The 41,791-nt window shown below is 71.9% G+C and carries 41 protein-coding genes; 31 read left to right on the top strand and 10 right to left on the bottom strand.

The genetic code is table 11. From position 1 onward, the window contains the following. Positions 1–134 precede the first annotated feature (134 nt). Positions 135–869 carry an adenosylcobinamide amidohydrolase gene (locus ACFW2Y_RS15135; protein WP_384878212.1) on the top strand — a complete coding sequence of 245 codons (735 nt, stop codon included), beginning with the start codon at positions 135–137 and terminating at the stop codon, positions 867–869. On the opposite strand, the gene ACFW2Y_RS15130 is transcribed toward ACFW2Y_RS15135, so the two are convergent. Further along, entirely contained in the window at positions 841–1,488 is a 648-nt protein-coding gene (locus ACFW2Y_RS15130) for an alpha/beta fold hydrolase (RefSeq protein ID WP_384878222.1), read from the bottom strand. The genes ACFW2Y_RS15135 and ACFW2Y_RS15130 overlap by 29 nt on opposite strands. Positions 1,489–1,946: 458 nt before the next feature. Here ACFW2Y_RS15130 and ACFW2Y_RS15125 point away from each other — a divergent pair, with 458 nt between their 5' ends. From ACFW2Y_RS15125 to ACFW2Y_RS15105, 5 genes are all read left to right on the top strand, one after another. Then, positions 1,947–4,169 carry an alpha-N-acetylglucosaminidase gene (locus ACFW2Y_RS15125; protein ID WP_384878209.1) on the top strand — a complete coding sequence of 741 codons (2,223 nt, stop codon included), beginning with the start codon at positions 1,947–1,949 and terminating at the stop codon, positions 4,167–4,169. A gap of 44 nt (positions 4,170–4,213) precedes the next feature. Next, the gene (locus ACFW2Y_RS15120) at positions 4,214–6,277 is read left to right on the top strand and encodes a DUF4139 domain-containing protein (protein ID WP_384878207.1); all 2,064 of its coding nucleotides are present in this window, start codon (positions 4,214–4,216) and stop codon (positions 6,275–6,277) included. An 8-nt stretch (positions 6,278–6,285) separates the two neighbouring features. Then, complete coding sequence (locus ACFW2Y_RS15115) at positions 6,286–7,848, top strand: mucoidy inhibitor MuiA family protein (protein WP_384878204.1); 1,563 nt, start codon at positions 6,286–6,288, stop codon at positions 7,846–7,848. A 391-nt stretch (positions 7,849–8,239) separates the two neighbouring features. Next, positions 8,240–9,412, top strand: a complete 1,173-nt coding sequence (locus tag ACFW2Y_RS15110; protein WP_384878220.1) for a nitric oxide synthase oxygenase — start codon at positions 8,240–8,242, stop codon at positions 9,410–9,412. A 249-nt stretch (positions 9,413–9,661) separates the two neighbouring features. Further along, positions 9,662–9,958, top strand: a complete 297-nt coding sequence (locus ACFW2Y_RS15105; protein WP_384878201.1) for a hypothetical protein — start codon at positions 9,662–9,664, stop codon at positions 9,956–9,958. A 51-nt stretch (positions 9,959–10,009) separates the two neighbouring features. On the opposite strand, the gene ACFW2Y_RS15100 is transcribed toward ACFW2Y_RS15105, so the two are convergent. After that, entirely contained in the window at positions 10,010–10,357 is a 348-nt protein-coding gene (locus ACFW2Y_RS15100) for a DUF190 domain-containing protein (protein ID WP_384878198.1), read from the bottom strand. A 367-nt stretch (positions 10,358–10,724) separates the two neighbouring features. On the opposite strand from ACFW2Y_RS15100, the gene ACFW2Y_RS15095 reads away from it, so the two are divergent. From ACFW2Y_RS15095 to trpS, 7 genes are all read left to right on the top strand, one after another. Then, complete coding sequence (locus tag ACFW2Y_RS15095) at positions 10,725–12,428, top strand: sensor histidine kinase (RefSeq protein ID WP_384878217.1); 1,704 nt, start codon at positions 10,725–10,727, stop codon at positions 12,426–12,428. Beyond that, positions 12,425–12,826, top strand: coding sequence for a roadblock/LC7 domain-containing protein (locus tag ACFW2Y_RS15090; RefSeq protein WP_384878195.1), 402 nt, complete (start codon positions 12,425–12,427; stop codon positions 12,824–12,826). Before ACFW2Y_RS15095 ends, ACFW2Y_RS15090 begins: the two co-directional genes overlap by 4 nt. After that, complete coding sequence (locus ACFW2Y_RS15085; RefSeq protein ID WP_030690507.1) at positions 12,823–13,176, top strand: DUF742 domain-containing protein; 354 nt, start codon at positions 12,823–12,825, stop codon at positions 13,174–13,176. Before ACFW2Y_RS15090 ends, ACFW2Y_RS15085 begins: the two co-directional genes overlap by 4 nt. Then, the gene (locus ACFW2Y_RS15080; RefSeq protein ID WP_384878192.1) at positions 13,157–13,786 is read left to right on the top strand and encodes an ATP/GTP-binding protein; all 630 of its coding nucleotides are present in this window, start codon (positions 13,157–13,159) and stop codon (positions 13,784–13,786) included. The genes ACFW2Y_RS15085 and ACFW2Y_RS15080 overlap by 20 nt, the downstream gene beginning before the upstream one ends. Beyond that, positions 13,783–15,012 (top strand): cytochrome P450, encoded by a 1,230-nt coding sequence (locus ACFW2Y_RS15075; protein WP_384878189.1) that lies wholly within the window; start codon positions 13,783–13,785, stop codon positions 15,010–15,012. The genes ACFW2Y_RS15080 and ACFW2Y_RS15075 overlap by 4 nt, the downstream gene beginning before the upstream one ends. After that, on the top strand, positions 15,009–16,253 hold the full coding sequence (locus ACFW2Y_RS15070) for a cytochrome P450 (protein ID WP_384878187.1): 1,245 nt from the start codon (positions 15,009–15,011) through the stop codon (positions 16,251–16,253). The genes ACFW2Y_RS15075 and ACFW2Y_RS15070 overlap by 4 nt, the downstream gene beginning before the upstream one ends. A 334-nt stretch (positions 16,254–16,587) precedes the next feature. Then, positions 16,588–17,673 (top strand): tryptophan--tRNA ligase, encoded by a 1,086-nt coding sequence (trpS, locus tag ACFW2Y_RS15065; RefSeq protein WP_384878215.1) that lies wholly within the window; start codon positions 16,588–16,590, stop codon positions 17,671–17,673. A 128-nt stretch (positions 17,674–17,801) separates the two neighbouring features. Here trpS and ACFW2Y_RS15060 read toward each other — a convergent pair whose 3' ends face one another. Beyond that, positions 17,802–18,251 (bottom strand): SRPBCC family protein, encoded by a 450-nt coding sequence (locus ACFW2Y_RS15060; protein WP_384878184.1) that lies wholly within the window; start codon positions 18,249–18,251, stop codon positions 17,802–17,804. 192 nt (positions 18,252–18,443) lie between these two features. On the opposite strand from ACFW2Y_RS15060, the gene ACFW2Y_RS15055 reads away from it, so the two are divergent. The 5 genes from ACFW2Y_RS15055 to ACFW2Y_RS15035 all read left to right on the top strand — a co-directional run bounded on the left by ACFW2Y_RS15055 (position 18,444) and on the right by ACFW2Y_RS15035 (position 23,164). After that, positions 18,444–19,211, top strand: coding sequence for a hypothetical protein (locus tag ACFW2Y_RS15055; RefSeq protein ID WP_384878181.1), 768 nt, complete (start codon positions 18,444–18,446; stop codon positions 19,209–19,211). Between the two features lie 163 nt (positions 19,212–19,374). Next, entirely contained in the window at positions 19,375–20,463 is a 1,089-nt protein-coding gene (locus ACFW2Y_RS15050) for a substrate-binding domain-containing protein (RefSeq protein ID WP_384878179.1), read from the top strand. 119 nt (positions 20,464–20,582) lie between these two features. After that, positions 20,583–21,362, top strand: coding sequence for an ATP-binding cassette domain-containing protein (locus ACFW2Y_RS15045; RefSeq protein WP_384878177.1), 780 nt, complete (start codon positions 20,583–20,585; stop codon positions 21,360–21,362). Then, complete coding sequence (locus ACFW2Y_RS15040; RefSeq protein WP_384878174.1) at positions 21,359–22,633, top strand: sugar ABC transporter permease; 1,275 nt, start codon at positions 21,359–21,361, stop codon at positions 22,631–22,633. Before ACFW2Y_RS15045 ends, ACFW2Y_RS15040 begins: the two co-directional genes overlap by 4 nt. Before the next feature lie 27 nt (positions 22,634–22,660). Continuing rightward, the gene (locus ACFW2Y_RS15035; protein ID WP_384878172.1) at positions 22,661–23,164 is read left to right on the top strand and encodes a DUF6328 family protein; all 504 of its coding nucleotides are present in this window, start codon (positions 22,661–22,663) and stop codon (positions 23,162–23,164) included. Between the two features lie 37 nt (positions 23,165–23,201). On the opposite strand, the gene ACFW2Y_RS15030 is transcribed toward ACFW2Y_RS15035, so the two are convergent. Continuing rightward, a complete protein-coding gene (locus ACFW2Y_RS15030; protein ID WP_384878169.1) occupies positions 23,202–24,209 on the bottom strand; it encodes an aminoglycoside phosphotransferase family protein in 1,008 nt (335 codons plus the stop codon). Between the two features lie 116 nt (positions 24,210–24,325). Further along, positions 24,326–24,700 carry a VOC family protein gene (locus tag ACFW2Y_RS15025; protein WP_384878166.1) on the bottom strand — a complete coding sequence of 125 codons (375 nt, stop codon included), beginning with the start codon at positions 24,698–24,700 and terminating at the stop codon, positions 24,326–24,328. 595 nt (positions 24,701–25,295) lie between these two features. On the opposite strand from ACFW2Y_RS15025, the gene ACFW2Y_RS15020 reads away from it, so the two are divergent. Further along, on the top strand, positions 25,296–25,925 hold the full coding sequence (locus tag ACFW2Y_RS15020; protein WP_384878164.1) for a YoaK family protein: 630 nt from the start codon (positions 25,296–25,298) through the stop codon (positions 25,923–25,925). A gap of 57 nt (positions 25,926–25,982) precedes the next feature. Here the strand turns inward: ACFW2Y_RS15020 and ACFW2Y_RS15015 are convergent, their stop codons facing one another. Continuing rightward, the gene (locus ACFW2Y_RS15015) at positions 25,983–27,272 is read right to left on the bottom strand and encodes an MFS transporter (protein WP_384878161.1); all 1,290 of its coding nucleotides are present in this window, start codon (positions 27,270–27,272) and stop codon (positions 25,983–25,985) included. Positions 27,273–27,420: 148 nt separating this feature from the next. Here ACFW2Y_RS15015 and ACFW2Y_RS15010 point away from each other — a divergent pair, with 148 nt between their 5' ends. Genes ACFW2Y_RS15010 through ACFW2Y_RS14985 form a run of 6 tightly spaced genes read left to right on the top strand, consistent with a single transcriptional unit; the run spans position 27,421 to position 33,232 of the window. Continuing rightward, positions 27,421–28,440: an ABC transporter substrate-binding protein gene (locus tag ACFW2Y_RS15010; protein WP_384878158.1), complete on the top strand. Its 1,020-nt coding sequence runs from the start codon at positions 27,421–27,423 to the stop codon at positions 28,438–28,440. After that, positions 28,430–29,578, top strand: coding sequence for a FecCD family ABC transporter permease (locus ACFW2Y_RS15005; RefSeq protein WP_384878155.1), 1,149 nt, complete (start codon positions 28,430–28,432; stop codon positions 29,576–29,578). Before ACFW2Y_RS15010 ends, ACFW2Y_RS15005 begins: the two co-directional genes overlap by 11 nt. Then, positions 29,575–30,378, top strand: a complete 804-nt coding sequence (locus ACFW2Y_RS15000) for an ABC transporter ATP-binding protein (RefSeq protein ID WP_384878152.1) — start codon at positions 29,575–29,577, stop codon at positions 30,376–30,378. The genes ACFW2Y_RS15005 and ACFW2Y_RS15000 overlap by 4 nt, the downstream gene beginning before the upstream one ends. A 13-nt stretch (positions 30,379–30,391) precedes the next feature. After that, positions 30,392–31,243 carry a Rossmann-like domain-containing protein gene (locus ACFW2Y_RS14995; RefSeq protein WP_384878150.1) on the top strand — a complete coding sequence of 284 codons (852 nt, stop codon included), beginning with the start codon at positions 30,392–30,394 and terminating at the stop codon, positions 31,241–31,243. After that, positions 31,240–32,274, top strand: coding sequence for a GHMP kinase (locus tag ACFW2Y_RS14990; RefSeq protein WP_384878147.1), 1,035 nt, complete (start codon positions 31,240–31,242; stop codon positions 32,272–32,274). Before ACFW2Y_RS14995 ends, ACFW2Y_RS14990 begins: the two co-directional genes overlap by 4 nt. Then, positions 32,195–33,232 (top strand): pyridoxal-phosphate dependent enzyme, encoded by a 1,038-nt coding sequence (locus ACFW2Y_RS14985; protein ID WP_384878145.1) that lies wholly within the window; start codon positions 32,195–32,197, stop codon positions 33,230–33,232. The genes ACFW2Y_RS14990 and ACFW2Y_RS14985 overlap by 80 nt, the downstream gene beginning before the upstream one ends. Before the next feature lie 288 nt (positions 33,233–33,520). Here the strand turns inward: ACFW2Y_RS14985 and ACFW2Y_RS14980 are convergent, their stop codons facing one another. Genes ACFW2Y_RS14980 through ACFW2Y_RS14970 form a run of 3 tightly spaced genes read right to left on the bottom strand, consistent with a single transcriptional unit; the run spans position 33,521 to position 35,410 of the window. Further along, on the bottom strand, positions 33,521–33,943 hold the full coding sequence (locus ACFW2Y_RS14980) for an SAM-dependent methyltransferase (RefSeq protein WP_384878142.1): 423 nt from the start codon (positions 33,941–33,943) through the stop codon (positions 33,521–33,523). Further along, positions 33,940–34,089: a hypothetical protein gene (locus ACFW2Y_RS14975; RefSeq protein WP_384878140.1), complete on the bottom strand. Its 150-nt coding sequence runs from the start codon at positions 34,087–34,089 to the stop codon at positions 33,940–33,942. Before ACFW2Y_RS14975 ends, ACFW2Y_RS14980 begins: the two co-directional genes overlap by 4 nt. A gap of 4 nt (positions 34,090–34,093) precedes the next feature. After that, entirely contained in the window at positions 34,094–35,410 is a 1,317-nt protein-coding gene (locus ACFW2Y_RS14970; RefSeq protein WP_384878136.1) for a radical SAM protein, read from the bottom strand. A gap of 553 nt (positions 35,411–35,963) precedes the next feature. Between ACFW2Y_RS14970 and ACFW2Y_RS14965 the strand changes: the two genes are divergently transcribed. Then, a complete protein-coding gene (locus ACFW2Y_RS14965) occupies positions 35,964–37,148 on the top strand; it encodes a VanZ family protein (protein WP_384878134.1) in 1,185 nt (394 codons plus the stop codon). A 64-nt stretch (positions 37,149–37,212) separates the two neighbouring features. Here the strand turns inward: ACFW2Y_RS14965 and ACFW2Y_RS14960 are convergent, their stop codons facing one another. Then, complete coding sequence (locus ACFW2Y_RS14960) at positions 37,213–37,713, bottom strand: SRPBCC family protein (protein ID WP_384878131.1); 501 nt, start codon at positions 37,711–37,713, stop codon at positions 37,213–37,215. A gap of 233 nt (positions 37,714–37,946) precedes the next feature. On the opposite strand from ACFW2Y_RS14960, the gene ACFW2Y_RS14955 reads away from it, so the two are divergent. From ACFW2Y_RS14955 to ACFW2Y_RS14935, 5 genes are all read left to right on the top strand, one after another. Continuing rightward, positions 37,947–38,195 (top strand): hypothetical protein, encoded by a 249-nt coding sequence (locus tag ACFW2Y_RS14955; RefSeq protein ID WP_384878128.1) that lies wholly within the window; start codon positions 37,947–37,949, stop codon positions 38,193–38,195. After that, entirely contained in the window at positions 38,174–38,632 is a 459-nt protein-coding gene (locus ACFW2Y_RS14950) for a CDP-alcohol phosphatidyltransferase family protein (RefSeq protein ID WP_384878126.1), read from the top strand. Before ACFW2Y_RS14955 ends, ACFW2Y_RS14950 begins: the two co-directional genes overlap by 22 nt. Positions 38,633–38,921: 289 nt before the next feature. After that, positions 38,922–39,581 (top strand): beta-glucanase, encoded by a 660-nt coding sequence (locus tag ACFW2Y_RS14945; protein WP_384878123.1) that lies wholly within the window; start codon positions 38,922–38,924, stop codon positions 39,579–39,581. Between the two features lie 184 nt (positions 39,582–39,765). Continuing rightward, positions 39,766–40,497, top strand: coding sequence for a hypothetical protein (locus ACFW2Y_RS14940; protein WP_384878121.1), 732 nt, complete (start codon positions 39,766–39,768; stop codon positions 40,495–40,497). Between the two features lie 173 nt (positions 40,498–40,670). Then, positions 40,671–41,723, top strand: coding sequence for an iron-siderophore ABC transporter substrate-binding protein (locus ACFW2Y_RS14935; RefSeq protein ID WP_384878117.1), 1,053 nt, complete (start codon positions 40,671–40,673; stop codon positions 41,721–41,723). The last annotated feature ends 68 nt before the right edge of the window (positions 41,724–41,791 follow it).

Genomic DNA, 41,791 nt, shown 5'->3' with positions numbered 1-41,791 from the left:
CGCCACCGATGGGTGCGGACGGCGGGGTGACGCGGGCGGAGTGCCCCGTCCGAGCGGAAGGGGCCGGAACGGCGGGACGGGGAGCCCGCACCCGGGCCCGTTCGGCACCCGCGGGCACCACGTTAGGGTGGGGGGTGCTTCCTCGAAACCTCCTCACCGGTCCGTCGCTCGCCGACGCCTCCCTCCTCTCCCACGTGGAGCAGGGCAGGAACTGGCCGCTGCTCGTGTGGGCCCCGGGGCCGGGCGTGCGGATGGTGTCGAGTGCGGTCCTCGGCGGGGGGATCGGTGAGCGGCAGTGGGTGGTGAACGCCCAGGTCCCGCCCGGCTACTCCCGGCTCGATCCCGTCACCCATCTGCGCGAACTGGCCTCCGGGGCGGGACTGGACGGCGCGGGCGTGGGGCTCATGACCGCGGCGTCGGTCGCCGACCGGTGCCACGCCGCGGACGGCGGCGCACGGGCCGTGGTCACCGCCGGGATCGGGGTGCGGGGCTGGGCGGCCGTGCCGGAGGGGCCCGTGGTGGCACCGCGGCCCGGCACGATCAACATCGTCGTGTCCTTGCCGGTCCCGCTCACGGATGCCGCACTCGTGAACGCGGTCGCCACCGCCACCGAGGCGAAGGTGCAGGCGCTGGTGGAGTTGGGCGCCGATGCGTCCGGCACCCCCACGGACGCCGTCTGCGTGGCGGCGCCCTCCCCCGCCTCGGCGCCCGCCGGAAGCTCCGCCGAGTCCTTTGCCGGGCCGCGGTCGTACTGGGGCGGGCGGTTGGCCCGCGCGGTGCACGCCGCGACCCGGGCTGCCTGTGCGGGACCGCTCGGCTCCCCCTGGGTTCCCTCCGTTCTCAACCGTGGGCGAGCAGCGAGGCGGTGAGTTCGGCGGCGCGGCGGTGCCAGAGGTCCGCGCCCCTGAGCATGGCGTGGCCCCCGGTCGGCATGGGGATGCCCGCCGCGTCGGCACCCGCCGCCCGCGCCCGACGGACGAACTCCCAGGACTGACGGGCCGACGTCACGCGGTCGCGCTCGTCGTGGAGCAGGTAGAGGCGCCGACCGCCGAGATGCTCCACGGGCTCGTCGGCGGGACACCAGGGGGCGAGCGCCACGACCCCGCGCACGGCGGGATCGCCCGCGACCCGGAGTGCGGCCCGGCCTCCCATGGAGTGGCCGAGGAGGACGACCGGCACCGGCCCGGTTCGTTCCCGGAGCAGCGCGAGGGCCGCCTCGGCGTCCCTGGCCGCGTCGGCGCGCGCGCCGTTCCAGCCGCGATGGCGGTAGCGCACCTCCGCGACCAGCACTCCCCTGCCCCGCACGGCACGGGTCACGGCGGTCGCGAACGGACGTATGCGCAGGGCGGGGAGGTTGAGGGCGGGCGGCGGCTCGGGGCCCTCGGCTCGACCGCCGTGGAGCAGCAGCACGGCCGCAGTGGGCTCGACGGGCGTGCTGCGGACGAGGAGGGCGGTCGGGTCGGCACGCCGGGTGCGGCACCGGGTCATCACGCGGCCGTCCCGACGGTCGGCCGGTGCACCGGCCGGGGGTGGTAGCCGTTCGTGCGGGCCGCGCGACCGGGCCGCTGGGCCATGGAACCTCCAGGATTCTGGGTGGGACGACCGTGAGGCCCGCAGTCTGCCAGGCCGCGCGGGCAGAGGGGTACACGAGGCTTCGGCGCCGCCGCCCCTCCGGGCGTGTCGGCGGCTGCCGAGCCGACGACGAAGGCCGTGCACGGTTCCGGCGGCGCACGGTCCGACGGAGGCGCGGCCCATCGGAGTGAGCTCACCCACCCGCACGGACGAGTCCTGACCTCCTCCGGCTCCGCGGACTCGACCGGGGCCCCGGAGTGCCGAAGAGTGGTCTCCGGTCCCTTCGATGGGGTACGACCGGATCACGGGCCCCGAGCCCGTCGTGACCAGTGGGACCGACCCCGACCGCACGTCCCGTTCGAGCAGGGAGCCCCATGGCACACCGCCGCCTGTTCCGCCGCTGCCGCGACGCCCTCGCCGTCGCGGTGCTCGCCCTCGTGGCCGTCGCCGCCCTGCCCGGTGCACCGGCTCCGTCGGACGCCTCCGCCGCCGGACCCGCCTTCGACCCGGCGCCCGCGCGGGCGGGGCTGGAGCGCCTGCTGCCCGCGCGGGCGGCGCAGTTCACCCTGGTCCCCGTCGAGAAACCGGACTCCGGGGACCACTTCTCCGTCTCCGGCACGGCGGGGGCGATCGAGGTGCGGGGCACCTCGCCGGCCACGCTGCTCGCCGGGGTGGGCTGGTACCTGGAGCGGGTCGCCGGCGTCGGCATCGGCTGGCCCGGCGGGAGCGTCGACCGGCTGCCCGCCCTGCTCCCTGCGGTGTCCGGAACCCTCACGAAGTCGGCGACCGTGCCCCACCGCTACGCCCTGAACGACACCGACGGGGGGTACTCCGGCGCCTACCGGGACTTCGCCTCGTACCGGCACGACATCGACCTGATGGCCCTGCACGGGGTGAACGAGGTGTTCGTGCAGACGGGGGCCGAATATCCGTACTACCGGGCCCTCCAGGAGTTCGGCTACGACGCGGCGGAACTGCGGGCGTGGATCCCCGGCCCCGCGCACCAGTCCTGGTGGCTGCTGCAGAACATGTCGGGTTTCGGGGGGCCGGTGTCCGAGCAGCTGATCGAGGCCCGGGCAGCCCTGGGGGGCCGCGTCGCGGAACACCTGCGTTCCCTGGGGATGACCCCGGTGCTCCCGGGGTTCTTCGGCACGGTGCCACCGGGCTTCGCCGCCCGGAACCCGGGGGCGGTCACCGTCCCCCAGGGCACCTGGGTGGGGTTCGCCCGTCCTGACTGGCTGGATCCCGACGGACCGGTCTTCGGCGCGCTGGCCGCCGCCTACTACCGTCACCAGCAGGACCGGTTCGGGGACAGCGACATGTTCAAGATGGACCTGCTGCACGAAGGCGGCACCGCCGGTTCCGTCGACGTCGCACGGGCCTCGGGCGCGGTCCAGCGGGCTCTGGACGCCGCCCGTCCCGGGGCCACTTGGGTGTTGCTCGGTTGGCAGCAAAACCCTTCCGCAGCGCTGTTGAGCGGTGTGGACCGGCGGCGGCTGCTGATCGTCGACGGCCTGTCCGACCGGTACGAGGACCTCGACCGGGAAACGCAGTGGGGCGGTACGCCCTACGCGTTCGGCGCGATCGCCAACTTCGGCGGCCACACCACGCTGGGGGCGAACACCGCCGTGTGGGTGGACCGTTTCCAGACGTGGTTGAGCAAGCCCGACAGTGCGTTGCGCGGCATCGCCTACCTCCCGGAGGGCACCGGCGGCAATCCGGTGGCCTTCGACCTGTTCACCGAACTCGCCTGGCAGCCCGGACCGATCGACCACCGGGCCTGGTTCGCCGCGTACGCGGCCCGGCGCTACGGCGGTGGCGACCCGCACGCGACCGCCGCCTGGGAGCAGCTGCGCCTCGGCCCGTACAGCGGAGCGTCCGGCCTGTGGAGCGAACCGCAGGACAGCCTCTTCACCGCGCGCCCCGGCCTGACGGCGGCCACGGCCGCGCACTGGAGCCCCACCACCATGCGCTACGAGGCCGGAACCGTGGAGCGCGCGTTGTCGGAGCTGCTCCAGGTGGCTCCTGGGCTGCGGGCTTCGGACGCCTACCGGTACGACCTGGTGGACGTGGCGCGGCAGGCGCTCAGCAACCGCGCCCGGGTCCTGTTGCCGCGCATCAAGGGCGCTTACGAGGCCGGGGACCTGACGGGTTTCCGCACCTTGGTGCACGAATGGAACGCGGACGAGGAACTGCTCGGCCGGCTCGTGGCCGTTGATCGCCGCTTCCTGATCGGTCCGTGGCTCGCCGACGCCCGCGCGTGGGGGGCCGACCCCGCCGAGCGCGACCGGCTCGAATACGACGCCCGCTCGATCCTCACCACGTGGGGCGACCGGGTGCAGAGCGAGAACGCCGGACTGCGGGACTACGCCAACCGCGAGTGGGACGGCTTGCTCCGGGACGTCTACGCGCCGCGCTGGGCCACGTACTTCGCGGGCCTGGAGAAAGCCCTCGTGCGGGGCACCGCACCTGCCCCCGTCGACTGGTTCGCCCTGGACGACGCCTGGGCCCGCGGTCACCGGTCCTATCCGACCGCACCGGTCGGGGACCCCGTCGCGCTGGCGGGCGAAGTCAGTGCAGCCCTGGCGTTGTCGTAGTCGGCGCGTAGGCTTCGATCCACCGGAACGGAGCGGGGGCGGACATGACTGCTGGAGCTGGACCGGGGTGGGGGTCGACCCTCGACTCGGTGGTGGTGTACGCGCAGGGCGCACTGTGCCGGCGCGTGGCCCGGGGGATCGTCCCGCAGGACGGCCGGGTGCGGGTGGTGGGCCTGCCCCGCTCGCTGGACCCCGACTCGCTGCGGGCCCGGGTCTCGGGCGGTTCGGCAGCTCGTGTCACCGAAGCGCGCGTGGAGGTCGAGGCGGAGCCGCGGACCGCGGAGGTGACCGGAGCGTCACGGCAGGAGCACGAACGGCTGCTCGATGCCCATCGGGCCGCACGGGCCCGCCGCGACCGTCAGCAGGGCCTGATCGAAGAGGTCACGGGGCTGCGTCCGGTTCCACCGGCCCGCAGACGGGAGGACCCGCACCGCCGCACGCCGACCGATGCATGGCTGGGGTTGGCCGATTTCGTCGAGGAGCGGCTGACGCGACTCCACGCCCGTCTCGTCGTGCTCGACGAGGAGCTCCGGCTGGCGGAGCACGCGGTGGACCTCTTCGCGGACCGCCTCGCCCGCGCTTCCACCGATGTGCCGTCGACCTCCGTGGAGACGTCGGTCCGCGCCGCCCTGACCCTCGCCGACGCCGGCGACGACGAGGTGGAAGTGGAGCTGGAGTACGGCGTGCCCGGTGCCGTCTGGGTGCCCGCGTACCGCCTGGCCCACCGGCAGGGCGAGGAGAGCGGTCGGCTCGTGCTGCGCGCCTCGGTGGCCCAGCGCACCGGGGAGGACTGGACCGGGGTGCGCATCGCCCTGGCCACCGCCGATCTGCGGCGCCGCACCGACCTGCCCGCGCTCCGCTCGCTCCGGATCGGCCGCCGCCAGCCCCCACCCGCTGCGTCCGGCTGGCGCGAGCCCCCGACGGGGCTCGCCCCCTTGTTCGCGGGGTACCAAGCGGCCGGACCGGCACCGGAAGACTTCGGGGCAGGTGGCGCGGTCGGGGGTGGTGTTTCCCTGCCCGTGGCGGCCCCCGGTCCGCAACCGGCACCGGGGCCGCCGGCTCCGCCACCGGGCGCCGGCGGGGCATTCACCGGCCTCCCCCGGTCCGGCGGCGCGTACGGCTCCGCACCGCAGGGCTTCGAGGGCGGGGCACCGGGTCCCGCGCGGTCTGCCGCCCCTCGTCCGGCCGGCCGCACGCGCGGTGGCGGCGGGGCACCACCCCTCCCCGCTGCTCCCGCCGCACCCGCACCTCCCCCACCGCCACCACCGGGTCCGCCGCGACCGAGCGACTCCGAGCTGGACTACGCCGGACTCGTCCTGTCCGGTCCCGAGGAGTCGGGCGACCGGCGGGGCCGGTTGTTCCCCGGTTCCTCCTTCGACGCGGTCGCCACCGAGTACCGCCGTCGTGCGGAGGCGGTGGCCGCCCTGCCGCTGCCCGAGCACGCCGTGCGCCCCGGTGAGTCGGCCGGTTCGTTCGCTCACCGCTTCGATGCAGCCGCCCGCACCGACGTGCCCTCGGACGGCACCTGGCACACCGTCACCGTCGGTGAGATCCCGGTCGATCTGCGCGCCGAACACCTCTGTGTGCCTTCGGTGGAGCCAACCGTGTACGCGACCCTGGCCGTGTCGAACGCCACCGGTCAGGCGCTGCTCGCCGGACCGGTGGAGGTCAGCGTCGACGGGGAGTTCCTGCTCACCGCCGCACTACCCACGCTCGCGCCCGGAGCCGTTCGCCGACTGGGGCTCGGGCCGGTCGAGGGCATCCGCGTGACCCGCCGCACCCATCTGAACGAGTCGACGGCGGGCCTGCGCAACAACGTCACCGTGCTCGACCACCGGGTCCGCGTCGAGCTGGCCAACCGCCTCGCGGCGCCGGCCTCGGTCGAGGTGCACGAACGGGTGCCGGTCTCCTCGGAGCCGGACGTCCGCGTCGAGGAGCGCGGGGACTGGGAGACCCCTGAGGACGACGCCGCACCGGAGCATCACGTCCCGGGCACCCGCGTCTGGCGGGTGGAGCTGCCCGCCGGCGGCACCGCCGTGCTCGAAGGCGGCTACGAGATCCGCATTCCGGCCAGCAAGACCCTGGTCGACGGCAACCGCAGGAGCTGACGCGCGCCATGCCCACGGAACCCCGACCGATCGCCCTCCCCGTCACCGCCGTCACCTGTCTGGAGGACCGCGCGCTGGTCGAGCGCACCGCCGTGCTCGACCTGGAGCCCGGAGTACGACGCTTGCGCCTGGGGCCCGTCAGTGCGCTCGCCGTCGACCGGACCCTCCATGCCGAACTGGTCTCCGACCACCCGGCCACCGTGCTCGACGTGCGGATGGTCCGCACCTGGACTCCGCGCGCTCCCGGGCCGCCCGGCGCCGAGGACTCGCCCCTCCGACGCCGCGCGCACGACCTGGAGGAGGAGCGGTGCGCCGTGGAACAGCGCCGTGACCGGCTGCGGGCCCGTCTCGACCTGCTCGGCCTGCTCGCCGCCGACCTGCTGCGGGAAATCGGTGAGGGCGCTGGCGCCGGCGAGTCCGAGGGTCCCCGCTGGCACCGGGAGTTGGACCGGGTGGACGCCGAGCGCGACGCCCGCGCCGAAGAACTGCGCCTCGCGGACGCCCGATCGGCCGCCCTGACCGCCGAACTCGACGAGGTACGGCGGGCCACGGAACTCGCCGAGGAGGAGCCGGCCGAGCTGCTCGGCCACATCGAGCTGACCGTGGAGGCGACGGCAGCCGGCCCGGCCCGGCTGCAGCTGTCCCACCTCACGCCGTGCGCCCTCTGGCGACCCGCCTACCGGGCCGTGCTCAACGGGGACGCCGTGGCCCTGGAGACCGAAGCCGTCGTCTGGCAGCGGACCGGAGAGGACTGGTCGGACGTGCGGTTGACGCTGTCGACCGCACGGTCGGCACTCGCCTCCGATCCGCCCCGGCTGGTCGAGGACCGGCTGAGGCTCAAGGACCGCAGTGCGGCGGAGCGGCGGACGATCGACGTCGAGCTGCGCGAGGAGGAGATCTCGACCGTCGGGCCCTCGTCGGTGCTCGGACTGCCCGGCGTGGACGACGGCGGAGAGACGAGGGTCCTGCACGCCCCTGCAGCGGTCTCGGTGTCCAGCGACGGACGGGCCCACCGGGTGCCGCTCTCCGCGTTCACGGTCCGGGCCTCCAGCGAGTACGCCTGTGCACCGGAACTGTCCCCGTTGGTGACCCGGATGGTGCGGTTCGACAACCGGTCCGGCCACGCCCTGCTCGCCGGCCCCGTGGACCTGGTCCGGGGCAGTGGCTTCACCGGACGCGGCACCCTGGGCTTCACTGCTCCCGGCGCTGCGGTCGAGCTCTCCTTCGGAGGCCACGACGACTACCGGGTGGTCCGGCAGGTGGAGGAGTCGCGTGACACCGCCGGCATCGCACAGCGGACGGTGGTGACCCGTACGGTGCGGCTGCGCCTGTCCCGGTTCTCGCCGCCCGGCGACGAGGGCGAGCGGGTGGTCGTGCTCAGGGAGCGCCTTCCGGTGTCCGAGGTGGCGGCGGTGGAGGTCCGGCTGCGCAAGGAGGCGTGCTCTCCCGTGCCCGATGCGGTCGACGAGGAGGGCATCGCCCGCTGGGACGTCCCGCTCCCGCCCGGCGGCCACCGCACGGTCACCCTGGTCTACGAGCTCTCGGCGACGTCCAAGGTCACGGGCCTCTGACCGGTGGTGGTCGGCGGGCGCTGATTGGCCCGCGGATCCTGGTTCTACGGCCCGTACGCGTGCCGCGCCCGCGGCCGTCGCCCCGCTCGCCCTTCGGTGCCGTGGCCCGCGGACGGGTGGGCCGGTGGAGTGCTTCCTGCCTTCCCGGACGACCGGGGTGTCGCCCTGCACGCTTCTGCGGCTCGAAGGCGGCGCCGGCCAGCCGCCGAGCCCGGGAACGAGGTCGGGCACTCTAGCAGGGTGATGTCCGCTCCGCGCCCAACTCTCCCCACTCTCCACAACCGTACGGACACATGGGGTAGTCATGGGGCCGGGAGGAAACACCTTGGTCTTCATTCTGCGCCGCCGCCGCAAGGCCGCCGTCGCCAGCGCCTGTCCGGTCACGTCTTCTTTGCCCGCGCCCCCAGCGGACGACGCCCCCGTCACCGGGGAACCCGTCCCTGTTCCGGAGCAGGCGCACCCGCCGCGCCCCTCGGGGTGTCACCCGACGGATCGCCGGGAGGCGGAAGGCTTCGTGCGCCAGTTCCACCAGGAACAGCTCGGCGCAGGAGACGTGGAGCGTCGGGTCAGGGAGGTGCTCACCGAGATCGACCGCACCGGCACCTACGAACACACCCCGGGCGAAATCGCCTTCGGCGCCCGGGTCGCCTGGCGGAACGCCGCCCGCTGCATCGGCAGGCTCTACTGGCGCAGCCTCGTCGTCCGCGACCTGCGCCACGTCTCGTCGGCCGACGAGATCGCTGCCGAATGCTTCGAGCACCTCCGGCTCGCCGGGAACGACGGCCGGATCCGCCCGGTGATCTCCGTGTTCGCACCGGACCGGCCGGAGCGTCCCGCGCCGCGGATCGTGAACGACCAGTTGGTCCGCTACGCAGGGCACCGCACCCCCGAGGGCCACTGGGTCGGAGATCCGCGCGGCGCGGCTCCGACGGCCCTCGCCCGCGGCCTCGGGTGGAAGCGGAGCGACGAGGCCTTCCAGGTGCTCCCGCTGATGATCGAGGAGCGGCCGGGTGCCCGGGCCGAGTGGTACGAACTGCCGGACGACTCCGTCATGGACGTGCCTCTCCGACACCCCGACCACGCGTGGTTCGAGGAGTTGGACCTGCGCTGGTACGCAGTGCCCGCGATCAGCAACATGACGCTGGAGATCGGCGGGGTCAGCTATCCGACGGCACCGTTCAACGGCTGGTACATGGGGACCGAGATAGGTGCCCGCAACCTCGCCGACGCCGAGCGGTACGACCTCCTCCCGGTGGTCGCCGACCGCTTGGGGCTCGACCGTTCCTCGGAGCGGACCCTGTGGCGGGACCGGGCCCTCGTCGAACTGAACGTGGCGGTCCTGCACTCCTTCCAGGAGGCCGGAGTGACGATGGCGGACCACCACACCGAGTCCGAGCGGTTCCTGCGGCACATCGCGCAGGAGACCCGGCACGGCAGACCGACCCCCGCCGACTGGAGCTGGATCGTCCCGCCCGTTTCCGGATCCGCCACCCGGGTCTTCCACCGGTACTACGACCCGGTGGACCCCTCGCTGCGACCCGCGTTCCTCACACGGGAACAGTGACGGGCCCTCGGCCGTGGGACGAGCAGACACCAGCCGTGCGGCGGGTGGGCCCCGACCGTGCCCACCGCCCGGCGGCCCACCTCCGAAGACCCTCAGGGCCACGGCCCCGACCGCTCCGCCCGGGGCCGCCGTGGGGCGACGGGTCGGCCGAGTGGTCCCGCTCCGGGGAGAGGAGGAGGCTGGAAGGGAGCGCGTCCGGGGTCCGGGCGAACCGCACGGAGCGCCTGCCCGGTCGGGAAAGGTCGCGTCATGCGCATGCTGTTGACGGTCGAGATGGACACCACGACCTCCAACGAGGCCATCCAACAGGGCACCCTGCTGCAGACCATGGAGGGTGCGCTCCAGAACCTCCGTCCGGAAGCCGCGTACTTCACGGTTCAGAACGGCCGTCGGACGGCGTACATCTTCTTCGACCTGACGGACACCGCCCAGATGCCGAAGATCTCCGAGCCGTTCTTCATGGGAACGGGCGCCAAGGTCTCCTTCTGCCCCGTCATGAACGCGGGGGAACTCCGGGAGGGACTGTCCTCGATCATGCCTTCCTGAGGCGAGGCAGCGGCGCCGGGGAGTTCCCCGAAGCCGCGTCCCGCAGCGGGCTCAGGCGGACTTGCGTCGGCCCACGTAACGGATGACCTCGCAGTCGTCGAGGATCACCAGCCCCTCGCCGACGAGCTCGTCCAACTCCGGCAGGAAGGAACGGACCTTCTCCTCCGTGTCGACGATGACCACGGCCACGGGGAGGTCCTCGCTCAGGGACAGCAACCGCTGGGTGTGGATCAGCGATGAGGCCCCGAAGCCCTCGATTCCACGGAACACACTCGCGCCCGCGAGCCCGGCTTCGCGGGCCCGACCGACGATCTGGGTGTAGAGCGGTTTGTGGTGCCACAGATCGGTCTCACCCACGAAGATCGTCACCCGGAGGGCCTTGCCCCTCAGTCTGGTCATCGCCACCTCCGCACGATGCGCATCGGGCCGTCCCTCGCACGAGGGCGAGTCGGGCCCCGCACTTCGAGTCTACGGTCGCTCCGACGACGGGGAAGGATCGGACGACGGGTGCGACACCGGCATCCCGTGCGTTTGCCCCCGTTCCATGCCGCCCCGGGCAGGGCGGACCCGCTGCCCCCTCCGTTCCGAACTCTCGCTCCCTCGGAACATGCCGCGGGAAACCCAGCAGAACTAGTCATAATTGACAACGTATTCCTTCATCTGAATACCGATCCGACCGGGAGAGGTTCCTAACCGATCAAGATCGCGCCTATAGTGCCGTCGTTACGACTACCCTCCCCGCGTGACTGTCTCGAGAGTCTGGTTGATGTCGGCGCCGTCCACTCCCTTCCGCCCTGCCCTGATCGCCTCCTTGCTGACGGCCGCCGTGGGTGGTGCGCTCGCGGTGGCGGCGACCGCCGCGGCACCGGACGGGATCCGTCCTGCCCTCGGCTGGTTCACCAGCGGCGGCGTCCTCTTGCTGTCGGCCGCCGCCTTCGCCGTCACCTGGTACGGGCGGACCTCACGGGCCTTGGCCAAGAAGGTCGAGACCCTCACCGCCGAAGCCGCCTCCCGGGACGCCTACTCGACCCGGCGCGCCACCGAAACCGAGCGCGAGGCAGCCGCCCTGCGGGAGCGGTACGAGACGGAAGCCGCCGCCGCGGAGGCGGCGCACACGGCACGGATCGAAGAACTCGTCCGCGCCCATGCGGCACACACCGAAGAACTCGTCCGCGTTCACACCGCACGCACCACCGAACTGACCGAGGCGCGGGCAACCGACCTCGTACGCCTTGAGGCACAGGTCCGTCGCGCCGAGTCCGGGCGCTCCGCCGCAATGGCAGCCGCGGCCAACGCGGCCGGCCGCATGCAGGCCCTCGCCACGAGCATGCTGGCCGACCTGCGGGAGATGGAGCACCGGCACGCCGACGAGGACGTCCTCACCGACCTGCTCCACCTCGACCACCGCACCGCCCAGGCCGGTCGCCTCGCCGACTCCGTCGCCGTGCTGGCCGGAGCCCGCTCCGGTAGGCGCTGGGCCCGACCCATCGTCATGGAGTCGATCCTGCGCGGTGCCATGGGGCGCATCAGCGGCTACCAGCGGGTGCGACTGCACTCCAGCAGCGACGCCGCGGTCGCCGGACACGCGGCCGAGGGCGTGATGCACGCCCTGGCCGAACTGCTGGACAACGCCGCGAACTTCTCCCCGCCCACTGCCGAGGTACACGTCTACGTGGAGGAGGTCCCGGCGGGAGTCATCATCGCGGTCGAGGACAGCGGTCTGGTGATGAGCGATGTGCAACTGCGTCGCGCGGAGGCCGCCGTCACCTCGACCGCACAGGACCTGGCAGGCCTCTCCGGCACCCGACTCGGCCTGGCCGTCGTCGGCCGGCTGGCCCGCAAGCACGGTCTCACGGTGTCCTTCCGTCCTTCGGCGCGCGGCGGCACCGGTGCCCTGCTGATGCTGCCCCAGGAACTGATCAGCCACGTCTCTGCGGAACCCCCGACCACCCCGACCCTGCCGCCGGTCACGGGCCGCGGGACGGGTGCGGCGAGGCCGGCCCGGGAGCAGGCGTCGCCCCCCGCTCCCGCTCCGACGACCGAGCCGGAGGCCGCTCACGGCTCTGCGACCGAAAGCACCGGCGAGCACCCCCGGTTCGGTGAGAGCGGGCTGCCGCGACGCCGTCGCGGCCGGGCAATGGCAGCGGCGCACCCCGAGGGATCGGAAGCCGCCAAGCCGCGTGCGGCAGGCCCGCGCAGCGGCGCGGCGGCCGGGGCGGCCGCGCGCTTCGGCAACTTCCGGCAGGCGGTCCGCGGCACCGGCGCACCGTCGGTGGGACCGGCCGACCCGGGTGCGGTGCCCGCCGACGAGCCGGCCGGCACCGAGCAGCCTCCTTCCGCCGCGTCCACTGCCCAGCAGCCCACCGTCACCCCGCCCGCACCGTCCGATCCCTCCGACGGCCGGCCGTCCGCCCCGCGGACTCCGCCGCCGTCCTCGAACCCCCCGTACCCGGAAGGCACCCCGTCATGACCGGCACCACCACCGACGAGAAGCTCAGCTGGCTCCTGGAGGGCCTGCTGGAACGCACCCCGGGCACCCGTCACGCCCTGGTGCTGTCCCGTGACGGCCTCAAGCTCTGCCGCACGTCCGGGCTCTCCGTCGACCAGGCCGACCAGCTCGCCGCGATCGCCGCCGGCATCCAGAGCCTGTCGCACGGGGCGTCCGTGGAGTTCGGGGACGGCACGGGTGGGGTCCGTTCCGCAATGGCCGAGTTCTACGGCGGCATCCTGTTCATCGTGGAAGCGGGCGAGGGAGCCCATCTGGCGCTGGTGGCCGACGAGGACGCCGATGCGGGATTCGTCGGCCACAACATGTCCGAGCTGGTCGAGCAGTTGGGTGAGTACCTGGTCGCGAGGCCCCGGGGATGAGCCGCGGCAGGCCGGGCCGGGACGATTCACCCGACCGGCTCTACACCCTGACCGGCGGCCGGAGCCGTGCCGGATCCGACGCCTTCGACCTGGTGACCCTGGTGGTCTCCGAGAGCGACCCGGTGGCCGGCATGCAGTCCGAGCACGCCGCGATCCTGCGCATGTGCCGTTTTCCGACGGCGGTGGTGGAGGTGGCGGCGGGACTCGGGCTGCCGGTGTCCATCACGCGGATCCTCCTCGCCGACCTCCATGACACCGGTCGGATCAGCGCGCGGCACCCCCGCGCCTCGTACCGACTTCCCGATCACGACATCCTGGAGCAGGTGCTCGTTGGACTCCGCAACCTCTGAACAGCGCCAGACCCTGGACAGCACCGCCGACAACGGGTTGAAGATCGTCGTCGTCGGCGGTTTCGGAGTCGGCAAGACGACCCTGGTCCGCTCGGTCAGCGAGATCCGTCCGCTGAACACCGAGGAGACCATGACCCAGGCCGGCGAGGGCGTCGACGACACCGTCGGCGTGGCCGCGAAGTCGGCCACCACCGTGGCCTTCGACTTCGGCCGGATCTCGCTGGACGCGCACAACGTCCTCTACCTGTTCGGAGCGCCCGGACAGGAACGGTTCTGGTTCCTCTGGGACCGGTTGTTCTCCGGCACGCTCGGAGCTGTGGTGCTCGTCGACACCCGGCGGCTCGCCGACTCCTGGTACGCGATCGACCGACTGGAGCACCACGGCACGCCGTTCGTCGTCGCCTGCAACGACTTCGGGGGCCCGGCCCACACCCCCGCCCAGATCCGCGAGGCCCTCGACCTCGCCGACGAGGTCCCGCTGGTCTTCTGCGACGCCCGGTCGCGCGAGTCCAGCAAGCAGGTGCTGATCTCGCTCGTCGAGCATCTGCGCACCGTCGTCGCCGCGGCCTCCCGGCCGCTCCCCCACCCGATACCGGAGCCCACCCCGTGACCCTCTCCGAGCCCCAGCCGGTCCCGCTGAGCGGACCCCGGTTCCAGACCGACCCCATCGAGCTCTACCGGCAGATGCGGCGCGAGCACGGGGCCGTCGCTCCCGTCCTTCTCGACGGGGACGTTCCCGCCTGGTTGGTCCTCGGCTACCGCGAGCTGCACCAGGTCACCAGCGACCCGGTGCTCTTCTCCCGTGACTCCGACCTGTGGAACCAGTGGGACGCGATCCCGGCGGACTGGCCCCTGCTGCCCATGATCGGGCGCAAGCAGCCGTCCATCCTCTACACGGTCGGCGAGCGGCACCGCCAGCGGGCCGGGGTGATCTCCGACGCCCTGGAGGGGATCGACCCGTTCGTCCTCAAGCAGTTGGCCGAGCGCTTCGCGGACGAACTCATCGACGGGCTGTGCGGCAAGGGCTCCTGCGACATCATCGCCGAGTACGCCATGCTGCTGCCGGTGCGGGTCCTGGCCAGTTGCTACGGCTTCGCGGACGAGCAGGGGCCCGCGCTCGTCACGGCCATGAACGACATGATCAACGGCCAGGAGGGGGCCCTCGAAGGCCAGCGGCACCTCGCCGAGTCGATGTTCGCCCTGCTCGCCGCGAAGTCGGAGGCGCCCGGCGACGACGTAGCCTCCCGGATGCTCGCCAACACCGCGGGGTTCACGATCGAGGAAGTGGCCCAGGACCTGATGGTCATGATGGCCGCCGGCCACCAGCCGACCGCCGACTGGATCGGCAATTCGCTGCGGCTGATGCTCACCGACGACCGGTTCGCGGCCTCCCTCGCCGGCGGCAGGCACAGCGTCGGCGAGGCGATGAACGAGGTCCTGTGGGAAGACACCCCCACCCAGAACGTCGCAGGACGCTGGGCCTCCCGCGACACCCATCTCGGCGGACGGCGGATCGGCCAGGGCGACCTGCTGCTGCTCGGCCTGGCCGCGGCCAACTCCGATCCGCACGTGCGCACCGATTCCGGCACGTTCACCGGCGGCAACAACGCCCACCTGTCCTTCGGTCACGGCGAGCACCGCTGCCCCTTCCCCGCCCAGGAGGTCGCCGAGACCATCGCCCGGACCGGGATCGAAGTGCTGCTCGACCGGCTGCCGGACGTCGATCTCGCGGTCCCCGTGAAGGACCTCGCCCGCAGGCCCTCCCCCTGGCTGCGCGGCCTGAGCGCGCTCCCCGTGACGTACACCCCGACACCTGCCCTAGGAGACCTCGGATGACCTGCCCGTACGACCACACCGCCGAGTCCGGCACCGATGTGATCGACCTGGACCCGTTCGTGGCCGACCTGGACGGCGAGAGCGCGCGACTGCGGGCTGCCGGTCCGCTGGCCCGCGTGGTCCTGCCCGGCGGGGTGGCTTGTTGGGCCGTCACCCGGCATGCCGAGGCGCGCAAACTGCTCACCGATGCGCGGCTCGTCAAGGACATCGAGGTCTGGGGGGCCTGGCAGCGCGGAGACATACCGCTGGACTGGCCGCTGATCGGCCTCGCGAACCCGGGCCGGTCGATGCTGACCGTCGACGGCGAGGAGCACCGTCGCCTGCGCACCTTGGTCGCACAGGCGCTGACGGCGCGCCGGGTGGAGCGGCTGCGCGAGGGCATCGTGGCGCTCACCGAGGGCATGCTGGACCGGCTGGCGGAGCGTCCGGCCGGGGAGGTCGTCGACCTGAAGGCCGAGTTCGCGTATCCGCTGCCGATGAACGTGGTGGGCGAGCTGATGGGTGTGGACCCGGCTGACCATCCGCGGATGAAGGCGCTGTTCGACAAGTTCTTCTCGACGCAGACTCCGCCCGAGGAAGTGCCGCAGATGATGGCGGACCTGGGCGCCCTGTTCGCGGGGATCGTGGCGGGCAAGGCGGAGAACCCGGGCGACGACCTCACCAGTGCGCTGATCGCGGCGTCGGAGGGCGGCGACCGTCTGACCACGGAGGAGATCACCAACACCCTCCAGCTGATGGTGGCGGCCGGGCACGAGACGACGATCAGCCTGATCGTGAACGCCGTGGTCGCCCTGGAGACCCACCCCGAGCAGCGGGCCCTGGTCCTCAAGGGCGAGGTTCCGTGGGAGAGCGTGATCGAGGAGACCCTGCGCTGGTCCACGCCGACCTCCCACGTGCTGATCCGGTTCGCCACCGAAGACATCGAGGTCGGGGACCGGGTCCTGCCGAAGGGCGACGCGCTGATCGTGTCCTTCGGTGCGATCGGCCGGGACGAGGAGCAACACGGTCCGACGGCGGGTGAGTTCGACGTGACCCGGACGCCGAACCGGCACATCTCCTTCGGCCACGGTCCGCACGTCTGCCCGGGTGCGGCGCTGTCCCGACTGGAGGCCTCGGTGGCGCTCCCGGCCCTGTACGGACGTTTCCCCGAGCTCCGTCTCGCGGTCCCCCGTGAGGAGCTCCGCAACAAGCCGGTCGTCACCCAGAACGACCTGTTCGACCTGCCGGTCCTCCTTTCCTGACGTCGTCCCTCCCGCGGCGCGCCGAGCGTGCCGCGGGTCCGTGGCGCCCGGTGACGGCCCCGCGTGCGGTCGGAGGGCCCGGAGGGCTGCCGGCCCGGCGCGAGCGGGGTCACCTTCCCGTGTGCCTCCCGCAACGGCGCCCCGGCCTCGGCTGCGGGGTCGCTATGATGGCTGCATGCATCTGTCGTCGTGCCTCAACTGGTGGCGCTCCTCTTAGGAGCGGCCGCCTCATCGTGCACGACCGGGCCGTTCGGACGAACGGCCCTTTCGCGTTTCCTGACCCGTGGGTTCCGTCGTCCCGACGGCTCGACCGACCCCTCAGGAGACCCTCGTGATCGTCACCGCCCCCACCACTCCCATCGGCGACCCGCTCGGCGCGTCCGAAGCACGGGCACGCAGTGCGGTCCTGGAGGAGCAGATCCTCAAGGACCCGGGAAGGTTCCGCGTCCTGACCGGAGATCGCCCCACCGGGCGGCTGCACCTGGGGCACTACTTCGGCACCCTGCAGAACCGGGTCCGCCTGCAAGACGTCGGGGTGGAGCTGTTCGTGATCATCGCGGACTACCAGGTCCTCACCGACCGCGACGTGGCGGACCGGCTCACCGAACACGTCGAGGAACTGGTGCTCGACCACCTTGCCGTCGGCGTGGACCCGGAACGCAGCACGATCTTCACCCACAGTGCCGTCCCCTCCCTCAACCAGCTGTTGCTGCCCTTCTTGAGCCTGGTGTCCGTGGCCGAGCTGAACCGCAATCCCACCGTCAAGGACGAGATCGCCCGTTCCCGACAGTCCTCCGTCAGCGGGCTGATGTTCACCTACCCGGTCCACCAGGCCGCCGACATCCTCTTCTGCAAGGCCAATGTCGTTCCCGTCGGCCAGGACCAACTTCCGCACCTGGAGATCACCCGGACCGTGGCCCGCAGGTTCAACGACCGGTACGGCGACGGCACCGCCGTCTTCCCCGAACCCGAAGCCCTGCTGTCCCGGGCGCCGCTGCTGCTCGGCACGGACGGCACCAAGATGAGCAAGAGCCGCGGGAACGCCGTTCCGCTGGCTGCCGACGCCGACGAGACGGCCCGGCTGATCAAGGGCGCGAAGACCGATTCCGAGCGCCACATCTCCTACGACCCGGCCGGGCGCCCCGAAGTGTCGTCCCTCCTCCTGCTCGCGGCGGCGTGCCAGGACCGGACCCCCGAGGAGATCGCCGCCGACATCGGCTCCGCGGGTGCCGCGGCGCTGAAGAGGACCGTGACGGAGTCGGTCAACGAATGCCTGGCGCCGATCCGAGCCCGCCGCGCCCTGTACGCACAGGACCGCGGTGCGCTGCGCAGGATCCTTCGAGAGGGGAACGAACGGGCCCGGGAAACGGCCGACGCGACCCTCGCCGAGGTGCGGGCGGCCATGCAGAGCCACTACTGAGGGCGCCGGAGCGACACCGGGGCGGGTCCGTCCCCCGATGGGGCGGGGGCCCGTGGTGAAGAGCGTCCGCGGAGGCCGGTTCCGTACGACCGGTCTCCGCGGGACGGGCAACCGACGGGGCGGGAGGATCAGCCGGACGTACCCTCCAGGATGCCCTTGAGGGTGCGCTCGTCCCTCGGCATCTCCTTCCTCACCTGCGGACGGACGACGAGGGGCACGAGGGCCTTGCCGAGGCCGCGTCCCTCGAAGTCGAGGGAGAGCGTGAGGCGGGAGCGTTCGCCGTCGCCGAGCGGTTCCACGGTGCCCTGGACGTCACCGCGCACGGGGCCGTCGACGCCGTGCAGATGCCAGCGTCTCGGCGGCTCCAACTCCATGACCTGCATGGTCGTGGTGAACTCCCGCCGACCGAGCCGACGCGTGACGGCGATCTTGGAGCCGACCGCGAAGGGGGCGTCGTCGACCTTCCGGACCGAGACGGCGCTCTCCTGCCACTCGGGCAGGTGGGACGGGTCGGTCACATAGGTGAAGACGTCCGCCGGCGTACGGTCGATGTCGATGCTTTTCTTGATGGCAGGCATGTCGCCTTCTCCGTTCGACGGAGTCCGCGCCGGAGCCTGATGCACCCGTGCAGGCTCATCGTCGCTTCATACGAATCGTCCCACTCCGGGCGGCGCGCCGCCAGCCTCGATCTGAGTAGCGGTACTCATGCCGGCCGCCGCCCCTCCGGGGGAGCATGGCTCCGGGCTGACGAACCGTCCGGAGGGGGGCGCATGAGCAAGGTCGTCGGTGCGTTCGTGGCCGCGGGGCTCGCGGTGGGGGCACTGTTGCTGGCGTACGCGGTGGGGGCACCGCCCGGGACGGTGCTCGCGGTGGGCGCGGGGACCCTCGGGCTGCTCTGGTTCCTGCTGCTCCTCACGGCACCGTGGAACTTGTACTTCCGGGCACACGCGGTACTCGCGGAGATCGCCGTCAGCCGGGAGAAGGGGCTCGACGTCTTTGACCGGCGGGATGCCAAGGCGCGGCGGATCGCGCGGGCGATGCTGTGGGCAGCCGTCGCCGGTCACCTGGTGTCGGCCTGTGCGGCACTGGCGGTCGCCGTGGCGACCGGGCGGGCGGCGGGCTACTGGTGTGCCGCCCTCTTCCTGTTCAGCACCTCCTTCCGGCCCGCAGGGGCGTACTTCGGACAGTTGCGGCGCCGGCTCGGACTGTTGCTGCAGGAGGTGACGTATCCGCGCGACGACGTGGTCGCGCTGCGCGAGCGGGTGGTCGCCCTGGAGCACGGAGGGGCGGTGCTCGGCGAGAAGGCGGAGGAGCAGTACCGGGCCCTGGCCGAGCTGCGCCGCACCGTCGACGCGGTGGGCCTCTCCGCACACGAACGGGCCGAGGAGACCGACCGGCGGATCTCGGCCCTGGCCAGGGAGTTCGAGGCGACGGTGAACCGCCTCACGGACAACGAGGAGATCATCACCGGCCTGAAGGCCTTCCTGCGGCTGCTGCGCGCCACGGACGGCACCACCGGGCCGGCGACGCCCTCCTGAGCGTCGGTGCACCGGTTCGCCTACCGCATGACGGCGGGCGGGCCGGTGCTCACCCGCTTGCCTGCCTTCAGCTTGCGACTAATGTCGATATGTAGGCGATATGTGCGCCCTCGTTCCCGCGCTCACCAGGCGGGGGAAGGGGGACGTGCGAAAGGAGCCTCCCATGACCCGTTCATTGCGGAGCGCAATAGCCTTGGCCGGAGCCGCAGCCCTCTCCCTGGGAGTGGTGGCAACGAGCGCAACGGCCCTGGGGGCGGGGAGCGAGAAGCAGGGGGACATCAGGATCGGACTGCTGCTTCCGGAGAGCAAGACCACGCGGTACGAGAAGTTCGACCGGCCCTACATCGAGGCGAAGATCCAGGAGCTGGCGCCCGGTGCCCAGATCGACTACTACAACGCCGCGGAGAGCGCCACCACCCAGCAGCAGCAGGTCAACACCGCCCTCGCCAAGGGCGACCAGGTCCTCATCCTGGATGCCGTGGACGCCAAGTCCATCCAGTCCTCCGTGCAGAAGGCCCATGACGCGGGCGTCAAGGTGGTCGCGTACGACCGCCTCGCCCAGGGCCCCGTCGACGCCTACGTCTCGTACGACAACCGCAAGGTCGGCGAGCTGCAGGGCGAGGCGCTCCTGGACGCCCTCGGCGACCGGGCCGGGGACGGCGTGATCGTGATGCACAACGGGTCACCGACCGACCCGAACGCCGCGGAGTTCAAGGCCGGCGCCCATTCGGTCCTGGACGGCGAGGTGAAGATCGGCAAGGAGTACGACACGCCGAACTGGGACCCGAACAACGCCAACCAGCAGATGTCCGGTGCCATCAGCTCGCTCGGCAAGGACAACATCGTCGGCGTCTACTCGGCCAACGACGGACTGGCCGCCGGCATCTCCACCGCCCTCAGGGCGGCAGGCATGGACGTGCCGCTGACCGGCCAGGACGCACAGCTCGACGCGATCCAGCGGATCCTCCTCGGCACCCAGACGATCACGGTCGAGAAACCGTACAAGCCGGAGGCCGACATCGCCGCGACGATGGCCGTGAACCTGGCCGAGGGCAAGTCGCTCCCGGCCGACCTGACGCCGACCACCGTCACCAGCGGCAGCGAGCACAAGGTCGCGGCCCAACTGCTCACACCCGTCGTGGTCAACAAGGACAACATCAAGGACACCGTCGTCAAGGACGGGCTCTACACGGTCAGCGAGATCTGCACCCCGACCTATGCGGCGGCCTGCAAGGACGCCGGTCTCGAATGAGCAGGTCCTCGGTGTCCGGCCCCGAATGACGGGACCTCAGAAGTCGGTCCCGAGGACGCCCCGGTTGTCGCGGCCGGTCCCGAGCAGCCGCGAACGGGCGAGCGGAGGAGGCGGTTCCCTTGCCTGAGTCACCCGTGCTCACACTGCGGGGGATCTCCAAACGGTTCGGCGCGGTCCAAGCGCTGAAGGACTTCGATCTGGAGGTCCACGCGGGAGAGGTCGTCGCACTCGTCGGTGACAACGGCGCTGGCAAGTCCACCGCCGTCAAGGCGATCGCCGGGGTGAACCCGCCCGACGAGGGCGTGATCGAATGGCAGGGCCGCCCGGTTGGCATCAACCGACCGCACGACGCCCAGAACCTCGGCATCGCCACCGTCTACCAGGACCTCGCCCTGTGCGACAACCTCGACGTGGTCGGCAACCTCTTCCTCGGTCGCGAGCTGCACCACTTCGGCGTCCTCGACGAGGTCCGGATGGAACGGCGCTCGCGCGAACTGCTCAACACCCTGTCCATCCGGATCCCCAGTGTCCGGATCCCCGTCGCCTCGCTCTCCGGCGGTCAGCGCCAGACCGTGGCGATCGCCCGCTCGCTGATCGGCGACCCCCGGATCGTCATCCTGGACGAGCCCACCGCAGCGCTGGGCGTGGAACAGACCGCAGAAGTGCTCGACTTGGTCGAACGGCTCCGTGAGCACGGGCTCGGCACCATTCTGATCAGCCACAACATGGTGGACGTGATGGCGGTCGCCGACCGGATCGCCGTCATGCGCCTCGGTCGGAACAACGGCTTCTTCGACAAGCGCTCCACGACCACCGAGGAGATCATCTCCGCCATCACCGGGGCCACCGAGAGCGCGGTCACCCGTCGCCAGGCCCGCAGGCGGGAGGAGGAGCAATGAGACGGGACCCACCGCCCCCCGACGATGCCCGGGAACCGGCTCCCGAGGCGCTGCCCGCGGTCGACAGCCGGTTGCTCGTCCGTGAGGAGGGCATCCGGGGGTACCTCGGGGAATTCCGCCGCAAGCTCCGCAGCGGAGAGTTGGGATCGCTCCCCGTCGTCATCGCGGTGATCATCATCTGGACCGTGTTCGGCAGCCTCGACAGCACCTTCCTGTCGGCCCAGAACCTCTCCGACCTCAGTCAGCAGATCGTCGGCACCGGCATGATCGCCGTCGGGATCGTCTTCGTCCTGCTGCTCGGCGAGATCGACCTCTCCGTCGGCTCCGTCAGCGGTCTGTGCGCCGCCGTCTTCGCCGTGCTCAACGTCCTGAACGGCATGAACCAGTGGCTGGCACTGCTCGTCGCCGTCGCGGGCGGAGCGGCCGTCGGCCTCATCCAGGGCTTCTTCTTCGCGAAGGTCGGCGTACCGGCGTTCGTCGTCACCCTGGCGGGCAACCTCGCCTGGAACGGTCTCATGCTCCAGGTCCTCGGCACCAACGGAACCGTCAACATCCCGAGCGAGAGCGTCGTCTCCAAGCTCTACTCGACCATCTTCCACAGCCCGGCCGCAGCCTATGTGACCGCAGCCGTCGGGGTCGGACTCTTCCTCGCCGCAGCGCTCCTCGACGCCCGGCGCCGCCAGGCCGCCGGGGTGCCCTCGCGGCCGATCACCGAGATCGTGCTCCGTACCGTCGTCATCGCCGCGATCGCCTTCGCATCGGCCTACACCCTCAACCAGTACCAAGGGCTTCCACTGGCGCTCCTGATCTTCCTGATCCTGCTGGTGGTGCTGGACTTCGTGCTCCGTCGCACCTCGTACGGGCGGCAGATCTTCGCCGTCGGCGGCAACATCGAAGGCGCGCGCCGGGCCGGCATCAGCGTGGCGTTCGTCCGGATGAGCGTGTTCTCGATCGCCGGGACGATGGCGGCGGTCGGCGGCATCTTCCTGGCCGGACAGATCCAGTCGGCAAGCCAGACCTCCGGGGGCGGCAACCTCCTGATGAACGTCATCGCCGCGGCCGTCATCGGCGGCACGAGCCTGTTCGGCGGACGCGGCTCGGTCTGGTCGGCCCTCCTCGGCGCCCTGGTGATCGGGTCCATCCAGTCAGGCATGAACATCATGGGAGTGAGCAATGCCGTGCAGTTCATGATCACGGGATCGGTCCTGCTGGCCGCCGTGGTCATCGACTCGCTGTCCCGCCGGAGCCAGAAGGCCGCCGGTCGCGCCTGAACCGTCCGTCCCGCCGAGGAGGTTTCCGTGGAGGAGCGTCCGAGGGCGACGGCCGGGTACGTCCGAGGCCGCAACGAGACCGAGGAGGAGCGGGCCGACCGCCGCTGGCAGGAGCTCATCCAGGAGATCCGGGTGGCACAGACCGGCGTGCAGATCCTCCTCGGCTTCCTGCTCACCGTCGTGTTCACCCCGAAGTTCCAGGGCCTCGAACAGACCGACAAGGCGATCTACATCGTCACGATCGTCCTCGGCTCGCTCGCGACCGGCGCGCTCATCGGCCCCGTCGCCTTCCACCGCATCGTGTCGGGGCGCCGGATCAAACCCCAGGCGGTCACCTGGGCCTCGCGCCTGACCTTCACCGGGCTCATCCTGCTCCTCGCCACCCTCACATCGGCGCTCTTCCTCGTCCTCCGGGTCGTCACGCACGATCCTTACGTGCCCTGGCTCGTCGCCGGCGTCCTCGCCTGGTACCTGATCTGTTGGTTCGTCCTGCCCCTGTGGGTGCGCCTCCGTTACACCAACGAGGACTGACCCCGGCACCGCCGGGAAGCCTCCCCTCGCCGGTGGATCAGAACGGCGCGGCCTCGGCGAAGAGTTCGTTCAGCCAGTGGGCACTCGCTTCGGCACACCCCGACCGCGGTGTGCCGGGGAAGAGGCGGAACCACGAGACCGCCCGGCCGAGCGCGGCGAGCCGAGCGGCGAGCACCGCGGCGCGGCGCAGTTCCGGAAGGGACGGTCCCCCCTCGGTCCAGGGTTCCAGGTAGGCGTCGCGCAGCCGGTGCACGTGTTCGGGGCCGTGGCGTTCGCGCACGGCGCGGGCGGGAACGAGCAAGCTGGCGAAGGGGTGGGCGATGTTGGCGTCGCCCCAGTCGAAGAAGGCGAAGCGACCGGCGGCCGTGGCGAGGACCTGCCCGTCGTGCAGGTCGCAGTGGTCGAGCGAGTCCGGGATGCCGTACGCGTCGAGTTCCGCACACCAGTCGAGCAGTCGGGGCCGTCCGGCCAGGAGGGTGCGCCGGGCGTCAGCGTCCAGGGAGGCATTGCCCTCGACGAGCTCGTCGAAGACCCGTGGCAGTTGGGCGGTGCGACCACCGGGCACGCCCAGCTCGGCCAAGCGGTCGGTGTACCCGGTCAGGACGCGTTGCATCTGGGCGTACTGGCCGAGGGCCTCCGCCCAGGACTCCGGCCCGGCACCACCGGTGTCGAGGACGTGCCGGAAGAGGGGACCCCCGTCGGGGAGGAGCGACCAGCCCCGGTCCGGGTCGACCGCGAGCGGCGTCACGACGTGCTCGGGGACCCAGTCCGCGAGGGCGCCCCCGAGGGCCGCTTCGAAGGCCGCGTCCGGCGCGCTCGCCTTGTACCAGACCGCGTCCCGCTCTCCGACACCGATCTGGAAGCGCACCAGGATCGACCAGGGCCGCACCCTGACCTCACGGGGCCCGACCTCGTCCAGGCCGTGCCGGACGAGTTCCCGCTCCGACCAGCCCAGGGCGGCTGCTCGCCACGCCTCCTGCTCCCAGGGGGTGACGGCATCCGCGAACTGACCGCGGTCGACCGTCATCGATGTCACTCGTCGCATCGGGCGATTCCACCACCGGGCCGTGCCGGACGCACGCGCATATTCCCCTCACCCCGCACCACCGCCGACGGGGCGGCGGGCACGCTCAGAACCGCGCCCGCCGCCCCCTGCCCGGCCTACAGGTAGGGACGCGTGAGCAGCTCGATCGCGTGTCCCGAGGGGTCCTTGAAGTAGACCCCTCGCCCACCGTGCCCGGTGTTGGTCTCGCCGGGCCGCTGCATGTGCGGGTCCGCCCAGTGCTCGATGCCCTGGTCGCACAGGCGCCGGTACGCGCGGTCGAAGAGCTCGTCGTCGACCATGAACGCATAGTGCTGCATCTGGATGTCCACCGGGGGTTCGGCGAACTGGATCAGCACGCCGTCGGCGAGCTGGACGTTCACGAAGGGGCCCCAGGACGGCGCTTCGGGAAGTTCGAGCAGCTCCCTGAAGAAGCGCGCCGATGCGTGGCGGTCCTTGGACGCGATGATGGTGTGGTTGAACGTTGCTGCCATGGGGATGACCTCGCTGTTGGGTTCGACGTGTGGAGGAGGTGCGCGGTGCATCCGCACCGGGCGGTCCTCGTGCCGAACTCCCGGGGTTCCTCGCGGGACCCCGCCGAGCGGTCAGTCTTCCACCGGATGGCCCGTCTGTGCGTGGCGTGTCGCCGGTCCGGTGTTCATGTCGGGGACGCTACTGGAGCTGCCCGCCCCCGGCAAGCAGTGCCGTCCGTTCCCGCCGCGCCAACGGCCGGAAGTAGCTGGCGGCCTCCTCCGCCGCACCGTTCCCCAGGGCTTCTGCCCTCCCTCGGCGTCGGCGTCGCGCTCTCGGGGGGGTGTCGGGGGCAAAAGGGCGAGCTCCGCAGGAATCTCCTCCCTCCCGCAAGCAGGAAGTGCCCCACCCCCGGCCAGGGCCGGAGACCCACGAAAGGACCCTGGTGAAGAACAAACCTGCGGGTCAGGACACGACGCTCCGCCCCGGCGGCGAAACACCGCTCTCCGCCCCGCCCCACAGGGGTGCGCTTGTCCTCCGCCCCGAAGGGCGGAGTGTCCACGGAGGAGTCAGATGAAGCGGGTGCGGTCCTCGACGGGTGGGGCGACGGCACGGTGGATGTTTCCCAACGGCCACCCCCATGCACGCTTCGCACCGCTGCTGCTCGTCCTGACGTTCGTCAGCGGGCTGGTGGACGCGGCGAGCTTCCTCGGGCTCGACCGGGTCTTCGTGTCCAACATGACGGGCAACGTGGTCTTCCTCGGGTTCGCCCTGTCCGGGGTTTCCGAACTGTCGGCCCTCTCTTCGACGGTGGCGGTGGCGGGCTTCCTGGCCGGGGCGGTGGCCGGCGGCGCGTGGCGACGGGAAGCGGAACCGGGCGGGCTGTTCCCGCTGCTGGTCGCGGCCCAGGCCCTCGGGGTCGCGCTCGCGCTCACCGCCGAGGCAGCGGAGTGGGGACGGTACGCGGTCCTGGTGCCCCTGGCCTGTGGAATGGGTCTGCAGAACGCCGTCGTTCACCGCCTGGGGCTGCCCGACCTGGCCACCACCGTGATGACCCGGACCCTGACCGGGCTCGCCGCGGATCGACCGGGGCCGGCGGCGGTGCGGCGTGGGGTGTCGGTGGCGGTGCTCGCCGCCGGGGCGCTGACCGGCGGCCTCCTCCACGAGGCCGCCGGGGTGCGCGGGGTTCTCATCCTGGTCCTGGTCCTGTTGCTCGCCGTCGCATCGGTCGCCCGCCGATGGCGCTAGCCGTTCCGGCCGGGGACGCCGCGAACGAGCGGAGCCCGAGGGGCCGCACCGGGTGCCTCACCGGCGCGCTGGGGCCCCGGGGCGGACGAGGGGCGCCCGGGGCGTCCGCGCGAAGTGACGGGCGGTGGGGACCAGTGCCGCGGCGGCCGGTACGAGGAAGCAGACGACGGTGCAGGCGGCGAGTACGGCCGTGGCCCCGAAGGCGTGGACGGCCGGGGTGATCAGGGCCAGTCCGACCGGTGCCAGGCCGTAGGAGACGAGGAAGTCCAGCGAAGAGACGCGGGCCAGCTTGTCGGGAGCGACCTCGCGCTGGGCGGCCGTGAACCACGGCACGTTGAAGAGTTCGATTCCGACTCCGGCGAGGACGTAGCCGGCGACGACCAGCAGCGGATGCACGGGCAGCATCAGGCTCAGCGGCGCGAAGCCGTACGCGGCCAGTCCGGCGAAGGCGACCAAGCCCTGGGAGCGCGGGCGCCAGCGGGCGATGACCGCGGCCCCGCCGAGCGCACCCAGGGTGTACCCGGTCATGGCCGCGGCGAGGACCCACTCGGTGCCGTAGCGGTCTCGGCTGATGAGGGGCAGTGCGACGCTGGTGGCGGAGTAGCCGAGGGTGATGACCGCGCCGAGGGCGGCGAGTCCGGCGAGGAACCACGGGTGGCGGCGCGCCTCGCGCATCCCCTCCAGGAAATCGGTGCGGAAGCCGGTGCGCGGCATGGGTTCGTCGAGGGGTTCCGCTGCCGCTCGGGCGCCCCTGCCCGGGACGAGGGCCGCTATCAGCCAGAGCAGTCCGATGCCGAGGAGCAGCGTCCGGACGTCGAGGAAGGTCGCGAGCAACGAGGTCAGGACGGGGCCGGCGAGCGTGGAGCTCCGCACGGCCATGGTGATGGCGGCATTGGCCCGTTGACGGTCCTCGGGGGCGACGGTCTCCGCGGTGAGCGCCTGGAACGCCGGGCGGCAGGCCCCCTGTCCGGCCCCCGCGAGGGCAGCCGCGGCCGTCATCAGTGCGACCGAGTGACCGAGCCCGGCGGTGAGGAGGGGCGCGGCGGCGGCGGCCATGAGGGCGGACCAGAGGACGACCGCACGGCGGGAGTGGCGGTCGGCCAGGACTCCGCCGACGGCGACGGCGACGAGGAAACCTGCGGTGCGGGCGGCGAGGACCAGTCCGAGGCCGGCGGCGCCGAGGTCGCGGTGGAGGACGGCGAGTCCGAGGACGAAGGGCAGGGCCCAGGTCGCGAGGCCGGAGGCGGTGGTGCCGGCCCAGAGACGCAGGAACGCGGGCTCGCGCAGGAGCGAACGCGTCTGCGGGGGCATGGGATTGGCCCCCGTGGGTGTGGGTGTGGTCGTCACGGCGTGGTGGCTCCTTGGGGTGGGGGACGGTTCGGAAGGTCCGACCCCGGGTCGTTATTGAAAATGATTACCATTACAGTACCCTTCGAACGCGGCACTCCTGCCCGGTGCACGACAACACCCACGCCCCCTCTCGACCGGAGGACCCATGCGCCACCCGGCCCGCCTCGGCCTCGCCCTGACCATCGCCCTCGCCACCGCGGGCTGCTCCACGACAGCCGGTGGCCCGGAGGCGGACGCCGAGCCCGCTTCCCGGACGACCTCCTTCACCAGCTGCGGCCACCACGTGGCCTTCACCGAGCCGCCGAACAGGACCGTCGCCCTGGACCAGGCCTCGACCGAGATCCTGCTCGAACTCGGGCTGCAGGACCGGATGGCGGGAACCGCCAACCTCAAGACGAGGATCCCCCCGCAGTACGAGGCCGCCTACGCCCAGGTCCCGGTCATCGCCCCGAAGATCGCCACGGGCGAACAACTGCGCTCGGTCACACCCGACTTCGTCGTCGCCAGCTCCACGGACCTCTACACCGAGGAGCGGGCCGGCACCCGCGAGGAGCTGGCCGACCTCAAGGTCCCCACCTTCGTCAGCGCCGTGGACTGTCCACGACAGAACCCGGCCGGCAAGACCGCGTTCGAACTGCTCTTCTCCGACTACGAGAACCTGGGCAAGGCCTTCGGCGTCGAGGAGCGGGCCGAGGAACTCGCCACCGCCCAACGCTCCGCGCTGGTCGAAGCCGGTGCACACGCGCCCGGACACCTCTCCGAGGCGGACCGGCCGACCGTGGTCTACCTCTACTCCGTCTTCAACGGCATGCCGTACGTGGCGGGCGGGACCGGATTGCCGAGCGAGATGAGCCGCATCGTCGGCGCGAAGAACGCCTTCGACGACGTCGACGAGGACTGGCCGGAGGTCTCCTGGGAGGAAATCGCCGAGCGCGAACCCGACTTCATCGTGATCGGCGACCTGTCCGAGCGCGGCCGGCCCGGCGACAGCGCCGTCGAGAAGCGCACCGCGCTGACGGCCCACCCCGTGATCTCCAAGCTGGCCGCGGTCCGCGACGACAAGATCCTTGAGGTCCCGGGCATCGAACTGGACCCGTCGGTGCGCTCCGTGCACGCCCTCGGGCTGCTGGCCGACGGCATGAAGGACCTCGGCCGTGTCCGCTGACCCCACCGCCCGCGGGGGAACGGCGGAACTCCTGCTTCCGACGGCCCGCAGCCGGGCAACGGCACAAGACGCGGTCACCACCCGGCCTCGGATCGCGCCGCTCGGACCAGTGGACCGTCCGGTCCGGACCGCAGCGGCCCGGACGGGCTTCTTCCTCCTCACCACGGGCGTGCTGACGGGTTCGGTGGCCACGGCCGTGCGCGTCGGCACCGTCGACGTGGGCTGGCCCGACCTCGCCCGTGCCCTCGGGTCCCGTCTCGGCCTGGGCGTGGCACCCTTGCCCCCGCTGCTGGACTCCCTCGTCTGGGACCTCCGACTGCCGCGCGTGCTGATGGCCGCCCTCGTCGGGGCCTCCCTCGCCGTGTGCGGCACGATCCTCCAGGCCGTCACCCGCAATCCGCTCGCCGACCCCTACCTGCTCGGCGTCTCCTCGGGAGCGTCCGCAGGAGCCGTCACCGTCGTCGTCCTCGGAGTGGGTGCGGGCGCACTCGGGGTCACCGGCGGCGCCCTGGTCGGTGCGCTGCTCTCCTTCGGACTGCTCCTCCTGTTGCTGCGGCGCACCGGCCTGGATCCGGTCCGCATCGTCCTCACCGGAGTGGTCGTCGGCCAACTCTTCACAGCGCTGACCTCACTCGTCCTGATGGCTTCGGCGGACGCCGACACCACCCGGGCCGTCACCCACTGGCTGCTCGGCTCACTGGCACCGGCCCGCTGGAACACCGTCGCGGTCTGCGCGGTCGTCACCCCGCTGGGGCTGACCGCAGCTTGGGCGTGCTCCCGCCCCCTGGATGGATTCGCCTTCGGCACCGACACCGCGGCGTCCCTCGGGATCGACGTACGACGCACACGGATGCTGCTGCTCGTCGTCACGGCCGCGCTGACCGCCGTGGCTGTCGCCGCCGTCGGCGCCATCGGCTTCGTCGGACTGATCGTCCCCCATGGGATGCGCTTCCTCGTCGGACCGCCGCACCGGGCCCTATTGCCGTACGCGGCCCTCGCGGGTGCGGTGTTCCTCGTGTGGACCGACGCGCTGGCACGGACCGCCTTCGCTCCCCGTGAGCTTCCGGTGGGCGTGCTCACCGCCCTGCTGGGCGCGCCGCTCTTCCTCCTCGTCCTGCGCAGGAAGAGCGAACTGTGAGGATCACCGTCGAAGAGATGAGCTGGTCGGCGGCGGGCCGGCCGGTGGTCCGCGGCGTCAGTTCGCAGATCGAGTCGGGCGAAACGGTCGGGCTGCTCGGGCCCAACGGATCGGGCAAGTCCTCGCTGCTGCGTTGCCTGGCCGGTCTGCGGGTCCCCGACACGGGCACGATCCGGTACGACGACGTGCCCGTGCGCCACTGGAGCGCGCGCCGGATCGCCCGCCGGATCGCCTTCGTCGCACAGGACTCGAACACCGACAGCGATCTGCGCGTGGCCGACGTCGTGGACCTGGGGCGCACCCCCTTCCGGGACCGCTGGCGAGGACCGGACCCCACCGACCGGGCGGTGGTCGCCGCCGCACTGGAACGCCTCGGGCTCACCCCGCTTGCCGACCGCTCCTGGAGGACGCTGTCCGGCGGCGAGCGCCAACGCACCCACATCGCCCGCGCCCTGGCCCAGCAACCGCACGGGATCCTGCTGGACGAACCCACCAACCACCTCGACGTGAAGCACCAGTTGGAGTTGATGGAGCTCCTGTCGGGCACCGAGCAGACGGTCCTGGTCGCCCTGCACGACCTGTCACTCGCCGCCCGGTACTGCGATCGACTGCTGCTCCTGCACCACGGCCGCCTCGTCGCCTCCGGCCCTCCGGCCGCCGTCCTGACCGCCGAGCGACTTGCCGAGGTCTTCGAGGTCGACGCCGAGCTCACCACCGACGCACGGGGGCGTCCCCAGGTCGCCTACCGGGGGCCGCTCGGCGCCCCGGCCGTCGCGTCAACACCCCACCCCACTCCGTGAACCGAGGAAGCCCATGACCCGGATGAACCCCGATCCTGCCCGCCCCCGTGCCACCGCGACGTCGGTCGACGGTCTCATCGAGGCCGTTCTGGCCGGCGAACACGGCCCGCGCCCCGCGGAACTGCTCGCGACCAGCGTGTTCTGGATCCACCACGGCACCCGTCTCGCCGACGGCGACACCACGTACCTGAACCAGTACGTGCTCGTCCGCCTCGGCGGCTCGTTCGGCGGCTGCGCCTTCGAAGCCGGCGAGATCACCCCGTCGATCTGCCACGACTCCTCGGGCGCCCCGCTCGACGTCCTGCTCCGCGAGGCCCCACGCCCCCTGCGGATCGCCGCCCTCGACGCCTACCTCTCCGAAGTCCACCCGCACCGCACGGCCAGCGACGCCGAGGCCGTCGTCCTCCCCGCCGGCACGCCGGAAGTCCGTGCGCAGGCCCGCGACGCGGCCGTCGCCGGCCTGCTCGACACCGTACGGGGTGGCGAGGTCGGCATCATCGGCGTCGTCAACCCGCTGGTCGCGGCGGTGCGCGAACGCGGAGGGAAGCCGTTGCCCTGCGACTTCAACCTGAAGTCCACCCAATGGGGCGACCCCGTCACCGACGACATGCACGAGGTGCTCGACCGGGCCGAGGCCGCCGTCGTCACCGGCATGACCCTGGGCAACGGATCCTTCGACACCATCCTGGAGCGCTGCCGCTCCCGGGGCATCCCCCTGATCGTCTACGCACAGAGCGGCAGCGCCGTCGCCCGCGCCTTCCTCGGCTCCGGCGTGACCGCACTGTCCGCCGAGCCCTTCCCCTTCTCCCAGTTCAGCGCCGGGGAGACGGTCCTGTACCGCTACCGGACGGCGGGCGGCGCATGATCTCCGCCACCCGCCCGGCAGCGACCGACATCGCCGCGTTCGGCACCGGGCACGCCTCCTGCCACCACGGCGAAATCCTCCAGGGAGTGTTCCTCGACGCCGACGGACGACGGTGCGCGGGCCTGGTCACCCTCCCCATGGCCGGTCCCGGCAGCACCGCCGTGTTCACCCGCCGGCCCGGCACGCCCCCCGAGGCAGTCGTCGTCGTACCCCCCGACCGCACGAAGGCCGCACGGGCCGCGGCCCTCGCCACGACCGAATGCACCGAGCGGACCGGTGCACCGCCCTGCGGCGGAGAGCTGAGGCTCAGCTGCGACGTGCCCGTGGGCCTGGGCATGGGCAGCTCCACCAGTGAGGTGATCGCCGCCGTGCGTGCGGTCGCGGACTCGTACGGGCTACGGCTGCCTGCCACCACGGTCGCCCGCCTCGCCGTACGGGCCGAGTCGGCCTGCGACCCCTTGATGCTGGACGGCCGCCCGGTGCTCTTCGCCCAGCGGGAGGGCAGGGTCATGGAGGACCTCGGTCCGGCCCTCCCCCCACTGGTCGTCGTGGGCTGCGCCCTCGGCGGAGCCGCCCCCGTGGACACCCTGTCCCTGCCCGTGCCCGAAGTGCGGGACGAGGACGTACGCCGCTACGAACGACTCCGCGCGGCGCTGCGCCGGGCCGTGGCCACCGGGGACGCGCACCTGCTCGGCACGGTCGCCACCGCCAGCGCCCGGCGCGGCCAACAGGTGCTCGGACACCCCGAGTTCGACGCGCTGACGGACACCGCCCGCCGGACCGGGGCAGTCGGGGTGCAGATCGCTCACAGCGGGGCGGTGGCGGGCGTCCTCTTCGACCCGGCGGCACCGGACCTGCGCCACCGCGTCCACGACTGCCTGGGTGCCCTCGACGCCCACGGCATCCCCGTCACCCGGACCTTCACGACCTCCCCCACCGAGGAGAACCAGCATGGACCAGCACATCGCGGAGTCAATGGCGCGACCGGACCTGATACGCCTCGACGACCGGCTCCTCTGCCTGCGGTTTGAGACCATGAAGGTGGTCTCGGCCCTTGCGGCGGTGCGCCACCTGCTCGACACCGGAGCCGTTCGACGCGGGGACACCCTGCTGGACAGCTCCAGCGGCATCTACGCCCACGCCCTCGCCCTGGCCTGTCACCGCCACGGCATGCGCTGCCACATCGTCGGCTCGACGACGGTGGACGACACGCTGCGCACCCAACTGACGCTCCTCGGGGCGACGCTGGAGCAGATGGAGCCGTGCAGTGACCTCAAGCTCGACCAGAAGCGGCGGGTGCAGCGGATCCACCAGATCCTCGCCGAGCATCCCGAGTACCACTGGATGCGGCAGTACCACGACGGCATCCACTACCTCGGCTACCGTGCGGTGGCCGACCTGATCCATCGGGAGACCGGAGCGGACGGGCTCACCGTCGTCGGCGGGGTCGGGTCGGGGGCCTCCACCGGAGCCCTCGCGCGCTATCTTCGCCGGACCCACGGGGCCGCCCGCACCCCGCACCGCACGACAGACGTCGAACTCGTCGGCGTCCAGCCGTACGGCAGCGTCACCTTCGGGGCCGAACACGTCCACGATCCCGAGATCATCATCGCCGGAATCGGCAGTTCCATCCCCTTCGGCAACGTCTCGCACGAACTGTACGACACCCTGCACTGGATCTCCTTCGAAGCCGCCCTCGCCGGCAGCGTCGACCTGCTCCGTCGGCACGCCGTCTTCGCCGGGCTGTCGACGGGGGCCGGATACCTCGCCGCCCGCCACGAACGCGATCGCTCCACGGAGCGGACGGTGCTCTTCATCGCCGCCGACACCGGCCACCGCTATGCCGGGACCGTCCACGCCCAGCACCACAGGGCCGCCCGCCTCTCCGACCTGGCACCACAGGAGGTGCACGACCAGAGCCAACTCGCCCTGCCGTGGTCCCGGATGTGCTGGAACCGCGCCCCGGCGGGCCCCCTGGCCACGGGGTGACCGCACCGGCAGGTGCGGCAGCGGCGCCGCCCCGTCGGGGCCCCGCACCGGACGGGCTTCCCCGGGGAAGCCGGAACCGACCGGGCGTGGTGGGCACCACCGTGCTGGAGAGCTCCACCCCCGATCCCGACGACCACCGCACCGTGCCGGTCCAGTCGTGGCAACCGGTGCAGCCGAGTCCGGCGGAACGGCTCGCCCCGTACGGTGACCTCATCGTCTACGAGTGGACGCCCCCGTTCTGCGTTCTCGTTGCCGACGCCGGAGCCGGGGCGCACACATGCGTGGGGACTACGGACCCGGCGGTGGGTCGCAGGGCCGCCCCGGCCCCTTCACCGCGGTCAGGAGGGTGTAGCCGAGGACGCCTTCGGTGACCGCGGCGCGAGCCGCGTCGAGGACGGCGGGGGCCGCGTCCAAATCCACTCCCGCCTCGGCGAGGCGGGCCGGAGCGGTGATGCGCAGCAGGCCCAGACGGGCCTGGATCTGGTCGATCATGCGGAGCAGCGCTTTGTCGTGCCGCTCGGTGACGAGGGGGCGCAACCCTGCGGCGGTCAGGAGTTCGACGTACGCCCGGAGGGGAGGCGCGTCGGCGATGCAGGCGATGCGGGCGGTGTTGGTGGGCGAGAGGTCGATGCCGTCCGCCCTCACCCGGTAGGCGTCGGCCAGCAGCAGTGCGGTGGTGCCGCGGCCCGAGGCGACGTCGAGGACCCTCATGTCGGGGGCGAGGGCGAGGCGGTCGGCGAGGCGACGGGGACGGGGACGTCGGACATCTCGGCGCGGACCTGTTCGCGGTATCCGACGGAGTTGTAGGCACAGAAGGGGATGAGCCGCCCGTCGGGGGGATCTCCTCGACGCAGCACTTCATCAGCTGCTTGACGTTGAGGGTGTACGGGTCCTGGAAGTCCTGTACGACGACCATGAACGCCTTGTCGTCGAGCTGCTGACCGCCTCGGGCAGGGCGGTCCCACAAGCCTCCGCGCAGTCCAGGGCCTCGACCGCGGTCCGTAGCTTCTCCTCGGTCGTGGCCGTGCCCATGCATGCGGACGTGGACCAGAGTTGCTCCAGTGCCTCGCGGATCCCGGCGTCGGGCATGACCCGGTTGGTGACGTAGTCGAGGTGGTCCTCGACGTTCAGCAGTCGCGGGACGGGCACGACGGTGCGGTCACCGGGCTCGCCGCCCACCAGGAGGTAGGTGACGGAGTGGCAGGTCGGGAAGCAGCACGGTACGGGGAAGAAGTCCCCCTTCTGGAACCAGTCGGGTCGCTGTTCGTTGATCAGTCGGATGACGTCGGGGTTGGTGAGCCTCCGGAGCGGATCGAACGCCACGTGCCGGCCGGAGTGCGTGACCGGTTGGAAGGCCACCGAGCGGACGGCCGGGTGGTCGATGCCGTACTCGATGATCGCGCCGAGCTCGTGCTCGTTCAGACCGCGCTCGACGGCGGCGACGAGGGTGACGGTCAGGCCGGCGTCGGCGCAGTTGTCGAGCGCCCGCTGCTTGAACGTCCGCAGGTCTCGGCCGCGGATCTCCAGATGGGTGCGCTGCTCGAAGCCGTCGAACTGGAGGTAGACGTTCACCGATCGGCCCGGGACCCGGTTGCGCTTGCCGAGTTCGGCGTCGAAGTCCTTGTCGGTGGCCAGGCGGATGCCGTTGGTGTTCAGGGTGACGTTGCGGATGGGCCGTTGCAGGGCGAGGTCGATGAAGTCGAGGACGTGCCGGTGGATCGTGGGCTCCCCGCCGGAGAACATCACCACCTCCGCCTCTCCCTCGGAGGCGACGAAGACATCCAGCATCCGCTCGCACTGCTCATGGGTGATGGAGTAGCCGTCGGGCTGGTGGCCGGAGTCCGCGAAGCAGATCGGACAGTCCAGGTTGCAGCCCGTGTTCACTTCGATGATTCCCAGGCAGGCGTGCTGTTTGTGCTCCGGACACAGCCCGCAGTCGAACGGACAGCCGTCCTTCACCTCGGTCTGGAACGTGAGCGAAATCGCGCCGGGCCGGTTGAACCGGGACGAGGACAGGTACTCCTCGGCGTCGCCGTACGCCAGTGCCTCGAACTCTCCGTGGTCCCTGCACCGCTTGCGCAGGTACACCCTGTTCTCACGGATGTTGACCTGCGCATCGACCGGTGTCCTGCCACAACGGGCGGATCGACTTGGTGAACTCCACGAACACCTCGTCACGGTCCTCCTTGCGCGTGGACGCCGACTCCTGGGGCATCGAGAATCCTCTCCGTGGGGGGCCATGGCCCCGAACGTCACGCGGCCACGAGCGGCGGATCCGTGCAGCACGCAGCCGTCACCGTCCCGTGCCCGGAAGGGGCCCGGGAGTACGTACCCGGAGGAGGTGGGCCCGCCGATGCCCATCGCCGGGCACGCCGTCCCGGGCACGATCCCGAACGCCATGGTCCGACCGTAGGTCGTCGGGGCGGGCGAGAGCCGCAAGCGCGCCCACCGGTCGCTCACCCGTCCGGGCGGGATGCCGGAGCGAGAAGGGGGGTTCGCCCGTCGTGCGAGTCGGTGTCCCGGCCGAGCCGAGCAGGGCGCGAGGACCCTTCGTGCCGCTGCGGGCCGGGGCGCTATCGAACCCGCTCCGAATGGCCTAGCCTGAACAAGTGGGGGAAAAGCCCCGTGCCGTGGTGCGCCGGTCGAATCCGCTCGCCCCGCCCGAACCCGCCTGAACCCACCCTCTCGCTCCCCGTGATCGCGGCGCACCCGGCCGCAGAAGGCGCCTGTCGTGTTCCGGACCTATCTGCTGCCCGTCGAGGCCGCGCTCACGCTGTTCCCCCTCGTCGCTGCTGCGGTCATGATTCCCGCTGCGATCCACGGCTACCGCACCAGGGGCCGCGCCGGGGGCTGGCCCGTACTGGTCTTCTACAGCTTCGTCTTCTACCTCCTGGCCGCGCTCCTGCAGACCGTCATGCCGCTGCCGGCCGACACCGACGCCCACTGCACCACCGTCCGCTACGCCGAGAGCCCTCAGCTGCAGCCGTTCGCGTTCCAGAGCCGCATCTCGTCCGCCGCCAACGGCGACTGGTCCACGGGCACCCTGCTCGGACTGCCCTCGGCCTGGACGACGGTCCTCAACGCAGTCCTCCTGCTTCCGCTGGGCGTCTACCTCCGGTACTACTTCCGCCGGCGACTGTTCTCCGCGACCGCCGTGGCCTTCGCCACCTCGCTGTTCTTCGAAACCACCCAGTACACCGGCCTGTGGTTCGTCTACGCCTGTCCCTACCGGCAGTTCAACGTCGACGACCTGACCCTGAACACCACCGGCGCCGTCGTCGGCTGGCTCCTCGCCGGTCCCCTCGCACGCCTGCTGCCCGCCAACGACCCCGACCACGAGCGCACCCGCTACGGCCATCGCGTCACCCTCACCCGTCGCGCGCTCGCCTTCCTCATCGACCTCGCCGGCTGGCTCGTCGCCTGGACCTTGGCCACCGGCCTCCTCGCCGCCGTCACCGACTGGCCCACCGGTCGCCTCTACGCCCTTCCGGCCGGCGCCGCCCTGGGCCTCCTGTGGTTCTGGCTCCTGCCCGCCCTCTTCGCCACCACCCCAGGCAAACGGGTCGTACTCCTGCGGCTGGCGCGGCCCGACGGCAGCCGGCCGGGGTTCCTGCGGATCACAGCACGCACCTGGGTCCACTGCCTGCCCCTCGCCTTGGCCTGGCTGGCCGTTGCCCATCACACCGCCACCCTCACCGTTCCCGGTCCCGCAGGACCGCTCCTCCCCCATGCGGCCCTGCTCGCCGCCGCCGTCACCTGGGGCTCCCCGCCCCTGGCCGTCCTGTTGGGCCCCGATCACCGGGCTTCGTACGAACGCTGGTCGGACGTGGTCAACCTCGCGGCCCCGAGCCCGGATTCCTCCGAGGACGCCCGCCTTCCCGCGGGACGCCCGGAGGGCCTTGGCCCCGCGGCCTGATCACTCGTCCGGCGGCACCGGGGCGGGCTCTCCGGTCCGGCCCGCAGCAGCGACGCAAGGGGGGTCACTGCGTCGACGACGCTCCCCGTTCGGCCTCCAGGCGGATCGCGGCCAGGGAGTCGGCGACCGCTGCTTCCCACCGCGGGGCGACAAGGCCGCCCCACCACTGCCCGACCCGCCACAGGTCGGTGCCGAGCCGCCCCTCGTACACCAGTTGCGTACCACCGCTTCGTTCGATGAGCGTGAACGTCTCGGTCACGGCGGGCACCGGCCCGCGCACCAGACGGAAATCGACCCGCTCCGGGCGGGTGAACTTGACCGTCTCCACCGTGGTCGCGGTCAGCCGGCCGCCGGCGACGGGGGTGCGGTGTGCGGCGAGCACCAGGTCCGAGCCGCGCTCCAGCACCACGACCTTCTCCCGCAACGCCCTCGTTGCCCGCCCCAGGTAGGGCCGGGCGATCACGTCGAAGACCGCTTCGCGTCCGGCTGCGACCTCCACGGCCTGCGGCCCCAGCGGTCGTGTGCGGCGCCCCACGCCCACGTCCAGGGGCAGCGCTCCGGTCACCAGCCCCAGATACCCTGCTGCCGCACCTGCGCACGTCGCGCCCACCGCTGCCAGAACACCGCTCCGCACCGTCATCCCGATCCTCTCCGCAGCCGTTCCCCCTCGTTCCCCCGACGCTAGACCGTGGTCTCCGCGCGGTGGGCGAGCGCGCTCACCCGCCGCGCGGCGCGTCGGCCCGTAGCGTGGACGCCCCGGGCCGACAGGGCCACCGGGGTCCGGCAGGGAGGAGAGGCATGGCTTCCGTCTTCGATGCGTCCGACAGCCGCGCCGCCACGAACGCGCTGCTGGCCGGGCTGCGCGAAGACGGCGTCTCCCCGGCGACGGTTGCGCTCTTCCTCGCGCGGGCCGCCCGTCGGTCACTGGTCCAGGCCGCCCGGCACCCGCGTGCCCTGGCCGAGCTCACCGTCCTGCACGGAGCCCTGTGCGCACTGGGCACGGGCAACGGCCGGGCCGTCGATGGGTGGCCACCAGCTGGGCCCTGACCGCCTCACACCTGGGGCTGCTGGAACACCGGCGGCGACTGGCCGCCGCGGATGTGCTGACACTGCTGCGGGCCGACCTCCCCGCCCTGCCTGGTGGCGATCGCCACCTCTCGGGGGTGGTGGCGATCGCCCTCGACCACGCCGACGGGCGGCTCGCCCGCCGGCACGGCACCGCCTCGCCCTTCGGGGACTACGCCGACACCTTTGCCGACGCCGCCTTCTGGACGTGGCACGCCTGGCGACACGAAACCGGCCGCACGACACGGGCCGTGGCCGTGACCGTCTGGGTCCTGCCGGTCGTCGCCGTCAGCACGACCGCCCTGTACCGGGGCCGGATGCCCGAGCGGCCCCGTCCCGCCCTGCTGCGTCCCGCCGCCGCGATGCAGATCGCGCTCGCCGCCCGCAGCCTCCTGCACGGCGCTTCCGGCTCCCGGTGACGACGCCCGTCGCGCTTGGATCCGTCGCTCCCGGTCGCTTCCGGAGCGGCCGTCCCGGAAGCGACCGGCACGGACCCGTCGCACGGCGGTCCGAGTGCGTTCACCAACCCTGGTGACGACTTGTCGCCAAACATCCATCTCATTCACTTGAATGGTGCAAGGTGGGACGGATCACCCGCGGATCGACGACGGTCCGCACGAAAGGAGCGGTGCCGTGTTGTCCGACTTCTTCGACCGACTCCGACTCCGATTCCGACGGCGCAGCAATGGATCCGGCACGCACGGACCGGTGTCGACGCCCGCGCGCCTCGTCCTCGATGCGAACTTCGCCTCTGCCGAGCAGTGGGTGGCCGGCCACTCGTGGGCCTATCCCGGCGGCGGGCCGAGGAACCCTGGCGACAACAAGCTCGACCACCTGGTGGAGGACCCCGCATACAGCAGGTCGGGCACCTTCCGGGCCACCCGCAGGAGCGACGGCTACTGGAACGCCGGACTGCTCACCACGGAGGGCAGCGCACAGGGCTTCTCGGTGCGCACCGGCGACGTGCTGGAAGCCCGGGTGCGGCTGCCCGTGGAGACGGGCGCCTGGCCGGCGATCTGGACCTGGCTCGACGGCGGCCAGGAGATCGACGTCTTCGAGTACCATCCCGACAACCCGGACCTCCTGGAGCTGTCGAACCGGGTGCGCAACCGGTACCACTACTTCCGGGATCCGGCCATCCAGCCCGGGGCGTGGATCGACCTCCGGGTCGAGTTCGGCGCGCGGTCCGTGGTGTGGTGGGTCAACGGCGTCCGCGCCTTCGACGACCGCCGCGGGGTGGGGCGTTCCTGGCGGGCCCATGTGATCGTGAACCTCTCGGTGTGCGCGGGCCGTTACCACCCGGCCCCCGACCAGGAGGTCTCGGAGATGTCGTACGAGGTGACGGAGCTGCGCGTGTACCGTCGCTGAGGCACGGGACCGGTGTGCCGGGCACGAGCACCGACGCGCCCTCGGGGCCCGAAGGGCGCATCGGAGGGTGACGCGCACGAGCGACGGGGAGGGAGGCGCGCCTCGGGGCAAGGGGAGTTGCGTAGGCTCGAACGGAGCGTTCCGCGCACCCGCACCGTGCCGTCCCTACGACGAGGAGGACCCCGTGAGCACCGCCGGAGAAGGACGGCAGCAGCTGGATGAGGCCAGTGTCCTGAACGCGAAGAGGACACTGCTCCAACTGCTCGCGCGAGCGGGGGTGTGGTCCGGCGACGCCGAGGAGCTCATCGGGTTGGTCGAGGCGGGGGCGCTGGCCCTCGCGTACCGGGAGGTCGACGGCCGCGACCGCGAGCCCCCTACGGAGAAGGGCGCCCCCTACGCCTCCGGCTGGCTCGACGGGGCCCGCACCGTCACCGACGAGCTGGGCGCCATCTCGGAGCGGGCGCTGCGGCACGCCGTCGCCTCGGCCCCCTCGCTCTCGACTCCGGACGAGCGCCCTCCCGTCGGACGGACGGAGCTGGAGCGCACCAAGGTCGCGGTCACCCCCCTCTACCTCTCCTTCACGGAGGCTTCCGATCTGGACCCCGAGGTCACCGAGCAGGTACTGCGGGCCGTCCTCGGCACCATGACCTCGCGTCAGCGGGCCGGCTACGCAGGACGGTTGGCGGAGTTCACCACGGGCAACCGGGATCGTCTGGAACGGCTGTACGCCGAGTACGGACCGGGCAGCGCGATCGCGATCCACGGCCGGTACTCGCTCGTCCACTCCCCCACCAGCGTGGCCGCCCTGGAACGGCTCACCACGGCTCCGGCGGAGCTGCACGAGGAGTGGGACGCCGCCGAGCTGCCGCCGGCCTGGCTGGACGGCCTGACGGCGGCATGGGAAGCGATGGGCTGACCCTTCTTCACCCGGGAGCCAGGGGGGCAGACCCTGGCACCCCGAACAGAAGAAAGATAGGTTAGGCTCACCTAACAAGGCGCCTTCGTGATGGCCGCCGCCTCGGCACCCCCTGTCCGAGGAGGCCGCACGCGGGGTGTCAGCACACCTCTGCCCGGAGACAAGGATCCGCCATGCCTGCTGTGTTCACCCCCCTTCGCCGCCGCGTGTTCGCGGCGGGCGCCGCTGCGGTCTCGCTCGGCCTCATGGTGACCGGGTGCGGATCCGACGACAAAACGGACGACACCAAGGACTCCGCGTCCGGGGCTTCGACGGGCGCGTTCCCCGTCACCATCAAGAGCGCACTCGGCGAGGCCGTCATCAAGGAGGAGCCGAAGCGCGTCGTCACCCTCGGCCAGGGCTCCGCCGAGACCGCGATCGCCCTCGGCAACGTCCCCGTCGGCATCGAGAGCTACCCCTGGGGCAGCGACCAGACCGGCTACCTCCCCTGGATCCACGACGCCGTGACCAAGGCCGGCGCCACGCTGCCCCGGCAGTTCGACGGCGGCGAGGAACTCGACATCGAGGCCATCACCGAGCTGGAGCCCGACGTCATCCTGGCGCCCTGGTCGGGCATCACCCAGAAGCAGTACGACATCCTCAAGGACATCGCGCCGACCGTCGCCTACCCTGACCAGGCGTGGAGCACCGACTGGGACCAGCAGATCGAGATCGTCGCCAAGGCGCTCGGCCAGCCGGAGAAGGCCAAGGACCTCACCGCCGACATCGACAAGAAGCTCGCCGACGCCGCTGCGACCCGCCCGAACTACAAGAACGTCACGTTCTCGTACATCTACAACACCGGCCCGGGCACCCTCGGCGTCTTCAAGCCCGAGGAACAGCGCGTCGCCATGGTCTCCAAGCTCGGCCTCAAGGTCGATCCCGTGGTGAACACCTTCAAGGAGACCGAGGGCACCGACTCCGCCCTGATCGGCTTGGAGAACGCCAACAAGCTCGCCAAGAGCGACATCGCCTTCACCTTCTACATGGACGACAAGTCCCGCAAGGAGATCGAGGCACAGCCGCTGTACGCGGCGATCCCCGCCGTCAAGAAGGGTGCGCTCGTCTACAGCAACGACCAGCCCTTCGTCACCGCCTCTTCGATGATCAACCCGCTGACGGTGCCGTACAGCATCGACCGCTACCTCCCGATGATCGACAAGGCCGTCGCCAAGGCCGGGAAGTAGCAGCAGGTCCCCGGCGTGACCACTCCCTCCCGGACCGGGCAGGGCCCCGCCTTCGTACGGCGGGGCCC

The organism is Streptomyces sp. NPDC058877 (genome assembly GCF_042742855.1).
Classification (GTDB): Bacteria; Actinomycetota; Actinomycetes; order Streptomycetales; family Streptomycetaceae; genus Streptomyces.
The sequence above is the reverse complement of the archived record's forward strand: the minus strand, read 5'-3'. Positions and strand labels throughout refer to the sequence as shown.

Coding starts and splice junctions, on each gene's coding strand:
- ACFW2Y_RS15130 (WP_384878222.1), bottom strand. CDS start 1,488: ATGACCCGGTGCCGCACCCGGCGTGCCGACCCGACCGCCCTCCTCGTC.
- ACFW2Y_RS15125 (WP_384878209.1), top strand. CDS start 1,947: ATGGCACACCGCCGCCTGTTCCGCCGCTGCCGCGACGCCCTCGCCGTC.
- ACFW2Y_RS15120 (WP_384878207.1), top strand. CDS start 4,214: ATGACTGCTGGAGCTGGACCGGGGTGGGGGTCGACCCTCGACTCGGTG.
- ACFW2Y_RS15115 (WP_384878204.1), top strand. CDS start 6,286: ATGCCCACGGAACCCCGACCGATCGCCCTCCCCGTCACCGCCGTCACC.
- ACFW2Y_RS15105 (WP_384878201.1), top strand. CDS start 9,662: ATGCGCATGCTGTTGACGGTCGAGATGGACACCACGACCTCCAACGAG.
- ACFW2Y_RS15100 (WP_384878198.1), bottom strand. CDS start 10,357: ATGACCAGACTGAGGGGCAAGGCCCTCCGGGTGACGATCTTCGTGGGT.
- ACFW2Y_RS15095 (WP_384878217.1), top strand. CDS start 10,725: ATGTCGGCGCCGTCCACTCCCTTCCGCCCTGCCCTGATCGCCTCCTTG.
- ACFW2Y_RS15090 (WP_384878195.1), top strand. CDS start 12,425: ATGACCGGCACCACCACCGACGAGAAGCTCAGCTGGCTCCTGGAGGGC.
- ACFW2Y_RS15085 (WP_030690507.1), top strand. CDS start 12,823: ATGAGCCGCGGCAGGCCGGGCCGGGACGATTCACCCGACCGGCTCTAC.
- ACFW2Y_RS15070 (WP_384878187.1), top strand. CDS start 15,009: ATGACCTGCCCGTACGACCACACCGCCGAGTCCGGCACCGATGTGATC.
- ACFW2Y_RS15060 (WP_384878184.1), bottom strand. CDS start 18,251: ATGCCTGCCATCAAGAAAAGCATCGACATCGACCGTACGCCGGCGGAC.
- ACFW2Y_RS15055 (WP_384878181.1), top strand. CDS start 18,444: ATGAGCAAGGTCGTCGGTGCGTTCGTGGCCGCGGGGCTCGCGGTGGGG.
- ACFW2Y_RS15050 (WP_384878179.1), top strand. CDS start 19,375: ATGACCCGTTCATTGCGGAGCGCAATAGCCTTGGCCGGAGCCGCAGCC.
- ACFW2Y_RS15040 (WP_384878174.1), top strand. CDS start 21,359: ATGAGACGGGACCCACCGCCCCCCGACGATGCCCGGGAACCGGCTCCC.
- ACFW2Y_RS15030 (WP_384878169.1), bottom strand. CDS start 24,209: ATGCGACGAGTGACATCGATGACGGTCGACCGCGGTCAGTTCGCGGAT.
- ACFW2Y_RS15025 (WP_384878166.1), bottom strand. CDS start 24,700: ATGGCAGCAACGTTCAACCACACCATCATCGCGTCCAAGGACCGCCAC.
- ACFW2Y_RS15020 (WP_384878164.1), top strand. CDS start 25,296: ATGTTTCCCAACGGCCACCCCCATGCACGCTTCGCACCGCTGCTGCTC.
- ACFW2Y_RS15010 (WP_384878158.1), top strand. CDS start 27,421: ATGCGCCACCCGGCCCGCCTCGGCCTCGCCCTGACCATCGCCCTCGCC.
- ACFW2Y_RS14995 (WP_384878150.1), top strand. CDS start 30,392: ATGACCCGGATGAACCCCGATCCTGCCCGCCCCCGTGCCACCGCGACG.
- ACFW2Y_RS14990 (WP_384878147.1), top strand. CDS start 31,240: ATGATCTCCGCCACCCGCCCGGCAGCGACCGACATCGCCGCGTTCGGC.
- ACFW2Y_RS14985 (WP_384878145.1), top strand. CDS start 32,195: ATGGACCAGCACATCGCGGAGTCAATGGCGCGACCGGACCTGATACGC.
- ACFW2Y_RS14980 (WP_384878142.1), bottom strand. CDS start 33,943: ATGAGGGTCCTCGACGTCGCCTCGGGCCGCGGCACCACCGCACTGCTG.
- ACFW2Y_RS14955 (WP_384878128.1), top strand. CDS start 37,947: ATGGCTTCCGTCTTCGATGCGTCCGACAGCCGCGCCGCCACGAACGCG.
- ACFW2Y_RS14935 (WP_384878117.1), top strand. CDS start 40,671: ATGCCTGCTGTGTTCACCCCCCTTCGCCGCCGCGTGTTCGCGGCGGGC.